The following is a 56055-nucleotide window of genomic DNA, read 5'->3' on the forward strand; positions in this document are numbered from 1 at the left end:
TGGGTGACCGCGACGGTCGAACCGACCGGGACGAGCGCCGGGTCGTAGGTGAACGCGGGCCCCTCGCCGCCCTGGGCGAAACTCGCGGACACCTGGGGCTCCGCGGCCGGTGGCTGCCCGCCGCTGCAGGCGGTGAGCAGGAGCGCGGTCATGAGCAGGAGCACGGGACGCTTCATGATCGTCAGTGTCGGAGATGTGAGGTTTCGGGGCGCGTCGTCGTGGGCCGGTTCGCCCGGACGGGTGTCGTGGTCGGGAAGGGGCCTCACGGGGCGCTCGACGGCCGTCGACCGTTCGTCCTCACGATCCTGTGCGACATGGGGTGTGGAGCGCGGGCGGCGATGCTCACGGACTGTAGGATTTCCTCAGGTTCCGCCGGGCGAGCACGGGGCGCGGGGGAGGGCCGGGGCCTCTAGCTCAATCGGCAGAGCAGCGGACTTTTAATCCGCGGGTTCGGGGTTCGATCCCCCGGGGGCCCACACAATCCGCAGGTCTCAGAGTCGCCCGAGCTGGTCACTGATCTTCCTGACAGTGACGTGCGAGTCGTCAAGGCGCCGCCTTCGGCAGCGCGGGGCCGGCCACGCCGGTCCCGCCGTCCGACCCTCTACCTCCGGCCCCGGGCGTGGCCGTCGGTGCCGGTTACCCGGCCGCGAGCCGCTGCGGCTGCCCTTACGCGAGGCTGCGAGCAGGGCGCCGGGCTCGGACGAAGAGGAAGACGGGGGCCGTTCGAAGTGTCGTTCTCAGTCCCTCGGGCAGTGGAGCATCAGCAACCGGCTGTGGCTCCTCGACAGCGTCGACGATGTAGCCCGCGTCCAGAAGCGGCCCGAAGATCGCTGAAACCGGGCGCCGGTACAGCGTGGCGGTGACCTCCTGGCCGTCCAGGTCCCACGTCTCGTGGACTTGCTCGGTCCGGTGGTAGTCGGCCTTGTCGCACAGCGCCCAGCCGTTGATCGGGTGGTGAACAGAGAACAGCAGTGCGCCACCGGGAGCCAGGCAGCGGCTGAGTTCGGCCAGTAACGGACGCCAGTCGGGAAGGTAGTGGAGCACGAGCGAAGCGATCACGAGGTCGATTGAGCCAGTCCCTACGCTGTCCAACGGCTCTTCGAGGTCCGCCACGGAGACTGTGGCCTGCCCGCTCGTTCGCTGCCGCGCCAGCTCGACAAGGCGTGGCTCTCGGTCCAGGGCGATCACGGCGGCGCCGCGCTCAATGAGCTGTGTGGTTAGGGCGCCGGCGGCGCATCCGAGTTCGAGTACCCGCTGCCCAGTCAGGTCCCCAGCAAGCCTCAGCATCGCCGGACGCTCGTAGTACGCGTTCGGGCCACTCCGATCGGAATGCTGCGCATAGATGTGAGCGTGGTCCTTGTATAGGGCATGGCTGACCATGGCTCGGACCCTACGAGCAGTTGCGTACCACAAGCTGAGCAACGCGACCCCGATGACGTCGTGCTGTCTCCCCTCGGCCGAAATCGTGCACGTCTCCACGGCGGCCGCAAGGGCGCCTACGGTGTCGCTTCGCGAGGGCGCAGGCCGCCACCCTTGCCCCCACCGCTTCGACGAGCAATCCTGCGGCCAGGACGAGGGGGACAGAGGAGAGCGGGCCCGAGCGCGAGACAGCCCCAACCACTGCGCCGGTCTCAATATGGGGGTAGACGCATCCTCATTTCGTCTCCCGATGATGCGCCGAGCCAGGAGCGGGAAACTCTCAGCCAGCAATCTCCCGTGCCGATATCACTGGGTGTCAAGGCGCCGCGGAGCCGGCCACGCCGGCCCTGCCGGCTCGCTCCCTACACCTCCGGCCCGTTCGCGGCCGCTCGGGGCCGGCCCGCTAGCCCCGAGCCACGGAGAAGGTGCCCTGATCTCAGGGGCTGATGGCCCGCATGTCGCACGCCATACTCGCCGGGTGTACGGACGCCTACATCACATGCAGCTGGCCATGCCCCGCGGTCGTGAGGACGACGCGCGGCACTTCTTCGCAGATGTCCTCGGTATGACGGAGATCCCTAAGCCGTCGGTGCTCGCAGCCCGCGGCGGTGCCTGGTTTCGGGGCGGAGGTGTTGAGCTTCATCTCGGCGTCGAGGATGACTTCCGCCCTGCCCGCAAGGGGCACCCGGGCATCCAGGTTGAGGATCTCGACGAAGTAGTCCGCAGGCTTGCGGCGGCTGGCCAGGAGACAACCTGGGACGCGGACTTTCCAGGATTCCGACGGATCTACGCGGCCGACCCGTTCGGGAACCGGCTGGAGTTCCTAGAGCCTGATGAGAACTGATACCGGGCTCCGCCCAGACCCGGCACCGCTTCGGAGATCAGGTGAGTGCAGCAGGGGTGGTGATCTCCTCACGGCGCGCCGAGATGGCTGTCGGTCCGAGGGGTGAAGCGCAAGGCGGGACTGAATACCTTGCACCCCACCCCTCGGCCCGGCAGGGACGAGCCCGCGCCGTGAGGAGATCACCACCAGAACCCGGCCGTGCGGGAGCATAGAGCGACCGTCACGGACTATGCACGGACGCAGACCACGGGACCGGGGCTCCATCGCAGGCCAGAGCGGATATGGCAGTTCTCTGTAGATCCGTCGCCTCCGGCGGCCGGGCTCCGCCCGAACTCGACACCGCTCGGAGATCAGGGAAGTGCGGCAGGGCTGGTGACCACCTCATGGCGCGCCGAGACGGCAGCCAGACCGAAGGGTGGGGCGCAAGGCTCGAACCCGTACTTTGCACCCCACCTCTCCTCATCCCACCCCTCGGCCCGGCTGGGGTGAACCCGCGCCGCGAGGACATCACCAGCAGGCCGTGCGCGTGGGGGAAAGCCCCCGCGTGGGACGCTTCTGGGACACGAAATGACCTGACAAGGGCCGGAGCCGACCCTGAACGACCACCAGGCCGGGGGTTGGAATCCCCAGTTCACAGCGTCGCCGATCTGTGCCGATCAAGATCGAGGGATTCTTGGGTCACTTTTCGTGCTCGGTGCTGTCGGTGGGGTCGATGCTGCGGCCGATGTGGCGATGCAGAACGGATGTCCGGCGGGGTCGATCAGGACCCGGAACCGTGCGGGGTCGGGCTGGACGGTCGCAGGGACGGCGCCCAGTGCGGACAGCCGCCGCTCAGCGTGATCGAGATCGTCGACTGCAATGTCCAGATGCGCTCGGAGAATCTGGCCGTCCGGCCACCGGCTGGGGCGGTGGTGAGGGACGCGCTGGAAGTCCAGGCGTGTTGTGCCGTCGCAGATGAGCACGACGAAGTCCTCGTTGGATGCGCGGAGCTGTCCGCCGAGGACATGTCGGTAGAACTCGGCCAGTTCGTGCGGATCGGGGCAGTCGAGAGTGACGGCGACCAGCCGGCCCAGAACGTGAGACATCAGCTCTCCTGCTCGCTCTTCGGGTTGCCGAACAATCCTTTTAAGACCCCTGCCGGCCGCCGACCCGTTGAGCGACGTCCGCGGTAGCAGTCCTGGGTCATGCCGATCTTCGAGTGCCTGAGCTGATGACTGATCTTTCAGACAGTGACGTCAGAGTCGTCGAGGTAGCTCGCGACCGTCTTGCGCGGGGTGTGGCTCACGAGCCCGTCCAGCTGCATCAAGGGCTTGTCGGCCCGTCTTAGAGGTCGCGCGGATTGATGGATGATCATGGGCGGCGGTGTGGTCGGCTGTCCCAGCGGTGCGTGGTCCAGGCCTGCCGGATCAGGCTACGGAGTGTGATGATGGTGTCGGCGAGGTCGAAGAACGCGTCGACGACGGTTTCGCGGCGTTCGTAGCAGCGCTGCAGCCGGTTGAAGCTGTTGTGCCAGGCGTTGGTGCGCTCGATGTGCCAGCGTTGGGTGGCCTGGATCGGTGCTTTCTCGCCCTTGCGCGCGATCTCGCTGTGCAGGCCCCGTTCGGTGAGTGTGTCGCGGGTCTTACCGGAGTCATAGCCGGCGTCGAGGTGCACGGTGATGTCGTCGGGCAGCGGGCCGAGAGCGTCGAGGTGGTCGAGAGTGGGGCCCAGTAGCGGGGAGTCGTGGCGGTGTGCCCCGGCCAGGACCCGGCCCAGTGGGATGCCATGGCCCTCGACGAGCACCGATCGCTTCATGCCCTGTTTACGCCGGTCAACCGGTGACGGTCCGGCGACCTCACCGCCGCCGGGGGCCTTGGTGATGGCGCCGTCGACGGCAACGTCGTCAAGCAACAGGCCGACGATGCGGTCGTAGGCGTCCAGGGCGATCCGGCGTAGCTGGGCGAAGACCCCGAGCCGGATCCACTCGTCACGGCGATCGCGGATGGTGGTCGCCGAGCAGGTGCTGTCGGAGACGCCCTGATACGGGCAGCCGAACCGCAGCACCTGCAGGAGCTTGTCGAACACGACCCGATCCGCGATCCGGCGGCGGTGACAGCCCCACGGATGAGTGGGATCGAACTCGACCCGGGGCGGCAGCAGCGCGGCGAACTGGTCCCACAACGGCTCGGTCAACCATGATGGCAGGGCGGGCACGCGGCCTCCAGACGATCACGAAGAGTCAACAACTTCATGATCGACAGGCCCGTGCCCGCCCCTCACCATCGACACCCGGCCGCGACCCAGCTGTGATCAATCCGCGCGACCTCTTACTCGGAGCCGGAGTCGTCGGACAGGGTGATTGTGGAGCTGTGTGGGCTCTCATTGGGATCTCTGCCTGCCAGCCGCACGAGCCCGAGGCCGTCCTGATCGACGCGCACGTAGAGAACGTACGGCCGCTGTGCGCCGTCGCCGTCAGCCCACCTGATCACCGCATGAACGTCGTCAGCGCCCCGGACCTCGTACTCGTCCGACGTCGTGCCCTCGTGGAAGTAAACGCGGTAGGTGGGCGAGTCGCACTCCCACCGCTGATCGCGCGGATCGACTCCCAGGATCTCCATCGGCGCAGCCTGCCCGCAGTGGGAACGCGCGGCAACAAGAGCGCCGACCCGGGCGACGCGGGGCCCTGGCCACGCCGGCCTCCCGAGGGCTGATGTGTCGCTGGTTCTCAGGACGTCTTCGACGCGTGCGCTGCGACGGCCGCGAGGACCTGCCCGACTGCGTTCGGACGTTCTCGCCACGGTTGGTGTCCCGCGTTGGCGATCTCATGGAACCCGGCGTTCGGGAGGATCGAGGCGAGCGTTCGGGGTCCGTCGGCCGGTCTCGGGTCGCCCTCGCCATGGATGATCCACACGGGGCACGTGACGGCGCCCCAGCGGCCGATCTCGTCGTCGATGGTCCAGGTTTTGGTCTCTGTGTTGAAGGCTCGGTTGCACGCGAGGTTGAGCGGAAGTGGTGTATTCGCGTCAGCGGCAGCCCATTCTCGGGCCCTTTCGGGGTCGACGAAGTCGGGCAGCCAAGAAAGGGTGCGCCATTCGACCTCCTCGTCCCACGTTCGGGTCTTCGCCGCCAGCTCGTTCAATCGCGCCCGCTCGGCGGTGGTGAGCCTCTGCTCCTGCTGAGCTTTGTAGACCGCTCGGTGGGTCGACCACCCGATCCCGAGCCCGCTGCAGTAGACGAGGCCGGCCACCCTGTGGCCGTGGGTCGCCGCGTACTCGATGCCGAGGGTGGCGCCGAAGGAGTGGCCGAAGATGTACCAGCGCTCGTAGCCGAAGTGCTCGCGAAGCTCGTCGAGGTCTGCCACATAGCGAGCGATGCTGTAGTCCTCGTCCGGCGAGGATCGACCGCAGCCCCGCTGGTCGTACCGGACCGTTCGGAACGACGCGGCGGCCAGGTCGGCGACAGGCCCCAGGTAGTCCCACATGCCGGCGCCGCCGTGCAGAAGGACCAAACCGGGTAGCCCGTCCTCGGGCTGGCCCTGCGCGTCCACTCACAGCATCGCGCCGTCGCGCAAGGGCAGCATGTGGCCGTCGGACCCGTCAGGCACGGTGTCACTGTACGAAGACCTGTGGGCTGCGGCGCTCATGCTGCCGGAGTGGCGCCGTATCGCTCGTGCTCACGTCCGCACGAGCCCAGCCAGCATCGGGTCGTAGGTGCAGCTCATGTGCGGCGCCACCACCAGGACAGCGACGGATCGACGGTGGGGTCGTTCAGAGTCTTGTCCGAGAACAGGGCGTCGAGTCGGGCGATCTGGCGGCGGAGCGATGCGCGACGACGCCGAGGCAGGGCGTGCAGAGCGTGTTCGAGGGCGTCCCGGGAGAACGGGCCGATGAACTGGACCCAGTCGTTGTTCTCCCGCTGGAGTGTGGAACGTGGTTGGAGGGCGACGCGGCGCCATGAGAGAAGATCGGTGCGGACCCTTCCGGAGGAGAGCTGTGGCCGGTCGAGTCGGTCGAGCGCACGGCTGGTCGAGAGCGGAACGCCGCGGATCGCGGTCGGGCGTGGCTGACGCTGGTTGCGGGCCCGTAGCTGGGCGGGACGCCTACGCGGCATGGACCTTTCGGATCGAAGTCATGCAACCAGCCTGCCAGGACACGGTTCTCATCGTGTTCTCCGGGTCGGCCGAATGCCGTCAGGCTTTCTTGTGGGATGGGGCGAATTCCCGTGGTCCGACGCGTCTCCCAGGTCGACCTCGATGCCTCCGACGGCCAGGTAGAAGGGCGCGGGAACCGGAGGCCGCCGACACCGCAGGAGCTGGCGGAGTATCAACCGCGGCCACCGAGGTGCGGCGCGTGTCCCGGTGACATGAACCGTTGCCCGGGTGCTGGTGGGATCAGCGAAGGACAGCGCAGGTCCGTACGTGCCCCGCGCCATCCATTCCGGGGTTCCCGCCGCATCGGTGTCGAGCAGTCGCTGCGGGCTGGACCAGTCCCGTCGGTCGGCACTCGGCCGTGATGCGGTGATCCACCACAGCCCCTGCGCGGGCAAACCCGGTGTGGCGTGGAGGTCGGAGCCACGGGCGAGGAGCATCACCCAGCCATCACCGCAGGGGGCGATGGCGTTGTCGAAGAAGCCCTCCGACGAGTCTGCGAACGTCACCGGCGGCGACCAGTCGTGGACGCCGTCGACGCTCTCCGTGCAGCGCAACTCGTAGTCGGGGAGCTCGCCGGGGCCGATCTCGTGAGGATTGGCCTGATACCACATCCGGTACCGGCCGTCGGTGTAGATGACGAATGGTTCGAGCACACTGGAGCGGGGCGGCGTGCCCTCGAGGACCGGCATCGGGTGTCGCTGCCAACGGCCGTCTCGGTACTCGAGGAAGCCGATCGCGTACCGGCTTCGCGGACCGTAATGCCGTAGGGAAGCCCGGCCGGTGTAGTACAGGCGCGCCCCGTTGCCGCCGGACGGAGGCACATAGCTGGGTGTGTGCATCCCCGCTGCGTCCCAGCTGCCGCGTGGTGGGTCCGGAGCCAGAGCGGCTGCACGTCCACGAGGATCGGCGTCGATTCGCCACGGCCCACGGGGTGAGCCCCCGGGTGCGACCGAGGCGCGGTACAGGCGGTTGCGAAAGCCGGTCGAGAAGCCGCCCAAGAACGTCGTCCAACGGCCGTCGATGCAGTGGACATCCGGGTCGCCGACGCCGAGAAGGCCCCGCGGCATGGGCCCGGTCACCATGTCCCACAGAACGTGCGCGGCCGGCGCGCCTTGCGTTCGCCACTGATCGGTGTGCGACGGATCCATGGAGATCGACCTCCTGTTCGGGGCCGCGCGAGAACGCGGTGACTCCCCTGTGGATCAGGTAGGTCGGTGTTTCGGAACATACCAGTCATATGCCGGCCGTCCAACCGTCCACGATGCCGCAGGAGGGCCCCTCATCTCTGGTCGTCCACGACGACGTCCAGCAGCCCGCGGAGGTGCGCCACACCTGCGTGGATGCACTCCCCGTCGGCTTCGCCGAGGTCACGGACAGCCCTGCACGGCGTGAACCGAACGGTGGTGTCCGTCGTGCCGTCTCCGGCAACGTCGACCAAGCCGCCGACAGGGAGCCCGTCGCGATACGTCTGCGACCATGCGCCGTCGTGCCGACGGTTCACGTGATCCAGCGTGGTGCTCAACGCGGCGACGACCGAGATGCCTCGGCGCGCGTGACCGTCACCGAGCAGCGGTGGGGTCTCCGCGTCGAAGAACCGGAGGTCACGCGTAGCCATGATCGGCTTGCGGACGACGGCTCCTGTCGGGCTGCGGCGAGTATCGGTGCCCCGTCCGTCGTCGACGATCAGGATGGACCCGTCCGGCGCCAGCTCGATGAGGCACCGGCCGCGACGGTGGCGTGCCTCGGCCTCGTCGGCCGCGTAGGCCACGACTTCCAGCACGAGGTGCAGGGCGCCCGTCGGTGCATAGCGCTCCGGCTGCTCCCGGACCTCACGCAGGTGATCGACATCGAGATCACGACTCCAGTCGTGCGTCGTGTTGGCCCAGGGACGGTCCGGCCGCGACACCTGTTCACGGTCCCACAACGAGCTCCCTTGCGGTGTCGGCACTCGACGACCTCCGCCAGGCGACGCCGTTGCAGGGTCGCGGGCGAGAGCTCGTGGCCGTGGAGGCTGCCGCCCTACGATCACCCATTGGCTGCGGCGACTCCACCTTCCCCGGACGCGGTCACCACCGCACTCCATGACCTCGCCGACGAGGTCCGACGCCACCCGTTCGCCGTCCTCACCATCGACGACACCGTCCCCGACTGCTGGCGGGTCGATCCGGCAACAGGCGCCGGCCTGTCGGTCGAGTGGGACGACGACGGGCAACGCTGGATCGCCATCGAGGTCGGCGACCACCAGGTCGCGGTCCTGCGTGACGTCGAGGCGGTGGCCTACGTGCGCGACATCGTCATGGCGGCCATCCACGGGACCATCACCGAGGTGAAGGCGCTTGGGCGAACCGAGATCAGAATCCCGCGGGCGGACGGCACGATCGCCCGAGACATCGGCTACGGCTTCCCGCTCAATCTCATCCCCCTGCCCGGGTGGGCACGGCGGGCGACTCCGATAGGACACCCCGCGTACGAGTAGGGCCACCCCACGAGAACGACCAGGGCATCGCGGGCCGGAGGGCGCGGAGTCCGTGCGCCGCTGTTCGCGCGCGGGAGGCGCGGTCGGTCACGCGTCCGAGGCGCTCCGGGCGCCCGTCTCCGCCGGCTCCCCGGCGCGGACACCGTCGTAGACCTCCCGGTCGATCTCCCCGTCGGGGTGCGCGACGAGCATCGCCACCAGGGTGTCGGCGTTGACGTTGAGGAAGGTCCGCAGGATCCCGGTGAACCAGTCGACGGCGATGAGGAGCCCGACGGCCGCGAGGGGCAGTCCGAGGGTGGTCCCGAGGAACAGGGCCACGACGGGGAACCCGCCCGGCACGGTGATCGTGCCCATGTTGAGCAGGATCGCGAGGACCATCCCGAATACGATCTGCCCGGCCGAGAGGTCGACGCCGCCGGCCTGGGCGAGGAACAGCACGACGATCGTGTAGTTGAGGACGGCGCCGTAGGAGCCCATGGTCAGCCCCACCGACAGCGTGAAGTTGGCGACCCGGGGGCTCACGCCGATCTTCTCGATCGTGGTGCGCAGGACGGTGGGGTAGGTGACGGCCGAGCTCGTCGTCGTGACCGCGACGGCGGTCTGCTCGGCGAGCTTGCGCGGCAGGCGGGCGGGGTTGAGCCGGGTGCGCCCGGCGACGATCGCCACGAACAGCGCGGTGAGCAGGACGACGCCCAGCAGGGTGGTGCCGAGGTAGGCCAGGGCCGACCCGACCACGGCGAAGCCGATGCGGCCGGACAGGTCGGCGAGCAGCGCGAACACCCCGATCGGCGCGACGTACATGACCAGCCGGATCAAGGTGAGCAGGACCTGCTGGAACTGCCCCACGACGTCGAGGACGAGTGTGTTCCCCGTCGCGGTGACGTGCCGGTGGAGGGCGACGCCGAACAGCAGCGAGAACAGGATGATCGGCACCATCGCCGCCTCGGCCATCGACTCGACGACGTTGGTGGTGAAGAAGCCGAGGACCGTGTCCTGCCAGCTCTCCGGGGCCGCCGCGGCCGGCAGTGCGGCGTCCGGCGCGGCCGTCGCGACCATCCCGGCACCCGGGCGGAACAGCAGCCCGAGCACCACCGCGACCACCGCGGCCACGACCGACAGGCCGATCATCCAGGCGAAGGTCCGCAGCGCGAGCCGGCCGGTGCCGGACCCGGTCATGGACCCGCAGGCCGCGATCACCGAGGTCATGACCAGCGGCACGATCGCCATCTGGACGAGCCGGATGAAGGCGTCGCCGACGACCTTCAGGTTGCCGGCCCACTCGCCGGTCACCAGGCCGAACGCGATCCCGGCGACCGCGGCGAGCGCGATCAGGACGGCGGGATGCTTCATCGCGGCGAGTCTCATGAGGTCCTCACGTCGAGGGTGGCCGGGCCGCGGCGGCGGTCCCGGGTGTCGGTGGCGAGCAGGGCGCGACCGGCGCGTTCGGTGACGATCTCCAGCGACGCGCCCATGTGCTGGTGCAGCAGGTGGCGGGCGGTGTCGAGCCGTCCGGCGAGGACCGCCTCGCCGACGGCGACGTGCTCGGACACGGCCGCCTCGACGCGACCGGGGAGCACGTAGTCGTTCATCCGCACCCGCCGGATCCGGCGGTGCACGTCGGTCAGCACCGCGACGAGCTCGGGGTTGCCCGACGCCGCGAGCAGCGTGCTGTGGAACCGTTCGTCCTCCAGCACGAAGCCAGGACCCGCCTCGGGTGGCTCTTCGAGCATCCGGTGCCAGCGGGCCAGCTCTGCGCGGAGCGCCCCGGCGTCGTGCACGGTGCCCGGGTTCTCCCGGCATCGGTCGATCCCGCGCAGCTCGACCGCGATGCGGACCTCCCAGAGGTCGCGCACCCCCGCCAGGTCGGGGACGACGACCGAGTAGCCGTAGTCCTCCTCGCGCTGCAGGAGCCCGTCGGCGACGAGCCGGCCGAGGGCCTCGCGCACCGGGGTGCGGGAGATGCCGAACCGCGCTGCGAGCTTCGGCTCGGTGAGGCGGGCCCCCGCGCCGACGGCGCCGTTGACGACGTCGTCCCGTAGGGCGGCGTAGACGCGCTCGCGCAGCGGTGGCGTGCCCGCGTGCTCGACGGCGCTCGACATCGACGATTCTCCCCACCTGTTGTGTCCAGGGCTGGATACAGCAGGTGGAGACGGTAGGAGCGGCACGTTGCGTCGGCGTCTCGCGCCGGTGTCGTCGTGTTTCGTGCGGGTGTGCTCCCTTCTATTCTGGTGCTAGAATAGCGGTCGTGGAGCTGACCATCGGCGAGCTCGTCGTCCTCGGGGCACTGGCCGAGCGCCCTCGCCACGGCTACGACATCGAGCAGGTCATCGAGGAGCGTGGCGTCCGTCGCTGGACCGACATCGGCTTCTCCTCGATCTACTACCTGCTCGACAAGCTGACCGCCCGCGGCCTGGCCGAGGCCGACGACGACCGCCCCTCCCCGAAGGCCCGCCGCGTCGTCCGCATCACCGACCGGGGGCGCCGCACCGCGGCCGCCGACGTCCGGGAGCTGCTCTCCGACGCCGGTGTCCCCGCCCGCTCCTTCCTCGCCGGCCTCGCCCACTCGACCCTGCTGCCCGCGCACGAGGTCGAGGAGGCGCTCCGGGCCCGGCTCGCCGGGCTCGACACGCGGATCGGCGCGGTCGTCGCGGCCCGGACCGCGCAGGAGCCCCTCCCGTCGGAGGCGCGCGACGTCTTCTCGTTCTCCCTGTCCCAGCTGCGTGCGGAGAGGTCGTGGCTCGCCGAGCGGGTCCAGGTGTCCGATGACTGATGCGTCCACCGGCGTCCCCTCCACGGGAGGCCTCCACTGCGAGACGACGGCGCTCGGCGCGCTCCTCGGGCACGCCGGCGTCCACCTCGACGAACCGATGCTGTTCGGGCTCGGTTCCGGGCTGTCGTACGTCTACTGGGACTCCAAGCGGCAGTCGGCGCCGTTCCTGGGCGGGCGGGTCAAGCCGTTCGAGCTGACCCGCACCCTCGCCCGCCGCCTCGATCTCGACCTGCGCGTGCAGGAGACCTCGTCCGCCCGCCGGGCGTGGGACCAGGTCCGCACCCTCGTCGACGACGGCGTTCCCGTCGGCCTGCAGCTCGACAGCCACGACCTGGACTACTTCGGCTCCCGGGTCCACTTCGCGGGCCACGTCGTCGCTCTGCTCGGCTACGACGAGGACACCGCGTACCTCCTCGACACCGCGCAGCAGGGCGGCCGGGTCAGCACGAGCCTGGACAGCCTGGCCCGGGCGCGCGCCGCACGGGGGCCGATGTCGGCGCCGCACCGGTCGTTCACGTTCGGACGGGTCCGGGAGCCGGTCGACCCCGGCCCCGCGATCGTGCCTGCGATCGTCGAGTGTGCCGAGGCGTTCCTGCACCCGCCGATCGCCAACATCGGGCACCGCGGCATCCGGACGACGGCGAAGCGCGCCGGGTCCTGGTTCGACCGCGTCGAGGACCCGCACCGGGACCTGCCGCAGATGGCGATGCTCATGGAACGGGCCGGCACCGGCGGGGCACTGTTCCGCAACCTCTACCGCGACTTCCTCACCGCCTGCCTGCCGCTGCTCGACGACGCCGGCCCGGGTGAGCGCGTCGCGTCGGTCGAACGGGGCCGGGACCTGTACGCCGAGGCGGCGACGCTGTGGACACGCGTCGCCGGACTCGTCGAGCGGGCCGGGCTGGACGAGGACCCGGCCGCCCTGACCGAGGCCGCCGGGCTGCTGCTGCGGATCGCGGACCTGGAGACCGCGGCGATGACCACGCTCCGGTCGCTCTGAGCGGGCCGGGGGTCAGTTGGGTCGGTGCTCCTCCCGCGGCGTCATCGGGCGGTGCCCCGGGGCTTCGCCATGTGGACCAGCGCGTAGGTCCCCGCGTCGGTCCGGTGGGTCTCCCGGAACCCGAGCCGGTCGTAGAGGCGCAGGTTCGTGACGCTGTGCTCGCCGGTGAACAGCTCGATCACCGACACGTCGTCGTCGAGCTGCTCCTCCGCGTGGCGGAGCAGGCCCGACCCCAGGCCCTCGCCCTGCCGGTCCGGAGCGACCACCAGCCGGCTCACGACGGCGGTGCTCCCCGACCGGGTGATCCGTACGGCGGCGACCAGCCGGCCGTCGTCGCGGATACCCCAGGCGGTCACCGACCCGTCGGCCAGCTGTTCGCGGATCTCCGCCAGGTGCTCGGTGAGCGGCGGCAGGTCGATGTCCTCGTGCGCCCGGGCCTCCGGCACGTAGGCCGCACGCTGCAGGGTCAGGATCTCGCCGGCGTCGGCGGGCCGGAGGCGGATGGTCCGTGCACGCGTGCGGTGGCTGCGGAGCTCCTGCGGCCGGGGTGCGTCGAGCAGCGCGCGCAGCTCGTGGAGCACCTCGGCCGGGTCGGCCCGGTCGTCGCCGAGGACGTCGTGGGCGGCGCCGAGACCGGCGTCGTCCACGAGCCCCTTCTCGCCCAGGACCCACGCACCCCGCCCGGCCATCACGGCGTGCGCGGCCTGGGCGGTGGCGCGGGTCATCATGCCGAGCGCGAGGGTCCGGTCGCCCCGGCGGACGTGCTGCTCGGCGATCGTCAGCGAGAACGCGGCGTTCCAGCGCCAGCGTTCCTGCGCCGCCTCGCGCAGGGCCGCGGGGTAGGCGACGGCCGGCAGCTGACCGGCGAGCACCTGGTTCACGGCGATCTCGCCGAGCGGGGTGTACGTGGGCAGCCCGGCGAGATGCCCCTCGACCTGGTCGATCTCGAACCGGCCGTGGTCGGCGTCGGCGCGCCAGACGTCGACGACGTCGAGGTCGCGCAGCAGCACGTCCACCGGTTCGCCCTCGACGGTCAGCCACGCCCCGCCGTTGACGATGCGTCCCCACTCGCCCGGCTGCGCGACGTGCCCGGCGAAGCCGAGGCGCCCGAGCGCCCGGGCGTCGAACCCGCCGCGGTAGTAGACGCCGAGGTCCCAGTCGCTGTCCGGGCGGTGGGTGCCCCGGGCCCGGCTGCCGCCCAGCGACACGGCGAGCACCCCGGGCAACGCGACGAGCCGCGGCAGGAGGACGTCCAGGACGGTCATGGGGCGATCGTCGACGGCGCCGCTCCCGGTGTCGACCGTGATCCGGGCCGCCGCCCGTCGCGGACACCGGCCCGCGGTGGAGGCCACGCACAGCTTCCTCACCCCGGACGACGTCGACAAGATCGAGACCGAGGTCCGCACGGCTGCCCTGCCCGCACTGTCGGTCCTGGTCGCGCAGCGCGCCGACGGCACCCCGGTCGGCTGGATCGGCACCGACGGCCACCGGGTCGAGGCGCTGTTCGTCGACCCGTCCGCGCACGGTCGGGGCGTCGGCTCCGCGCTCCTGGCCGCGGCCACCGTCGGCACGGCGCGGGTGGAGCTCGACGTGAACGAGCAGAATCCGGGCGCGGTCGGGTTCTACGAGCGCCTGGGGTTCGTCCGGACCGGGCGCTCCGAGCGCGACGGGCGGGGCCGGCCGTTCCCGCTGCTGCACCTGCGCCGGGACCGGCTCCCCGAGCCGTCCGACCCGGCTCCTTCCACGACCGCCCTGCTGCTCGGTTACGTCGACTTCTACCGTGACCGCGTCCTCGACAAGTACGCCGCGCTGCCCGAGGCCGAGCGCACGGCCAGCAGGCTCCCGTCGGGCTGGTCTCCCGCGGAGCTGCTGCACCACCTGCGCTGTATGGAGCGCCGCTGGCTGGAGTGGGGCTTCGTCGACGCCGACCTCCCGGACCCCTGGGCCGACCACGTCGACGGGCGGTGGGCGCTGCCGTCCGGGGTCGGCGCGGACGACGTCGCCGCCGCGCTCGCCGCGCAGGGCCGGCGTACCCGCGAGATCGCGGAGTCGGTGGGGCCCGGTGCTGCGGGGGTGCCGAGCGGGCGCTGGGCCGGCGCACCGCCCGCGACGATCGAGCGGACGCTGCTGCACGTCGTCCAGGAGTACGCCCGCCACCTCGGCCACCTGGACGTCGTCGTCGAGCTCGCCACCGGATCCACCGGCGAGTAGCCGCCTCAGGGTGCGACGCGGTGCAGGTCCCAGCCGTCGAGCGCGACGCCGGGGCGGCGCCAGGCGTGGCGGACGGCGGCGGTGTGGGCGAACACCGGTCCGGGCAGGTCGTCCGGGTCGGCCCAGGCCCAGGCGTCGATCGCGTGCGGCTCGGTCACCCGCAGCTCCGCCCCGGCGGGTGCGGGCACGTGCACCGCGAAGGTCACCCCCGCGCCGTCGAGCCGGACGCACACCGCGACCAGCGTCCCCGTCGCCGCGACGACGCCGGTCTCCTCCGCCAGCTCGCGCAGCGCCGCGGCGACGACCGGCTCCCCGCCCTCCAGGTGGCCGCCCGGGAACGACCAGCTCGGCGTCTCCCCGGCGGTGACCCGGTGCCCGACGGCGACCGCGCCGTCGGCGCGCTCCAGGACGACGCCGACACCGGACAACGGACGCGGAAGGCTCACCACCGCAGTCTGCCGGGGCGCATCCTGGGGTGGTGGACCCCACCACCCTCGCCGCCGCCCGCGCCCGTGCCCAGGAGTGGGTCGGCTCGCTGCGCCACGAGCTCGACGACCTCGCCGACCAGCAGGCCCTGACCAGCCACGACGACGAGCACGACCCCGAGGGCGTGACGATCGCGGTGCAGCGCGCCCAGCTCCAGGGGCTGCTCGCCGCCGCGGAGCAGGAACGCGACGACCTCGACCGGGCGGCGGAGCGCCTGGCCGCGGGCGGTTACGGGCGCTGTGCGGTCTGCGGCGGACCGATCGCGCCGGAACGGCTGGAGGCGCTGCCCGCCGCGACGACCTGCATCAGCTGCGCGTCGGGCCCGCGCCGTCGTCGTCGGTAGCCGGCGCGGGCGGCCGGGTCGGGGTCGGGGTCGGGGTCGGGAGGACCGTCACCGTCGGGGTGGGGGCGGTCGTGCCGGCGGGTGGGGCGATCGGCTCCGGCTCGTCGTCGAGGGTCACCCCGCACCCGGCGACGAGCAGCAGCCCCAGCGCCGCGGTGCACAGCCGGGTCCTCACGTGTCCACCCCCGGCAGCTCGACGACGACCCGGGTCCCGCCGCCGGGGCGTTCCTCCACCCACACCCGGCCGTCGTGCCGGCGTACGTGCGCGGCGACCAGGGACAGCCCGAGACCGGTGCCGCCGCCGTCGCCGCGGCTGCCGGCCAGGGTGCCACGGGCGAACCGTTCGAACACCGCCCGCCGCTGCTCGGGCGGGATGCCGGGGCCCGCGTCGTCGACCTCGATCCGGGCGGACCGGCCCCGGCGCGCGACGCCGATCCGCAGCGCGCCGCCGCCGTGCGCGTCGGCGTTGTCCAGCAGGTTGCCCAGGATCTGGTCGAGGCGACGGCGGCCGACCCGCACGGTCACCGGCTCCGGGGCGTCGACCTCGGGGACGTGCTCCCCGCCGCGGACCGCGACGAGCCCGCGGACCAGCGCACCGAGCTCGCCGTCCTCCCGCTGCAGGGTGTCGCTGCGGGAGATCTCCAGCAGGTCCAGGACCATCCGGCGGAAGCGCTGGATCTCGCCGTCGAGCAGCTCGACGGCCTCCCGTGCGGTCGGCGCGAGCTCGGCGCGCCGCCGGGTCAGCACCGCGGCCGCGTTCACCAGGGTCGTCAGCGGTGACCGCAGCTCGTGCGCGACGTCCGCGGCGAACCGGGCGTCGCGCGACACCCGCTGCTCCAGGTCGTCGGCGGTCCGGTTGAACGTCGCGACGAGCGGGGCGAGCTCGGCGTCGGTGCTCGACGGCAGCCGTGCGGTCAGGTCGCCGCCGGCGATCCGCTCCGCGGCCCGGGTCACCGCGGTGAGCGGCAGCAGCGCACGCCGCCCGGCCCACTGGCCCAGCGCGAGCCCCAGCAGGGCGCTCACCGCGACCCCGGCGAACAGCACGACGCTGAGGAACTTCAGGTTGGCGTCGAGCCGCTGCATCGGGAAGACCTCGACGAACACGTCGCCGCCGGACATCGGCGCCGCGACGACGACGCTCGGCATCCCCGCCACCATCACCCGCTGCCGTGCCCCGGTCCCGTTCCCGGCCATCGCCAGCAGCCCCGCCGGCAGCGCCTCGGGATCGACCTCACGGCCGCTGGTCGTCCACGTCCCGTCGCGGCGCAGCGCGACCGTGGTGCCCGGGGTGCCCGCGAGGCCGGTCAGCAGGTCGTCGAGACCGCCGACGTGCGTGTCGTCGACCATCGCCCGCTCGACGAGCTGGAGGTTCACCGCGAGCTGGCGGGTGGCGCTCTCCACCCGCTGCTCCACCAGGTAGTACGACGCGAGGTTCCAGGTGACCGCCGCGAACAACCCGGTCACCACCATCGACACCCCGGCGAACGCGACGCCGACCCGGTGACGCAGCGGAAGCCGGCCCAGTGGCAGTCGATCCAGTGGCAGTCGGTCCAGCGGCAGTCGGTCCAGCGGCAGTCGGTCCAGCACGGACCGCATCCTGCCGCGCACGCTCACCCGCCGCGGCCCGACACCGGGACGACGCCCGGCAGCGCGGCGTCCGGTCCGGCGTCGCCGATCTTGTACCCGGCGCCGCGCACGGTCAGCACGAGGACGGGCCGGTCCGGGTCGAGCTCGACCTTGCGCCGCAGCCGTCGCACGTGGACGTCCAGCAGCCGGGTGTCGCCGTGGTACTCGTAGCCCCACACCCGCGACAGCAGCTCGTCGCGGGTCACGATCCGCCCGCCCGCCGCGGCGAGCTCGGCGAACAGCCGGAACTCGGTGCGGGTCAGGTGCACCGGGACGCCGTCGCGGAGCACGGTGCCCTCGTCCGGGCGCAGCTCCACGTCCCCGACGGTGATCCGGCGTGGTGCCGCCGGTGCCGGACGCCGGCGACGCAGCAGCGCCCGGATGCGGGCGGCCAGCTCCCCGGCCACCAGCGGCTTGGTCACGTAGTCGTCGGCGCCCGCCTCCAGCCCGGCGATGACGTCGGCGGAGTCCGAGCGCGCGGTCACCATGATGATGGGCAGGTCACCGGTCTCCCGCAGCCGCCGGCAGACCGTGAGGCCGTCGATGCCGGGCAACATGAGGTCCAGCAGCACCACGTCGACGTCCGGCCGGGCGGCACTGACCAGGGCCTGCTCGCCGGTGTGCACCGCCTCGACGTCGACGCCCTCGTCGCCCAGGGCGAGACCGAGGGCACGCCCGATCCGGACGTCGTCGTCGACCAGCAGCACCCGGGTCCGGCCGTGTTCGCTCATGATGACGGCGATTCCACCGGATCCGGGCCGGTCCCGTCGACTCGGGCGCCGGGCCGGAGACGATCGTCAGGCGATCGCAAGCCGGACGGGTGCGTGACGGCGGCGCCGCAGCGCCAGCAGGTCTGCGGCGGCCCGCCGTCGCCGGTGGGGGAGGGCATCGCCCCGCAGTCCGTGCATAGCCGGTCCAGCCAGCACACCGGGTCGCCGACCTCGGCCTCGTGGCCGTGGTCGGGGTGTCGTCCGGTGACCGGGGTCCCGGCGGACGGTGTGTCGGACACACCGCCATCGGACCACGGGGGTCACGCCCCGTCCAGGTATCAGGCCGCGGCGGCTCCGCGGCGGGGCGGGCGCACCACGGGGCGGCCACGCAGCAGCGTCGCGCAACCGATCATCGCGACGGCGACGACCACCAGGGCCGCACCCACGACGTCCGGGGCGACGGCGGCGCTCAGCAGCGCGATGACGCCGCCGGCCGCGAGCAGCACCCGCGACGCGACACGGGAGCGCGCGCAGACCAGTCCGGCCAGCCCGGTGGCCAGGTGCAGAACGTTCTGCAGCACCGACACCGGCAGCAGCCCGGCGAGCACCGCGGTGCCGCCACCGGGCAGCACGGCGAGTTCGCCCGAGGTCACTCCCGGGACGAATCCCAGGGCTCCGACCAGCAGGAACGCCACGGCGAACGCCGCCGCGACCGGCTGTACCGGGGTGAAGGGCCGGGAGAACCCGCCCGTCGTGCGCATCATCGACCCGACCTCCTCGGTCCGTCGTCCTCCGGCGCGCCGCTGCGCCCTGTCGGACGGCGGTTGCCCGGCCGGACCCGCTCCCAACCCCGGGAGCGACGCACCTCACGTGGCGGCGCGGGCCACCAGGACGGAGTTGACGACGTCGGTGCGCGGGTGCACCTCGAGGAGCACGTCGAGCGCGGGCAGGTCGGCCGGGACGATCTCGGGGTAGAGCAGCGTCCGCAGCCCCGCGGCGGACCGGACGAGCAGGGTCGCGTCCGGGCCGGTCGCCGTGACCAGCCGGGCGGTGATCGCGGCCTTGGCATCGGCGTCGGCACCGACGAGTGCCCCGACGAGCACGAGGTCGGCCCGGCCCAGCTCGTCGGCGAGGGCGGGGGACAGCCGCGGATCGTCGAGGTCGGCGACCAGACTGCGGACCCGCCCGTCGGTCCCGAGGGCGGCGGCGACCGCGTCCCCCGCGGCGGCGGCAGCCCGGTCCCGGTCGACGTGCAGCACCTGCGCGTCGTGCTCGGTGGCCAGCACCAGACCGGTCAGGGGCAGCGGCCCCGACCCGAGCACGACGACGCGGCGCGGCGCCGGCAGGCCGACGGCGGTCAGCGCGGCGAGCTCCAGCCGGACGAGGTCGTGATAGTTGCCCAGGTAGGGGAACCGTTCCAGCTCGGCCCGGGCGTCGGGGGCGGCGGCGATCCGGTTCGCCCAGTGGCTCTCCATGTGGCCCTCGCCGGTCGCGGCGAGGGTCCGCAGGGCGTCCAAGTGCGGGGCGACCCGCGCCAGGACGCCCTCGGTACAGCCCGCGGGCGGAAAACAACAGAGCCCGACGAGCTCGCCGAACGCGTCGTCGGTGTCCGGGGCGGGCCGCAGGTCGGTGCGCTCCAGTCGTCGTCGCAGGGCCACGAGGCGGGACGCGACGTCGGCGACGGAGCCGTCGTCGCGCGGACGGCGGGGTGCGGGGAAACCGGGCGCGGTCGTCCGACTGCTCTGCGTGGTCACGATGATCCACCGTAAGCCAATGACAATCATGTCGGGCTCGTTCGTCCGGGTGGCAGAAAACCTGAGCGATCGCTCTACAATGTGGCCGGTAACGGACGGATGGGGAGGAGCCCGGCGATGTGGGGATGGCTCGCGCTCGCGATCGGCGCCGAGGTCACCGGAACGGTGGCGCTGCGGTTCTCGCAGGGTTTCAGCAGGCTGGTGCCGTCGATGATCACGGTGGTCGGCTACGGGCTGGCGTTCTGGTCGCTGTCCCAGGCGCTCGGCCGCGGGATGTCGCTCGGGGTCGCCTACGGCACCTGGGCCGCGGCGGGGGTGGCGCTCGTCGCCCTGATCGGGGTGTTCTTCCTCGGTGAGTCGCTGACCTGGGTCCAGCTCGGCGGGATCGGGCTGGTGATCGCCGGGGTGCTCGCCCTGGAGCTGGGTGGTGCGACCTCGCATGCCTGATCCGGCGGGACCGGACACCCCCGGGGGCGACGGCCGCCGCCGTCGGGGGGACCGGCGCCGTCGCGAGCTGGTCGAGGCCACGCTGCGGCTGGTCGGCGCGGGTGGGGTCGCCGCGGTCAGCCAGCGGGCGGTCGCGGCGGAGGCGGGGGTGCCGCCCAGCGCGGTCTTCTACTACCACCCCAGCGTCGACGCGCTGCTGGTCGCGACCCTCACCGCGGTGAACGACCGCTGGATCGCCCGGCTCGACGCGGTCACGACCCCCGACGACCTCGTCGCGCTCGTCGAGGACTGCGCCCGTCAGGAGCGGGTCACCGCGATCGCCGAGTACGAGCTGTTCCTGTTGGCCGCGCGGCGCCCGGACCTGCGCGGAGAGCTGGACCGCTGGGACGCCGCGCTCGACGCGGCCGCCGCCCGGCTCCTCCCCGACGACGCCGACCGGCGCGCCCTGCTGGCCGCCGCGGTCAACGGGCTGACCCTCGGCGGGGCGCTCGGCTCGCCGGTCGACGCCGGTCTGCTGGCCCGGCTCTGCGCGGCCGGAACCGCCTGAGTCCCCCGCGCCGGGATACCGTGGTGGCATGAGCGCCGAGCGCCTCTCGGAGTCCGTGGAGAACTACCTGAAGACCATCTTCCTGCTCTCGGAGCGGTGGGAGGGGTCGGTCGGGGTCTCCGCGCTGGCCGAGCGGCTGCAGGTCTCGTCGCCGTCGGCGTCGGGGATGGTGCGCAAGCTCGTCGACGCCGGGCTGGTCGACCACGCCCGCTACGCCGGGATCACCCTCACCCCGGCCGGGCGGGCCTCCGCGCTGGCCGTGGTGCGCAGGCACCGGCTGCTGGAGATGTTCCTGGTCACCGAGCTGGACCTGGCGTGGGACGAGGTCCACGAGGAGGCGGAGGCGCTCGAGCACGCGGTCTCCGACCGGTTGCTCGACCGGATCGACAGCCGGCTCGGGCATCCCCGGTTCGACCCGCACGGCGATCCCATCCCGGCGAGCGACGGCACGATGCCGGTGGTCCACGCCCGCCGGCTGCCGGACCTGCGCTACGGCGAGGGCGGCACCCTGGTCCGCGTCGACGACACCGACCCCGAGGTGCTCCGCTTCCTCGACGCGCACGACGTGCGCCTCGGCGACCGGGTCGACCTGCTGACCCGCAAGCCCTTCGAAGGGCCGTTCGTGGTGCGGCTGCGCCGTGACCGCGAACAGACCTGTCCCGCACCGGCCGAGGTCGAGCACGAGTGGGGCCCGACGCTGGCGATGGCCCTGTGGGTGGGCGCCGTCGAGGGGGCCGGCTCGGGCTGAGCACGACGGAGGCCCGGCCCCGCACGACGGCGGGACCGGGCCTCGGGATCGAGCGGCGGGAAGGTCAGCGCGCGGCGTCGGCCGCGCCCGCCTCACCGTTGCTGCCCTGCGTGTTCAGCGAACCGTCGGCGTTCTCCAGGTGCGCCCGGACGAACCACTGGTACTGCTCCAGCTCGCCCGCCTGGGCGATGAGCATGTCCTCGGTCACCGGGTCGAGCGCGCCGACCTTCTCGATCTGGGTGCGGTGGTCGGAGATGACCCCGGTGTAGACGACGTCGAGCGCGCCGAGGTGGGCGATCGCCTGGTCGCGGCCGATCGAGTAGTCGTCCCAGGTGCGGTCCCTGACCAGAGCGCCGGGGGTGCCGTTCGGCGAGCCGCCGAGGGTCGCGATGCGCTCGGCGACGTCGTCGACGAACCCGCGGACCGCGTCCACCTGCGGGTCGAGCATCTCGTGCACCGCGATGAAGTTCGGGCCGATCACGTTCCAGTGCACGTGCTTGAGCGTGAGCTGGAGGTCGTTCAGGGCGTGCAGGCGGTGCTGCAGGATGTCGACGACCTGCTCGGCGTCGCCGCGCTCGAGGCCGGGGACGGTGTAACGGATCGTGGCCATGGTCTGTGCAGTCCTTCCGTAACGGGTGCGTTGCTCAGGACGCCGCAGTGCGGGGGTCGTCGTCCTCGACGGGCTGGGCGGCGAGATGGACGCCGTCGCCGTCGGGGGTCTCGTCGACCGGGGTGTCGCTCTGCTCGGTCGGGACCGGGTTCTCGTCGTGCTGGTCCTTCTCCGGCGTCGTCATGACAGGCGGGTACCCGGTCGGCGGGATTTCATGTCCGCCGTCGCCACGCCGGCCGAGGCGGCTCAGGTGTCGAGCTTCTGCTCCCGCGCCGACCCGCCGGCGCCGGTGAGGTGCTCCAGGGTGCTGGTGACGCGCAGCAGCCGCTCCAGCGCACCGGAGCGGTTGTCCAGGTGCAGCGCGACCCCCGCGGCGTGGGTCCGCCTGCGGACCATCAGCAGCGACGACAGGCCGTAGGAGTCGCAGTACTCGATCCCGGCGCAGTCGATCCGCAGTTCGCGGATACCGGGCCGCTCGTCCAGCAGGGCGGCGACGGCGTCGGCCAGGGCGTCGGAGGTGGCGTAGTCGAGGTCACCGTCCGGCGCGACCGTCACGACGTCGGGCGCGGGGCTGGTCCAGGTGAGGGACAGCTCTCGCGGGGCGCTCATGCGGGCCTTCCGGTTCGGTGCAGGGTCACGGCGTCGGGGTCTGTGTCGGTGCCGGAGCCCTCGGTGACGGCGACGGTCGGGACGGGGGAGCCCGGGCCGCGGGTGAGCGCCGCGGACGCGGCCGCGTGCCGCAGCAGCGCCGCCGCCCGGGTGAAGTCGCGCAGCTCGTCGCCGAGCAGGTCCAGGACCGGGCGCAGGACGGCCACCGGGACCGACCGGGCCTCGAGCACCTCGGCGGTCCAGCCGAGGAACTGCTCGAACAGTTCGGCGTCGCCGGTGTAGAGGGCGACGGCGAGGAAGTCGACCACGTGCCGGACGTCCTCGGCGGTGTGCCGGCGCTGGTCGTCGTCGTAGTCGGCCATCGCCGGGACACGCTCGGGCAGGCGGTCCAGCACCGCGGCGACCAGCCGCGGCGCACCACGGGTGACCAGCGTGTACTCCTGGTCGGACAGGTGCGGCAGGTCGTCGAGCGGCTGGGCGTGCGGGTGCGCCGGGGCGGGCAGCCCGTCGGCGAGGGTCCGTGCGGCGGCCCGTGCGTCCGGGGCCCAGGCGTCGGCGCCGAGCAGCCGGGCGTAGCGGCCGTCCGGCCCGAACGCCCCGCCACCGACGATCACCGGGACGCCTGCGGCCTGGCAGGCCGTGATGGTGGCGTGCGCGGTCGGCAGCCGGGTCGCGATCGACGACGACAGCGCCACCGCGTCCGGGCCGGTGCGGTGCAGGTGGGTGACCAGGTGCGCCGCGGGGACCTGCGCACCCAGGTAGTCGACACTGAACCCGCGCAGCCGCAGCACCTCGGCCAGCAGCCGGGCGGGCAGCGCGTGCCACTCGCCGTCGACGCAGGCGACGGTGATCCGGCCCAGGTCGCCGCGGCGACGCCCGCTGGACAGCGCCAGGGTGCTGATCACACGCTCGTTGATCGCGGTCGCGGCGTGCTCCTGGGCCACGGAGATGCGGTTGGCCGCCCACTCGCGCCCCACCCGCCGCTGTACCGCGCCGATCACCTCGAGCAGCACCGTCTCGGCCTCCAGGCCGTCGCGCAGCGCGTCCACGACGACGTCGACCGCGGTGTACTCGTCGCTGCGCAGCACCGCGTCCCACAGCAGGTCGGTGTAGCGCCCGGCCGTCATGCGGTGTACCTGCCCCGGCTCGAACCACCCACCGCGGTGAGGTGCCGGCCGCGCGGCGCGGTGACCGCGAGGAGGGCCATGTCGTCGTGGGCGTTGCGCCCCACCCACTCGGTGGCGAGCATCTGCACCCGCTCGACGACGGCCTCGGCCGGCATCCCGGCGCACTCGGCCGCCGCGCGACGCAGGCGCTCCTCGCCGAACTGCTCGCGGCCCAGCGGGCCGCCCTGGGCCTCGGTGATGCCGTCGGTGTACAGCAGACAGGTCTCGCCGGGCGCGAGCCGGGTCTCCCACGTCGACGCGTGGACCTCGGGCAGCGCCCCGATCAGCGTGCCGAGCGTCGCCGCGTCCTCGACGCGGCCGTCGGCGCGGATGATCATCGGCGGCGGGTGGCCCGCGCAGGTCAGGCGCAGCCGGACGTCCGCCCCGGCGCGCGACACCGACGCCAGCACCAGCGTCACGAAACGGGCGTGGTCGTCGGACAGCAGCGCGTTGTTGAGCAGGCGCAGCAGCCGCAGGTGGTCGTCGGCCATCGGCAGCAGCGCGTGCACCGCGCTGCGGATCTTGCCGGTGAGCACGGCGGCCTCCAGGCCCTTGCCGCACACGTCCCCCAGCACGGCGAGGGTCTCCTCGGCCCCGTCCACGCCGGAGTGCACGTCGTAGAAGTCCCCGCCGACCCGCTCGGAGTCCTGCGCCGGCCGGTAGCCGCCGGCGTACTCGACGCCGCAGACGTGCTGCAGCGACGGCGGCAGCAGCTCGCGCATGAGGACCTCGGTGATCGAGGCCTGCTGGGCGAACATGCGGGCCGCGGACATCGCGAGTCCCGACCGGGCGGCGAACTCGCGGGCGGTCGCCTCCTCGCCCTCGCTGAACGGCCCGGTGTCGGCGCGGCGCAGGAGCACGATGGCGCCGGCCGGGATGCCGTGCCCCGGCAGCGGGGTGACGACGATCGAGCCGACGTCGCCGAACCCCTCCGGTGTCACCCAGGCGGGAGCGACGGCGGGGTCGATCCAGCGCGAGGGCACCGGCGGGTAGCCCTGCAGTGCCTCGGCCAGGCCGGGGACCTCGTCCGGGTCGACGTGCAGCATCCGGTGCCGCAGCGGGCCGCCGCCGACGGCGTCGACGACCTCGAACTGCCCGCGGGTGCCCGGGGTCATCACGAGCGCCCCGTCGGCCAGCCGGGTCACGGCGAGCTGGGCGGTGACCTCCATGCAGCGACGGAGGTTCAGCGAGCCCAGCAGCGCGGCCGAGGCCTCGGACAGGAACGCGGCGCGGGCCTGCTCCAGGTGCAGCTCGTCGCGGATCGACCGGACGTCGGTGACGTCGAACAGCCACCAGGTGACCGAGCCGTCCTCGTGCCGGACGGGCTGTGCCTCCAGCGCGCGGCCGTCGACGACGTCGGAGAACGCCCGGGGGACGCTCTGGTCGCCGCCGCCCGCGGTCGCCAGCTACGGGGCGACCCGGGACACCGGGTCCCCGACGCGGACCCGGGGCAGCAGCGGGCGTGCGGCGTCGTTGGCCTGCAGCACGGTCCCGTCGGTCCCGACGGTGAGTGCGGCACAGGGGGCGTTGGTCCAGCGCCGATCGACCACGGCCGGCGCGTCCGGAAGTACGGTCGCGTCGCCGGTCGTCGGCTCCAGTTCGGTCACATCAACTCCTGGCCCGGTGCGGGCCGCTTGTCGGCGCCCGGGGAGACCCGGGACGCGGAACGGCCCCACCGTACCCCTTATCCCCCCTGCGCCCCTCCGTGGCGCGCAGCCCGCACCGGCACCCGAGTCCCGGGAGGGGCGAATCGGCAGGGGCGCAGATCAGACCGGGCCGGGGAGCGCGGCCGGTCCGGGGCCCTCGCCGCGCAGCGGCCGCGCCGACCGCGGGTCCAACGGGTCGACGGTGCCCGCGTCGCGCAGCGTCCCGTCGCCGGGCCGGCGCAGTGAGCGGACCCCGGCGTCGGCGAGGGTCACCAGCGGCACCGCGAGCAGCGCTCCGGGGACCCCGCCGACGATCAGACCGGCGCTGATCGGCAGCACCACCGCGAGCGGGTGCAGCCGCACCGACCGGCCCAGCAGCAACGGCTGCAGGATGTAGCCCTCGACGTTCTGCACGATCAGGAGCAGACCGATCACGAGCAGCGCGTCCACCCAACCGCCGGAGGCGAGCGCGACCAGCACCGCCACGATCCCGGTCACGACCGCGCCGACGGTCGGGACGAACGCGCCGAAGAAGATCAGCGTCGCCAGCGGGACGACCAGCGGGACCCCGATCAGCCACAGGCCGACCGCGGCGGTCACCGCGTCGACCGCGGCGACGACGACCGTCGCCCGGGTGTAACCGACCAGCGACGCGAACGCCCGCCGGCCCGCGACGTCGGCCCGGCGGCGCACGTGCTGCGGCACCGCACCGAGGACGAACCGCCAGATCCGCGCTCCGTCGTGGATCAGGAAGATCAGCACGAACAGCATGAGCAGGGTCTCGGCGGCCAGCTCGCCCGCGGTGCCCAGGGCGCCGATCACGTTGTTCGCCAGCGCGGCCTGGTTGCGTTGCAGCGTGTCGAGCACCGATTGGAAGACGGCCGCGAGCTGGGTGTCGTCGAGCCGGAACGGCGGGCCGGCCAGCCGGTCCCGCAGTGCGACGACGGTCTCCCCGATGCTCGCCGACAGGCTCGGCAGCCCGTCGAGGAACGCCGCGACCGCCCACCACAGCACCCCGACCGCCACCGCCAGCCCGCCCGCGACGACGACGCCCGTCGCGACGCCGCGGGGCACCAGCGGCACCCGGTTCACGACCCGGGCCACCGGCGCGAGCAGCGCGGTCAGGATCAGCGCGAGCACCACCGGTACGACGAGCACCGCGAGCTGCGCGATCAGCCACAGCACGACGGCGACGGCGGTCGCGACGAGCAGACCGCGCCAGGCCAGGCTCGACGCGGTGACCAGACCCCGGGGGATCCGCGGTTCCTCGGTCACCGCGGCCTCCTGGAGCGGGTGTCGTCGGGCTGGCGCTTGCGTGACGTCACGACGGTAGTCCGCCGCCCCCGTCCGGGCCCGTCACGGGCAGGGTGAGGACGAAGGTGGCGCCGTCGTCGTCGGGCGGGCAGGTGAGGTCGCCGCCGTGCGCGCGGGCGAGGCCGCGGGCGATCGCCAGGCCGAGCCCGGCGCCCCCGCTGTCCCGGTCGCGGGCGTCCTGCAGCCGGACGAGCCGGTCGAAGACGCGCTCGCGGTCGCCGTCGGCGATCGGGGTGCCGGTGTTGCGCACCGAGACCGAGACGGTCCCGGCCGCCGGGTCGGCCCGGGTGACGACGTCGATCCGTCCGCCGGCGGGGGTGTGCCTGCGGGCGTTGTCGAGCAGGTTGGCGAGGATGCGCGACACCGCCTGCGGGTCGGCGCGCACCGTGGCGGGCTCCCCGCGGCCGTCGACGGTCAGGCCGGGCGCGAGCACCGCGGCCCGTTCGGTCTCGGCGCGGGCGATCCCGGCGACGTCGACCTCCCGGGGCGCCACCGCGGTGCCGCCGTCGATGCGGGCGAGGTCGAGCATGTCGGTGACCAACCGCCCGGCCCGGCGCGTCTCGCCGAGCAGCAGCTCCAGGCGTCGGGCCCGCCGCGCGGGGTCGGCGTCGAGCCCGGACCGCTCCAGCGTCTCGGCGACGGCGGTGATCCCGGACAGCGGCGTCCGCAGCTCGTGCGCGGCGTCGGCGAGGAACACCCGGGTCCGCTCGGCCTCCTCCCGGGAGCGCCGCTCGGCGTCGGTGAGGGCGTCGAGCATGCCGTCCATCGCCGCGGCCGCGGTGCCGAGGTCGGTGTGCGGGCGGTCGGGCCGCAGGCGTGCGTCGCGTTCGCCGGCGGTGATCCGCCCGGCGAGCGCGGTCATCCGGTCCAGGGGACGCAGCGCGGTCCGCACGACGAACGACACCGCCCCGAGGGCGACGAGCAGGGTCAGCAGCACCGACCCGGCCAGCACCGCGCGCAGGCCGTTGCGGACCTGGGTGACGTCGGCGGCGTCGGCGACGAGCTCGACCTCCGCCCCGTCGGTGGCGTCGAGGGTCACGGTGCGGCTGCCGATGTCCGGCGGGACGGGTGGGCGCCCGCCCGGGACCGGGGCGGCCGGCACGACGGCGGGGTCGTCGGTGTGCTCGTCCCCGGCGTGGTCGGTGGTGTCGCCCCCTGTGTCGTCGCCCCCGGTGCGGTCCCCATCGGGGCCGCGGTCCCGGCGACCGCCGGGCGGCGGGGTGCCGGGTGGGCTCAGGCCGGGGTCGCCCGTGACCTTCCCGTCGGCGGTGGTCACCTTGATCCGGATCTGCTGCCCGGAGAGGCTGGTGACCAGCTCCTCCGGGGTGGCGCCCGCGGCGATCAGCTGCTGGGCCTGCACCACCCGGTCCCGCAGTTCGGAGTCCAGATCGGACTCCAGACGGGCCCCGAGCAGCACGTCGACGAGCACCACCACCAGGACCAGCAGCACCGCCACCACCCCGAGCACCGCGGCGGTGACCCGGCGGCGCAGCGACGGCGTCGCGGTGCGGGCCCGTGCTGTGGGGCGGGCCGGCGCGGCGGCGGAGCTCATGCCGGTCCGCGCAGCGAGTAGCCGAGGCCCCGCACGGTGTGCAGCAGCCGGGGACCGTGGGCCTCCAGCTTGCGACGCAGCGCCGACACGTGGACCTCGACGAGGTTGGGGTCGTAGGCGTCGTAGCCCCAGACCGACCGCAGGATCTGCGCCTTGGACACGGTGCGTCCGCGCTGCTCGGCGAGGTAGGTGAGCAGCCGCAGCTCGGTCGCGGACAGCTCCAGCACCGTCCCCCCGCGGGCGGCGACGGCGGCGTCCGGGTCGAGGACGAGGTCGCCCACCTGTACCGCGGACGGCAGCCTGCCCCGGCGACGCAGCACCGCCGCGACCCGGGCGATGAGTTCGTCGAGCGCGAACGGCTTGAGGACGTAGTCGTCGGCGCCGGCGTCGAGCCCGCGGAGCCGGTCGGCCAGCGCGTCGCGCGCGGTGAGCATGACGATCCCGGCGTCGCCGTGCCCGCGCACGACGTCGATCAGCTCGAATCCGTCGCGCCCGCCGGGGAGCATCACGTCCAGGACGACGAGGTCCGGCCGGAACGCGGCGAGCCGCTCCTCGAACGCGACGCCGTCGACGACGCCCTCGGCCACGTGCCCGGCGTCGGCCAGCGCGTCCACGACGGACTCGCGGATGGCGTCGGAATCCTCGAGCACCAGGACCCGGGTCGTGGGGCCACGGCTGTCGTCGTCCTGGCGTGTGCTCACCGGACAAGGGTGCGCCGTGAGGCTGAGGGGGAGCTGAAGGACCCGCCGGATTCAGGTCCGTCTCAGGTGCCGCGGGCACTGTCGAGCCGGACACCGAGACGACGGGCCACCCGGCCCGCGGCACGGAGAGGAAGAGATGACCCTGCTCGACGTGATCGTCCTGATCATCGTGCTGGCCGCCGCGATCGGCGGGTTCCGCCGCCTCGGCGGCGTGGCCCGCGCCGGGCGCCTGCTCGGCCTCGTGGTCGGCGCAGGCCTCGGCGCCGCCTGGGGCTCGAACCTGGCCCGCTACGGGGACACCCCCGACTCGGCCTGGCTGTGGGGCCTGGCCGGGGTGATAGCAGGCCTGCTGCTGGGCTCGCTGGTCGGCGGGTTCCTCGGCGGACTGGTCAGCCGGGTGCTCGCCCGCGGCAAGCTGTCCTTCCTGGACCGCGTCGTCGGCGCCGTCACCGGCGCCGTGACCGCCCTCCTGGTGATCTGGCTGGTCTCGTGGGTGGTCCCCGCGGTCGTGAGCGCCGAGGCACTCGCCCCGGTGACGACGGTCGTGCAGTCCCAGGGCGGCAGCCGGGTCGTCGACTCGGTGTCCGAGCTGCTGCCCGCGACGACGTCCGCCGCCCGCGACGTCGTCGACGCCGCGCGGCCTCCCGCCGGCTGATCCCACCCGACTCCCAGCGGTCCGTCGTCCGGCGGTCCGCACCCGCCGCTGCCCTGATCCGGGCCCGGCACGTTCCGAGGAGAACCATGAACGACGAGAACCGCACCCCCGGCGACGACGACCGCCCCACCGACCGGCAGCCCCCGGTCCCCGCCGACGAGACCCCCACCACCCGGACCCCGACCCCGCACGTCGGCGACGACGCGCACGGGGAGGAGCCGGTGGCCGCCGCCTCCGACGCGGGTGCCCCTCCGCGACGACGCCGGTTCGCCGCCCTGCGACGCCGTTCCGCGCTGCCCGTGGTCGCGGCCGGCGTGATCGGCCTGGTCGTCGGGGCCACCGCGAGCGGGCTGATCGTCGGGACCGCGTTCGCCGGTCCGGGCGACCGCCCCGACCGGACGGCCATCGCCGCCGACGACCGTGGCCCTGGTGGCCCTGGTGGCCCTGGTGGCCCTGGTGGGCAGGGTGGCCCCGGTGGTCCCCGTGGGGAGGGCGGCGGTCCGGGCCGCGGGCCCGACGGTGCCGGCCCGGGCGGTCCCGGCGGTCCCGGTGCCTGCGGTCCGGCCGGTGGACCGGGTCGTGACGGCGGAGCACCGCCCGCGCCGCAGGCCGGTGCTCCGGTGCCGCCCGTCCCGGCAGCACCGGGTGCCACGGCCCCGGGTCAGGGCCGCGCCCCTGCCCCCGCGGCACCCGCTGCTCCGGGCGCGCCCGCTGTTCCCTCGGCACCCGGAGCGCCCGCTGTTCCCGCGGCACCTGCCGCTCCGTGACCCCGGGCGCGCGGTGGCGCCGACCGGTGTCACCCGCACGGGAAAGGAAAGGGAGTGCTCCTCGTCGGATCGCGTCGCGCATTCGCCCCCGACGCGCTGCAGGATCCGACGAGGAGCACTCGACGGACCAACGCGCCGGAACGGGCACGGATACCCCCCTGATGCGGTGAAGACGCCGCGCCGGAGACCACCATCGGTCGTCCTCGCAGGTCAGACGGGTCGTCCCCCTGTCGTCGTGACGACAAATCCATGGGCCGTGCGAGCCACCGCGCATCGATCGCGCCGAACCGAGAGACCGGTGCCGTCCACTGCGAGCTCCCGGGACACGGAACAGGCCCGCGACGGTCGGGCTCAGGAGCCCGGCCCGCAGCCGCCGGGGTCGCCCCCGGGCCACCGCCCGTCGGAGGCCTCATCGACCCGTTCCGCAGGACGTCGGCCGACGGTTGCCCACGGGACCGCAGCGGACGGTTCCGCCTCGAGGTGGATGACGATCGCCGGCGGTGGGCAGGACCGGAACCCGCTCTCGTCGCCCGCGAGGGGGCCTATGGGCAGGTGCGGGGTCGGGCCGCCCGGTCGACGGCCGACCGGGCTCGGCGACGCCGGACAAGAACGTGTCAGCACACTGCGACGGTGACCTGACTGCGCAGGTCACGGGCCGATTCACGACCTGAACGGATGGTGGCCCGACCACCGAGAAGACCACGTCGACAACCCATCGCGAAGAGACCGTGGTCGGCGTCACACAGATCGGTGATCGTCGGTATCGCCAGGTGAGTGGGTGTCGGTAACTCGGAGTTCGCCCTCGTGTCCCGCGATGACCTGCGACGACGCCTGATGTTCGCCCCGTGGACCCCCCGGTTTGACGGCCCCGGACACCGTGCCGTAACTTTCTTCCTGTCAGCGAGTGAGCCGGACAGAACGGGCCCTGAGTGGTTCGGTCAACAGGCCCCGCGGACAAGCTGACCCCCTGGTGGTTCGCCGAGTTTCTCGGTGTGGTTGTCTTGGTGGGTCGAGGCGATCCGTCTTCAGGATCCCGCTTCCTTGTGTGGGGGTTGGGTGATTGCGGTGCGGGTGTCTTTTGAGAACTCAACAGTGTGTCGAGCTATATTGAATCGGTTTGGCGTTTTGTGCCAGATTGTTTGTTTGGTTGCAGCATTCGATCCCGTCGGGTGTTGTGGCCAGTGTTTGTTTGTCAGGGTTTTGTTGGAGAGTTTGATCCTGGCTCAGGACGAACGCTGGCGGCGTGCTTAACACATGCAAGTCGAGCGGTAAGGCCCTTTCGGGGGTACACGAGCGGCGAACGGGTGAGTAACACGTGGGTGACCTGCCCTCCACTCTGGGATAAGCCTGGGAAACTGGGTCTAATACCGGATAGGACCACTGGCTGCATGGTTGGTGGTGGAAAGTTTTTTTCGGTGGGGGATGGGCCCGCGGCCTATCAGCTTGTTGGTGGGGTGATGGCCTACCAAGGCGGTGACGGGTAGCCGGCCTGAGAGGGCGACCGGCCACACTGGGACTGAGACACGGCCCAGACTCCTACGGGAGGCAGCAGTGGGGAATATTGCGCAATGGGCGGAAGCCTGACGCAGCGACGCCGCGTGGGGGATGACGGCCTTCGGGTTGTAAACCTCTTTCGCCAGGGACGAAGAGTGATTGACGGTACCTGGAGAAGAAGCACCGGCCAACTACGTGCCAGCAGCCGCGGTAACACGTAGGGTGCGAGCGTTGTCCGGAATTATTGGGCGTAAAGAGCTCGTAGGCGGTGTGTCGCGTCGGCCGTGAAAACTTGGGGCTTAACTCTGAGCGTGCGGTCGATACGGGCATCACTTGAGTTCGGCAGGGGAGACTGGAATTCCTGGTGTAGCGGTGAAATGCGCAGATATCAGGAGGAACACCGGTGGCGAAGGCGGGTCTCTGGGCCGATACTGACGCTGAGGAGCGAAAGCGTGGGGAGCGAACAGGATTAGATACCCTGGTAGTCCACGCCGTAAACGTTGGGCGCTAGGTGTGGGGACCATTCCACGGTTTCTGTGCCGCAGCTAACGCATTAAGCGCCCCGCCTGGGGAGTACGGCCGCAAGGCTAAAACTCAAAGGAATTGACGGGGGCCCGCACAAGCGGCGGAGCATGTGGATTAATTCGATGCAACGCGAAGAACCTTACCTGGGTTTGACATGCACCAGACATCCCTAGAGATAGGGCTTCCCTTGTGGTTGGTGTGCAGGTGGTGCATGGCTGTCGTCAGCTCGTGTCGTGAGATGTTGGGTTAAGTCCCGCAACGAGCGCAACCCTTGTTCCATGTTGCCAGCACGTTATGGTGGGGACTCATGGGAGACTGCCGGGGTCAACTCGGAGGAAGGTGGGGATGACGTCAAGTCATCATGCCCCTTATGTCCAGGGCTTCACACATGCTACAATGGCTCATACAGAGGGCTGCGAGACCGTGAGGTGGAGCGAATCCCTTAAAGTGAGTCTCAGTTCGGATCGGGGTCTGCAACTCGACCCCGTGAAGTTGGAGTCGCTAGTAATCGCAGATCAGCAACGCTGCGGTGAATACGTTCCCGGGCCTTGTACACACCGCCCGTCACGTCACGAAAGTTGGTAACACCCGAAGCTGGCGGCCCAACCCTTGTGGAGGGAGCTGTCGAAGGTGGGACTGGCGATTGGGACGAAGTCGTAACAAGGTAGCCGTACCGGAAGGTGCGGCTGGATCACCTCCTTTCTAAGGAGTCCCATCATGTGATGGGGCATCACATGGCTCTGCAGGGTTTTGCTCTGTGGGTTTCTGTGGTTCCTTCATTGAATCGCATCATCAGCTCCGTCTGTGGGTTGGGTGCGTTGGGTGGAACGCAGTTCGTTGGACCGGTTTGGCTTGGCACACTGTTGGGTCCTGAGGAGACACCTGGTGAACGGGTTGTTTTCTTTGGCCGCTCTGGTCGGGGGCTTCCTAACGCCTGCTTGTGGTGGGTGGTGGTTGTTCTTGGTTGGGTGTGGTTGTGGGTTGAGTGTTGCATAGTGGATGCGAGCATCTTGTTGTGGTCAAGTTGTTAAGAGCACATGGTGGATGCCTGGGCATCAGGAGCCGATGAAGGACGTGGGAGGCCGCGATAGGCCTCGGGGAGCTGTCAACCGAGCTGTGATCCGAGGGTGTCCGAATGGGGAAACCCAGCGCCCGTCATGGGGCGTTACCCGTACCTGAATTCATAGGGTGCGTGGAGGGAACGTGGGGAAGTGAAACATCTCAGTACCCACAGGAAGAGAAAACAATAGTGATTCCGTGAGTAGTGGCGAGCGAAAGCGGATGAGGCTAAACCGTGTCCGTGTCAAGCCGGCAGGCGTTGCGGGTGCGGGGTTGTGAGGCGTGTCGTTCATCTTCTGCCGAGGGTGGGACAGCATGAACCGGTGTTAGCGGAACGATTCTGGGATGGTCGGCCGTAGTGGGTGATAGCCCCGTACGCGAAAATGTTTGGTTCTGTTGTGGGCATTGTTCTCGAGTAGCAGCGAGCCCGTGAAATTCGCTGTGAATCTGGCGGGACCACCCGTCAAGCCTAAATACTACCTGGTGACCGATAGCGGACAAGTACCGTGAGGGAAAGGTGAAAAGTACCCCGGGAGGGGAGTGAAATAGTACCTGAAACCGTGTGCTTACAAGCCGTCAGAGCCTTGCGGGGTGATGGCGTGCCTTTTGAAGAATGAGCCTGCGAGTTATGCTTCGTGGCGAGGTTAACCTGTGTGGGGTAGCCGTAGCGAAAGCGAGTCCGAATAGGGCGGTTGAGTCGCGGGGTGTAGACCCGAAGCGGAGTGATCTACCCATGGCCAGGGTGAAGCGTCGGTAAGACGTCGTGGAGGCCCGAACCCACCAGGGTTGAAAACCTGGGGGATGAGCTGTGGGTAGGGGTGAAAGGCCAATCAAACTTCGTGATAGCTGGTTCTCCCCGAAATGCATTTAGGTGCAGCGTCGTGTGTTTCTCGCCGGAGGTAGAGCACTGGATGGCCTAGGGGGCCGACAAGCTTACCGAAGTCAGCCAAACTCCGAATGCCGGTGAGTGAGAGCGCGGCAGTGAGACTGCGGGGGATAAGCTTCGTGGTCGAGAGGGAAACAGCCCAGATCACCGGCTAAGGCCCCTAAGCGTGCGCTAAGTGGGAAAGGATGTGGGATCGCCCGGACAACCAGGAGGTTGGCTTAGAAGCAGCCACCCTTGAAAGAGTGCGTAATAGCTCACTGGTCAAGTGGTCCTGCGCCGACAATGTAGCGGGGCTCAAGCGCACCGCCGAAGCCGTGGCAATGACATCTTTGTGGTGTTGTTGGGTAGGGGAGCGTCCTGCGTCTGGTGAAGCCCGGGAGTGATTTACGGGTGGAGGGTGTGGGAGTGAGAATGCAGGCATGAGTAGCGAATGCAGAGTGAGAATCTCTGCCGCCGGATGACCAAGGGTTCCTGGGCCAGGTTGTTCCGCCCAGGGTGAGCCGGGACCTAAGGCGAGGCCGTCAGGCGTAGTCGATGGACAACGGGTTGATATTCCCGTGCTCGTGATAGTGCGTCCATGCCGAGGCTGGTGATGCTAACCATCCGAACCCACCTTCGCTCCTTCGGGAGTGTTGTTTGTGGGGGAGCGTGGGATCCGATCTGGTAGTAGGCAAGTGATGGGGTGACGCAGGAGGGTAGCTCCGCCACGCGGTGGTTGTCGTGGTGTAAGCCTGTAGCCTGATCTCCTAGGTAAATCCGGGGGGTCGTGAAGGGTGAGAGGTGATGCGTAGCCGATTGAGGCGAAGAGGGTGATCCCATGCTGTCGAGAAAAGCCTCTAGCGAGTGCTGTTGCGGCCCGTACCCCAAACCGACACAGGTGGTCAGGTAGAGAATACCGAGGCGATCGAGCGAACTGTGGTTAAGGAATTCGGCAAAATACCTCCGTAACTTCGGGAGAAGGAGGGCCGGTTGTCTTGATGCCCCGTGCGGGCTAGGGATGGCCGGTCGCAGAGACCAGGCCCAAGCGACTGTTTACTAAAAACACAGGTCCGTGCGAAGTCGCAAGACGATGTATACGGACTGACGCCTGCCCGGTGCTGGAACGTTAAGAGGACCTGTTAGTCCCCTTGTGGGGCGAAGCGGAGAATTTAAGCGCCAGTAAACGGCGGTGGTAACTATAACCATCCTAAGGTAGCGAAATTCCTTGTCGGGTAAGTTCCGACCTGCACGAATGGCGTAACGACTTGGGCGCTGTCTCGACCACAGACTCGGCGAAATTGCACTACGAGTAAAGATGCTCGTTACGCGCGGCAGGACGGAAAGACCCCGGGACCTTTACTATAGCTTGGTATTGGTGCTCGGTTCGGCTTGTGTAGGATAGGTGGGAGACTGTGAAGCTATCACGCCAGTGGTGGTGGAGTCGTTGTTGAAATACCACTCTGGTCGAATTGGGTGTCTTAACCTCGGGCCATGATCTGGTTCAGGGACAGTGCCTGGTGGGTAGTTTAACTGGGGCGGTTGCCTCCCAAAGAGTAACGGAGGCGCCCAAAGGTTCCCTCAGCCTGGTTGGCAATCAGGTGTTGAGTGTAAGTGCACAAGGGAGCTTGACTGTGAGACTGACGGGTCGAGCAGGGACGAAAGTCGGGACTAGTGATCCGGCACCACCTTGTGGAAGGGGTGTCGCTCAACGGATAAAAGGTACCCCGGGGATAACAGGCTGATCTTGCCCAAGAGTCCATATCGACGGCATGGTTTGGCACCTCGATGTCGGCTCGTCGCATCCTGGGGCTGGAGTAGGTCCCAAGGGTTGGGCTGTTCGCCCATTAAAGCGGTACGCGAGCTGGGTTTAGAACGTCGTGAGACAGTTCGGTCCCTATCCGCCGCGCGCGTTGGAGACTTGAGGAAGGCTGTCCCTAGTACGAGAGGACCGGGACGGACGAACCTCTGGTGTGCCAGTTGTCCCGCCAGGGGCACGGCTGGTTGGCTATGTTCGGGAGGGATAACCGCTGAAGGCATCTAAGCGGGAAGCCTGTTCCAAGATGAGGTCTCCCACCACCTTTGAGTGGGTAAGGCTCCCAGGAGATGACTGGGTTGATAGGCCGGAGATGGAAGCCCTGTGAGGGGTGGAGTTGACCGGTACTAATAGGCCGAGGGCTTGCCACAACGAGTTGTTCGCATCCACTGTGTGACCCTGAGCCCACAACCCTGTGCGGGTTGTGTGTTCGTAGGTCCCCCCATGTTTGTGTGGGGGTTTGTTGAATAGTGTTGTCGGTGGTCATTGCGGTAGGGGAACGCCCGGTCCCATTCCGAACCCGGTAGCTAAGCCTTCCAGCGCCGATGGTACTGCACTCGCCAGGGTGTGGGAGAGTAGGTCGCCGCCGACATTCAACATGATCAGGAAACGCCCCGGACTTCATTGTCCGGGGCGTTTCCTGTTTTCTGGGTTCTGTTCCGGTCGGCTCTCCGTAGGCTGCCAGGGCACGACAGCGCTGCCCACAGTGCGCCCGGCGGGGTGCGGGGCGTTGTGTGCCTGTGCTCTGGGCCCGCTTTCGGTTGTGGAGTCGGTCCCGTCCCGTCCCGTCCCGTCCCGTTCTGTCCCGTTCTGTTCTGCGCCGGCTGTGAGCCGGGCGGGGCACGGGGCACAGGTTTCTGTGACCTCGCATCTGCTGCAGGGTCTGCGAGGTCGTAGGACGGTGTGCGAGGTCGAACGCACCCGCGGCGATGGATGAGGCGCGGTAAGGCAGGGCGATGCGGGGTGAGAGTGGGCGGGGACTCGGCCCGGGGCCGGGGCCACGGCGACCCCCGGTCCACCGATGACGCTGCTCCGCCGATGACGCTGCTCCGCCGCGACTTCGCACCGTCGATAAGCCGTGACCCTGCACCACCGGCTAGCCCGCGACTCTCCACCACCGGCGAGAGAGCACGCCAGGGCCAATAAGGCACACACAGGCGGAGTCTCGCTTGTGAGGCACCCAGTCGGCCGAGAACAACCGCCGGCAGCAACACCAGCCACCCCCGGCGGCAACACCAGCCACCAAAGCCCTCAGAGATCGGCACCCACAGCGTCGTCGACACACGAGAAACCGTCGGCGCGCAGCAGCGCCGCGAGCTCCCGGTGGACCCGCGCGGGCCAGAGCAGACCGCCGTAGATGAACCCGGTGTAGGCCTGGACCAGCGCCGCACCGGAGCGGATCCGTCGGTAGGCCTCCTCCGCGTCGGCGATCCCACCGGCGGAGATGACGACCTGGCCGTCGTCGAGCCGAGTGCGCAGCTGGCGGACGACCGACCGGGCACGCTCGGTCAACGGGCGTCCGGACAAGCCGCCGGCACCGGCCGCGGCGACGACGTCGGGAGCGGTGCGCAGGCCGTCGCGTGACACGGTCGTGTTCGTGGCGACGACCCCGTCGAGGCGCAGGCGCCGGGCCAGGTCGGCCACGGCGTCGAGGTCCTCCGGAGCCAGGTCCACGGTGATCTTCACGAGCAGCGGGACACGACGACCGCCGGAGACCCGGTCCAGCTCCTCGCGCACCGCGACGAGCAGCGGCTCCAGCACGTCGACCTGCTGCAGGTCCCGCAGACCGGGGGTGTTCGGTGAGCTGACGTTGACCACGACGTAGTCGGCGTAGGCGCCCAGCGCCGCGGCGCTCGCGCGGTAGTCCGACGCCGCGTCCTCGGCGGGCACCGCCTTGCTCTTGCCGATGTTGACCCCCAGCACCGGCATCCCCGGCCGGGGGCGGGTGCGCAGCGCGGCGAGGCGCGGCCCGACGGTCCCGGCACCGGAGTTGTTGAAGCCCATCCGGTTGACCAGGGCGGCGTCGTCGACCAGCCGGAACAGGCGGGGCCGTGGGTTCCCGGGCTGCGCCCGCCCGGTCACCGTCCCGATCTCTACCGCTCCGAACCCGAGCCTGCCGAGCGCGAGAACACCCTCGGCGTCCTTGTCGAAACCGGCGGCCAGACCGAGTGGGCCGGCGAACTCCAGACCCAGCGCCCGGGTGCGCAGCACGGGGTCCGACGGAGCGAGCCGCTCCGCGACCCGCTCACCCACGACGGGCGCGGTCCCGAGTGCGCGGACCACACCGAACCCCATCCGGTGCGCGGGCTCGGACGGGAGGTGCCGGAGCACGTGGCGCATGAGGGCGTCGTACATGCCCCCATCCTCACACCGGCCTAGGAGGTGCGGCGGGACAGCCCCAGCTGATCGAGCATCCGGCGGTCGCGTTTCGTCGGACGCCCCGCCCCGCGGTCGCGGTGGGCGAACAGCGGCTGCCCCGCGGCGGTCGGCTCCGGCGGGGTGTGGTCGATGTAGCACTCCTGCGCGATCGGCGCGCCGACCCGCTTCTCGATCACCCGGGTGACCTCGACGATCCGGTTCCGGTCGTACACCCGCACCCGTACCCGGTCGCCGACCTGCACCGTCGCCGCCGGCTTCGCGGGCCGGTCGTTGATCCGCACGTGCCCGCCGCGGCAGGCCGTCGCGGCGTCGGCGCGGGTCTTGGCCAGGCGCACCGACCACAGCCACCGGTCCACGCGGGTCCCCTCCATCCGACCATCGTGCCATCCGGGAGGGCACTCCGGGCCGATCCGGCGCTGCGGGCGGGCGGCGGCGGTCCGCCCGCCGGGCCTCAGTAGTGCACGACCCCCGGTGTCCCTCCACCCGCGGCGACGGCGTCCCCGGTGACGGCGACCGAACGGGGCGAGCAGAGGAAGGTGATGACGTCGGCGACCTCCGCGGCGGTCGTGATGCGGCCGATCGTCGTCGTCGCGTCGAGCTCCGCGCGCGCCTGCGCCTCGGTGATCTCCGCCGACTCCGCCCGCGCGGCGAGGGCGGCGGGCGTCCGCTCGGTCTCGGTGGCACCGGGGTGCACGACCGTCACGTTGATGCCGTGCGGACCCAGCTCCTGGGCGAGTGCCGCCGTCATCGAGGCCACCGCGACGTTGCGCACCGACCCCACCAGCGACGACGACTTCCGCGCGTTCAGGCCGCTGACGTTCACGATCCGGCCCCACCCCTGCGCGCGCATCAGCGGCGCGACGGCCCGCGCACACCGCAGGTAGCCGAGCACCTTCGTCTCCAGCTCGACCCGCACCGCGTCGTCGGTGATGGAGGCCAGGTCGGTCGGCGGGCCCGCGCTCGCCGGTCGCGCGGCGGCGTTCACCAGCACGTCCACCCCACCGAGCCGGTCCGCGACCACGGCGACGCCGTGGCGGACCGCGTCGTCGTCGGTGGTGTCGACCGCGACGGCGAGCACCTCCGGTGCCCCCTCGGCGCGCAGCGCGGCCGCGGCGGACTCCAGGGCCCCGGCGTCACGCGCGAACAACGCGACCCGGGCACCCTCGGCGGCGAGTGCCCTGGCCGTCGCCAACCCGATGCCGCGGCTCCCGCCCGTCACGATCGCCCGACGCCCGTTCAGTTGCAGATCCATGACTCCCACCGTGCCGCAACGGTGGCGGGGCCGCAGGCGTCTACGGTGTGCGCGTGGCTGAGCCGATCGACTCCGTGCTGGTGGTCTTCAACCCGGGCAGTACCGGGGATGCCGATGTGCTCGCCGAACAGCTGCGCGACGAGCTCCACGCCGCCCGGCCCGAGCTCAGCGTGCGGCTCGTACCCACCGAGTACGCCGGGCACGCCCGGGTCATCGCCAGGGACGCCGCGTCCGCCGGTGGGCGCCCGCTCATCGTCTCGGCGTCCGGCGACGGCGGCTACAACGAGGTCGTCAACGGGATCATGGACGTACCGGGCACCGCCGCCGCGGCCGCCGTGCTGGCCGCCGGGAACGCGAACGACCACGACCGCGTCACCGCACGTCGTCCGCTGGCCGAGGCGATCCTCGACGGCCGCCCCGAGCCGATGGACCTGCTCGAGATGCACCGCGACGAGGACCCGCCGCGCTACGCGCACTCCTACATCGGGTTCGGGCTGACCCCGGTCGTCGCGCTGCAGATCGAGAAGGGCGGCAAGGGCAGCATCCGGGAGGTCATCACCACGGTGCGGGCGTTCTGGGCGTTCACCCCGTTCGAGGTGGAGTTCTCCCGCGGCGACCGGCGCCGGATCGACAACCTGGTCTTCGCCAACATCGGCGAGATGGCCAAGGTCGCCGAGCTGTCGGCCACCAGCCGTCCCGACGACGGCCGGTTCGAGGTCGTGCTGCTGGAGCACCGTCCGAAGTGGAAGCAGCTGTGGGTGGCCGCCCGGGCTGCGTTCTCCGGACTCGGTCGGCAGCCGTCCACATCGGACTTCCGGTTCACCGCGTGCGGGCCGATGCCGGTGCAGATCGACGGCGAGGTCGACGAGGTCGCGGCCGGGACCGCGATCCGCATCCGCTGCGCGGCGGGGGCGTTGAACGTCGTGCGCTGACGCCCGGCCGGTCACGAGGCGAGGCTGAACTCCACCGAGCCGAGGTCGTCGCCGAAGCTCGCACGGACCCGCGCGCCGCGGTGCACGGGCACGGGGGTGGTCGTCGTCCCCGTGGTGACGACCGTGCCCGCCTCCAGCCGGAGCCCGTAGCCGGGCAGGACGTCGGCGAGCCAGGCCAGTGCCGCCCACGGGTCGCCGAGGACGGCCGCGCCGGAGCCGGTCGCCGTGGCGTCGTCGACCCGGAGGGTGGTCGGGGTCGACGCGAGGTCCAGGTCGAGGGCACCGGGCAGCTCCGGGCCCAGCACGAACCGCCCGGCGCAGGCGGCGTCGGCCAGCATCGACGGCGCCCCGGCCGCGACGAAGTCGGTGAACCGCGACTCGGGCAGCTCCACCGCGCCGTGCACGGCGGCGACCGCGGCCCGGAGCTCCTCGCGGGTCGCGTCGGCGCCGACCGCCGCGCCCATGACGAACGCGAACTCCGCCTCGGCGACGGCCATGTGCAGGTCGTCGGAGGGCACCACGTCGCCGGGGGAGTGCCGGAACCGCTCGAACAGCGCCCCCGGCAGCGGGGCGTCCACACCGATGTGGGTCTGCCCGGCGGGCGCGGTCGCCGCGAGCTTCCAGCCGTAGGACGGCCCGGCCCGCTCCGACAGCCTGCGCTGCGCGCTGAAGCCCTCGGCGAGGCTGCGCGGGCGCAGCAGCTCCGGCAGCGCGGCGATCCGTTCGCCGGTGGTCCAGGCCTGCCACAGCGCACCGGCGGTGCCGTCGGCCCGCACGAGGTCGACGGCGGTCGGGTCCATTCCCGCGGAGGTGTTCTCGACGCTCATCGGGGCGGCATCCTGCCAGGGCCGCGGGTCAGCCGTCGTCGCCGGTCCGGGCGCGCAGCACCTCGGCGACGCGGCGGACCCGGTCGTCGGCGAGTGCGTCCTCCAGCGACACCGGCAGCGGGATCCGCCAGTTCGGGTATTCGTCGACGGTGCCGGGCAGGTTCGGCTGCCGGGTCTCGCCCAGCACGTCGTAGAGGGAGGCCAGGACCAGCCGCGACGGCGCCGACGCCAGCAGCGCGTGCAGCGCGACCACGATCGTGTCCTCGTCGGTCTCGTCCGGGGAGTCGAGCAGCCCCTCCGCGGTCAGCAGCGCCAGCAGCTCGTCCCGCTCGGCGCCCGCCTTCGCCTCCTCGGTCGTCGGGTCGTCGAGCAGCCCCAGCTCGGCGCGCACCCGCACCTGCTCGCCGGCCAGGAACCCGGGCGCGGTCGGCAGGTCGTGGGTGGAGATCGTCGCGACCGACCGCTCCGGCCAGCGGCGCGGCGGGCGCAGCGGACCGTCGTCGCCGCCGGTCACGGGGTCGGGGTCGCGGGAGAACCACAGCACCGTCGAGCCCAGCAGGTTCCGCTCGGCCATGTCCTCGCGGATCCGCGGTATCACCGTGCCCAGGTCCTCACCGACGACCAGCGCGCCCGCGCGGTGGGCCTCCAGCAGCAGGACGGCGAGCATCGCGTCGGCGTCGTAGTGGACGTAGGTGCCGCGGTCGGCGGTCTGCCCGGAGGGCACCCACCACAGCCGCCACAGCCCCATGACGTGGTCGATCCGCAGGCCGTCGGCGTGCGCGAGCAGCGCGCGGGTCATGTCGCCGAACGCGGCGTAGCCGGTGTCGGCGAGCCGGTCCGGGCGCCACGGCGGCAGACCCCACGTCTGGCCGCGCTGGTTGAACGCGTCCGGCGGGGCACCGACCGTCGCGTCGAGCGCGAGCACGTCCTGCAGCATCCACGCGTCGGCGCCCTCGGGATCGCAGCCGACGGCGAGGTCGTGGATGACCCCGACCGGCATGCCCGCGTCCTTCGCGGCGGCACGGACCGCGGCCAGCTGGGCCTCGGCCTGGCGCTGCACCCACGCGTGGAACGCGACCCGTGGGGCCAGCTCCTCGCGGGCCGCGGCGACCCCGGGGCCGTCCGGCCGGCGCAGCTCCGCAGGCCACAGCGACCAGCGGCCGCCGTAGCGCTCGGCGAGGGCGCAGTAGGTCGCGAAGTGGCGCAGGTCGTCGTCGGGATCGCCGTCGGGGTGGCCGGCGCTGCGCCACAGCGCCTCCAGCGCGGACCGCTTCGCCGCCCACACGCGGTCGTGGGCGATCCGGTCACCGGTCGTCTCCGGACGCAGCGCGTCGACCTCGGCGCGGGTGGCGGCGTCGGCGGCCGCGTAGGCGGGCAGGTCGGTGATCCGCAGCGCCAGCGGGGTGGCGTAGCGGCGCGAGGACGGCGTGTACGGCGAGGGCTGCACCGGCGGCACCGGGGTGATCGCGTGCAGCGGGTTGAGCAGCACCGCGCCCGCCCCGTGCCCGCCGCGGATCAGCGTGGTCAGGTCGCCCAGGTCGCCGATGCCCCACGACCCGCGCGAGTGCAGGGCGTAGAGCTGCAGCATCCATCCCCAGGTCCGGGGCGGGTCGGGCAGCGTGGGCGGTGCGACGACGACGTGGGCCCGCCCGGCCGTCGTCTCCAGCGCGTAGCGGCCCGGCTCCAGCCCGGCGGGGAGCTCGCCGTCGACGTCACGGGCCCAGCCCTGCTCGCCCCGTGCGCCGTCGACGGCGGTCAGCCGCCCGCGGCCCGGCACGGCGCGGGAACGGTCGCTGCGCAGCCCGATCGTCGGCGGCAGCGCCCCGGCGCCGGCGCGCTCGCGGGCCCCGGCGAGTGCCACGCGTTCCGCGTCGGGGGAGGCGACGTCGACCTCCAGCAACCCGAGGACGGTGCGGACCACCTCCGCGTCGATCCGCTGCTCGGTCCTGCTGCCGTCGAGGTACGAGGTCGCGACGCCGTGGGCGTCGGCGATCTCGGCGAGCTCGGGGGTCACCGGGTCGCTGGTCATGGGTCGATCCTGGCGGATGAGCAGCGGTCCGGCCCGGCCGCACGGGGTGAGACGGGCAACGTCGGTGACCGACACGCGGGACGCCTCCGCTCACCCCCGGTCAGGGGGTCCGCGGTGCTACGGTGCGTCGCCGGATGCGCCGAGCGGGTCACCGTGACCGGCCGGGCAGCGGGGCCCGGCGACGGGCACCTCCTCCTGGGCCGCACCGTGTCGTGGACGACGGTTCGCGCAGCTCCGGCAGGAGGACTTCCAGATGTCGACGTGGGCCCTGCTCGGGCTGGTTGTGGTGGTGGTGCTGGTGGCCGTCGGGATCGCCGGGTTCCTGCGGTGGGGACGGGGCCGGGAGGACGACGTCGCGTCGTCCGAAGAGGACCGTCCGCGCACCGTCGCCGATCTCGTCGACCGCCGCGCCCGCGGCCTCGACGGCGGGTCGCGCAGGCCCGCGCCCGACCCGTCGCCGGCACCTCCCGCGTCCCCTTCCCCGGTGTCCCCGGTGGACGAGGACCTGCCGGAGCCCGAGGCCGACGAGGAGCAGCCCACGGACCGTGCGGACGCCGGGGCCGCCGCCGCGGTGGACGACGATCCCGCTGACGCGGCCTCCGCGACCACGCCCGTCGCCGTGGTCGGCCCGCGGGAGGAGCGTCCGCGGACCCCCGCCGTCGCGGACACCGTGGAGGAGTTCGGCCCCTCGTCGTCGGCGCCCGACATCACCGAGGCGGTCGACGCGTCCGACCCCACCGACGAGCTGCCGGCGGTCCCGCGGGTCACCCCCGACGTGAGCGCCGGGCCGGTCGGCCCGCCCTGGTCGCGCGGGTTCAAGGACGGCAAGCCGCTCGAGCCCGTCGAGCCGGCACCGGTCCGGCGGACCCCGGCCCCGACGCCGTTCGTGCGGCGACGGGCCGTCGCGGACCCGGCCGCCCGTGCCGCCGACGAGGTGACCGTGGCCGGCGGCCCGGGCCCGGACAGCTCGGCGCCGGACATCAGCACGCCCACCTCCGGCAACGCGGTCGGCGGGGACACGTCGACGACCGCCACCGGGGAGCCCGCCGCCGCGTCCTCGGAGGACACCGAGGGTGCCGCGTCCGCCGGGACCCCGTCCGCTGGTGCCACCGCTGGTGCCACCGCCAGGGCCACCGCCGCGGGGATTGCTGCGGCCGGCGCCGCCGCCGGGGCCGCCGCCGACGAGAAGGCCGCCGACGAGGGCGACGACGAGGTCGACGAGGCCCAGCCCGCCACCACGGTCCAGGCCCGCGCACCGTTCGACCCGGACCTGGTCCGGCGGGTCACGGCACTGCCGTCGGAGCGCACGGCGGTGCGCGCCCCGGCCGACCCGGACACCGAGCGGGAGTTCCGCGAGGCCCGGGACCGCATCTCGACCCCGCACACCTGGGCGGGCCGCGTCCCCGAGCAGGCCGGCGCGCCCGAGACCGCCACCGACACCTCCCCGGTGAGCCGGATCCCGTCGATCGGGCTCGCGGCCGCCGGCGGCCGCGCCGCGCGCGAGACCGGCGACAACCCCGAGCCGCCGCCCCGGCCCGCCCCGCGGGTCCTGCGGTCCGTGCGCCCGGGGAGCGGGCCGCGGCACCTCGCCCCGTCGCTGCGCGGGACGCCCGCTGCCGACAGCAGCCCCACAGAGGACAACGCGGAAGACACCGCCGACGCCCCAACGGCTCCCGATGACACCGCGGCTCTCGACGACACCGCGGCCCCCGAGGTCGCCCCTGTTCGAGGACCGATGGGGGACGGCCCGACGGAGGACGGCACGACTGCCCCGGCCCCGCTCCACCGGGAGCCGCACGAGCAGGGACCAGAGGAGCAGGAGCCGCGGGAGCAGGGACTGCAGGAGCAGGATCAGCAGGCCGAGGCCCCGACCCCGGACCCCACCATCCCGGAGCGGTCCACGACCGCCCCGGAGGCCGAGGAGGCCCTCGTGCACGCCGGCCCGACCACCGCCGTCCGCCCCGACCGCGCCGAGGACGTGGCCCTGTCCGTTCCCCGGACCGGCCCCGCGCCGTCGACGGTCGTACCGGGCACCGCGCCGCAGGACGTCGAGGTCCGCGTCGTCGACGCCACCGACGCCCCGCTGCGCGGCGCCGAGGTCGCGCTGCGCGACCGCTCCGGCGGGCCCCTCGGCTCCGCGACCACCGACGCCGACGGGACGGCGCAGGTCACGGCGCCGGGCGCCGGGGCGTTCGTCGTCGTCGCCCGTGCCGACGGGTACCTGCCCGGCGTCGCCACCTGCACCGTCGGCGACGACCAGGCCGGCACCACCCTGCGCCTGGTCGCTGCTGCCGCCGTTCACGGCTCGGCGCCCGCGGGCAGCGTCGTCGTGCTCTCCCAGGACGGCGACCCGGTCGCCTCGTCGACCGCCGCGGCGGACGGGACCTACCGCCTCACCGACCTCGACCCCGGCCGCTACCTGCTCACCGCGGGCGACGGCCCTGGCGTGGAGGTCGAGCTCGTCGCCGGCGACGACGTGCGGCACGACTTGGCGGGCTGATGACCGGCACCACGGAGGTCCACGGACGGCTCCCCGGGGTCGGTGGCATCGAGCTGTTCTGGCAGGGCCGCCTCCCCGCCGAGGAGCCGACCGGCGTCCTGCTCGTCAGTCACGGCATCGGCGAGCACTCCGGCCGCTACGCCACCGTCGTCGACACCCTGGTCCCCGACGGCTGGGCCGTGTACGGCCTCGACCACCGCGGCCACGGCCGCTCCGGCGGCACCCGGGTGCACGTCCGCCGCTACGACGACCTGCTCACCGACTTCGAGACGTTCCGTCGCGAGACGATCGCCCGCCACCCCGGCATCCCGGTGTTCCTGCTCGGGCACAGCCTCGGCGGCCAGATCGCGCTCGCCTACGCGCTGCGCCACCAGAACCGCCTCGACGGACTCGTGCTGTCCGCTCCCGCGCTGGCCTCCGACGCCGTCCCGGCCGCGCTCGTCCCGCTGCTGTCGGTCGTCGCGAAGGTGCTGCCCACGGTCCGCCCGGTCGGGATCGACACGTCCGCGATCAGCTCGGACCCGGCCGTCGTCGCCGACTACGACGCCGACCCGCTCGTGCACCACGGCCGCCCCACCCTGGCCCTCGGCGCGGAGATCTACCGGCAGATGGCCGAGCTGCCCGTCCGGGCCGCCGAGCTGCGGATCCCGCTGCTCGTGCAGCACGGCACCGCGGACCGGCTCACCGACCCGGCGGGCACCCGGCTGCTCGACGAGCGCTCCGGGTCCGCCGACACCACCGTGCTCTGGTACGACGACTTCTGGCACGAGATCTACCACGAACCGGGCCGGGCGGCCCCGCTCGCGGACCTGCGGGACTGGCTCGACCGGCACCGCGACGCGGCCCGTCGGGTGACCTGACCCGAGCGATCTCCCGCCTCACCGCGCCGGATCCGCACCGGTGGTGCGATCCTGGGGCCGGAACGGCAGAACGGGGTGGCGCGCACGGTGGATCGGTTCGACCGGCGGACGGAGGATGAGTACGTCCCCGTCCGCGACCTGCTGGCGACGATCGACTGGTCGGCGACCCCGCTCGGCGCGCGCGACACCTGGGACCGCGAGCTCGAGGACACCATCCGGTTCATCCTGGAGAGCCGCCAGCCGCTCGTCGCGTGGTGGGGACCCGAGCTCGTCGTGTTCTACAACGACGAGTTCGTCCCGCACGCGGGCCTGCGTCATCCCGGGGGCTTCGGCACACCGCTGCGCGACGCCTGGCCCGAGGCCTTCGCTCATCTCTCCGGAGTTCTGGAGGAGATGCTCGGCGGCCGGCGCGACGGCATCTACCGGCGCGACGACCGCCTGGTGCTGCGGCGGTGGGACGTGCCGGAGGCGACGTGGTGGACCTACTCCGCCACCCCCGTCCGTGGCCCCGACGGCGACGTCCGGGGTCTGATCGTCTTCACCGCCGAGTCCACGGCCCAGGTGGTCGGCGGCCGGCGCATGACGATCCTGGCCGCGCTCGGCGAGGTGTCCCGTGACGCCCCGACCCTCGACATCGCCGTCGAACGGCTCTGCACGGTCCTGACCGACCTGCCCGACGACGTCGGCTGCGCCGTCGTGACGGCGATCGGCGCCGACCCCGGCCCACTGGCCACCGTCCGCATCGACGCGCCGCCCGCGGGCTGGCTCCCGGACGGCCTCGACTCCGACCGCGCCACCGACGTCGAGTTCCTCGCCGTCGACCCGGTGGAGGTCCACGGCAACGACGGTGCCCCGGTCACCGACGTCGTGCGGTCCACGGTGTACACCCCCGACGGGTCGACCGGCGTCGCCGTCGTCATCGGGGCGCCGCCACTGCTCCCGCTCGACGACGACCACCGCTCGTTCCTGCGGCTGATCGCGGGCACCATCGGTGGCCTGCTGACCGCCGCGCTCGCCCGCGACCGCGAGCGCGACCGGCGCGACGACGCCGGCCTGGTCGAGCAGGCCCGTGCCGAGTACTACGCCGGTCTCGGCGACGAGTTCCGTGACCCGCTGACCCTCGTCCTCGGACCGCTGGAGCGGCTGCGCGACCACGACGACGCCGCCGTCCGCACCCAGGTGGAGCTCGCGCAGCGCAACGCCCAGCGGATGCTCAAGCTCGTCGACGGTCTGCTGGACGTCTCCGCCCTGCAGACCGGCAGGTACGACGGCATGTTCGCGCCGACCGAGATCGGGAAGACCACCGCGGCGCTCGTCGACGCGTTCGCGCCAGTCGTCGAACGGGCCGGGCTGGAGCTGTCGGTGACCTGCCCGCCGCAGGCCCGGCCGGTCTGGGTGGACCGCGACGCCTGGGAGAAGATCGTCCTCAACCTGCTCAGCAACGCGGTCAAGTACACCCGCGAGGGCGGGATCACCGTCGACCTCGCCCAGGACGGCGAGCAGGTCGTGCTGCGGGTCTCCGACACCGGCGCCGGCATCGAGGACGGTGAGCTGAAGGCGGTGTTCGACCGTTTCCACCGGCCCACCCGGCGGCACGGCCGCAGCGGCGACGGCAGCGGCCTCGGCCTGCCGCTGATCCGCCAGCTGGTCCGCCTGCACGGCGGCACCATCGGCGTGACCAGCGACCCCGGCGCGGGCAGCACGTTCACCGTGCGGCTGCCGCTGGGCTTCGCCCATCTGCCCCCCGAACGCCTCGTCCGGGCCCGGGTCGGGTCCCGATCCGCCCCGCAGCTCGCCGCGCCCTACGTCGCGGAGGCGCTGCGCTGGCTGCCCGACGAGCCCGCCGACGTCCCGCCGGTCCTCGCCCGCGGCCGCTCGGTGGACGGGTCGGTCGTCGACGGGCTGGAGGTCGACCACCGAGACCGGGTGCTCGTCGTCGACGACGACCGCGAGATGCGTGGCTACCTGCGCGACCTGCTCACCGAACGCTGGACCGTGCGGGTCGTCGCCGACGGCTCGGCCGCGCTGGAGTCCGCCCGCACCGACCCGCCGGACCTGGTCGTCGCGGACGCGGCGCTGCCCGGCAACGGTGGCATCGAGCTCCTGCGGGCGTTGCGGTCGGACCCCCGCACGGTCGGGGTGCCGGTCGTGCTGCTGTCGTCGCGGGCCGGGGAGGAGGCCGCCGTCGAGGGCTTCGCCGCCGGCGCCGACGACTACCTGGTCCGCCCGTTCTCCGCCCGCGAGCTGCTCGCGAGGGTCGCGAACCACCTGCATCTCGGCCGGGTCCGCCGGGCCGCCGAGCTGCAGTTCCGCGCCATGGCCGACTCCACCCCGGCGCTGATCTGGGTCGACGACCCCGGCGGGCACCGGCTGTTCGTCAACCGCGGCTGGCTGGACTTCACCGGCGTCGAGGACGCCGCGCAGGAGCTGGGCCACGACTGGCGCCGCCGCATCCACCCCGACGACCGCGAGCGCTACCGCTCGGTGACCTCCGCCGCCGCCCGCGCGCACGCGCCGTTCGAGGTCGAGTACCGGCTCCTGGACCGGGCGGGCCGCTACCGCTGGGTGCTCGACCGGGGCGCTCCCGTGCGCGACGGCGAACGCTCCGCGGGCTACGTCGGCGGTTGTCTCGACATCGACGTCCAGCACCGTGAGCAGCGCCGGCACCGCATCTACTCCGAGGTCGCCGAGTCCCTGGAACGGGAGATCACCCGCACCGGACGCACGGATCAGCTCGTCCGGGCCGTCGTCGAGGACCGGCTCGCCGACATCGCGGTCGTCCACGACGGCGACGCGGTCACCGGAACCGGCACCCTCGCCGTGGCCGCGGAGCGCTCGGCGCTGGAACCCTCACTGTGGCGGCTCGCCCCGCTGGTCCCCGCCGCCGACGACGGCCGCCCCGAGATCCTCGACGCCGCCCACCTCGACGAGGTCCTGAGCCGGCTCGCACCCACCCAGCGCCGGGCCTGGACCCGGCTGCGCATGACCTCGGTGATGGTCGTGCCGCTGCCCGCTCGCGGCCGCACCAGCGCCGTGCTGACCGTCGTCCGCACCGAGACCGGCGACCCCTACACCGACGACGACCTGGACCTGCTGTCCGAGATCGGCCGCCGGGCCGGGCTGGCCGTCGACAACGCCCGCCTGCTGGAGCAGGAACGCGCCTCGGCCCAGCGCCTGGGCCTGCTGCACCGGGCCACCGCCAAGATGTCGGCCGCCGCGACCCCCGGTGAGGTCGCCGCCATCGCCGCCGACCACATCGTCGACCTGCTCGCCGCCGACCACGCCGGGCTCTGGGAGGTCCGGGGCGAGTGGCTGCAGGCGCTCACCGGGCACGGCTGGGACCGCGACATGTGGCAGCGGGCCGCCCGGATCCGGACCGACGCGCCGCTGGCGTTCACCGAGGTCCTGTCCGGGCACGAGCCGTTGTGGTTCACCACCGCGCACGAGTGGGCGACGCGCTACCCCGCGGCCATCGGCATCGCACCGGACCACGCCCAGACCATCGGCTACCTGCCGCTCGTCGCCGGTGGGCGCTCGCTCGGGGTCCTCGCGGTCGCCATGCTGACCGAACGACGGCTGTCCGACGCGGACAAGGAGGCGGCCGTCGCCGTCGCCGAGCTCGCCGCGCAGGCGCTGGACCGGGCCTCGATGCTGGAGGCCGAGACCGAGGCCCGCCGGCTCGCCGAGCGCCTCGGCGCGGTCGCGACCGGGCTGGCCAGGGCCACCGACCTGGAGTCGGTCGCCGAGGTCGTCGTCGAGCACGGCCGGATCTCGATCGGGGCCGAGGCGGTCGCGGTGCTCGTGGTCGACGAGGGCGGCACGCTCTCGCTGCTGCGCGAGTCCGGCTGGCCGGCCGACGGCCCGCCGATGCGCACCCCCGGCCGCGCGCACCCGCTGAGCCGCGCCGTCAGTAGCGGCGAGCCGATCTGGAACGCCGGCGAGCCCGCCGAGGGCGAGGTCCGGCGCTACCCGGTGCAGACCGCGGTGCCGCTGATGGTCGCGGCCCGCCCCATCGGCGTCATCGGGCTGCGGTTCCCGGTCGAGCCGGTGTTCACCCCCGAGCAGCGCAGCTTCGTGCTCACGCTGGCCAACCAGTGCGCGCAGGCGATCGTCCGCGCCCAGCTGCACCAGGCGGAGCACGAGGTCGCGGTCACCCTGCAACGCAGCCTGCTGCCCCAGCGCCTGCCCGACATCGAACGGCTGTCGCTGGCCACCCGCTACCGCCCCGGCACCCAGGGCACCGAGGCCGGAGGCGACTGGTTCGACGTCCTGGACCTCGGCGACGACCTGGTGGCGCTCGTCGTCGGCGACGTCGTCGGCCGCGGCCCGGCGGCGGCCGCGGTGATGGGGCAGCTGCGGTCCGCGGTCGCGTCGAACCTGGTCAACGGCCAGCCCCCGGCGCGGGCCCTCGAGCAGCTCGACCAGTACGCGCTGCGGGTGCGCGGCGCGATGGCCAGCACCGTGGCCATCGCGACGATCGACACCGGGTCCGGCGAGATGCGTTACGCCAGCGCCGGGCACCCCCCGCCGCTGGTCGCCGGCCCGGACGGGGTGCGGACGCTGTCCGAGGGCCGCGGCGTGCCGCTGGGGATCTCGGGTCGGCCCCCGTTCCCCGAGGCCGTGGACCGGATGGAACCCGGCGAGACGATCCTGCTCTGCTCGGACGGTCTGTTCGAACGCCGTGACGAGGTCATCGACGACGGCCTGGCCCGGCTGTCCGCCGCGTTCGACGAGCTGTCCGCCGCGCAGCCCCGCGACATGGCGGACACGCTGCTGCACCGGATGTCCGAGGGGATGGTCATCCCGGACGACACGGTCGTCGTCGTCGCCCGGCTGATGCCGCCGCCGCTGCGGATCGCGATCGAGGCCGACCCGAAACGGCTCGCCCCGCTGCGTCGCGCGGTGGCGGCCTGGGCCGCGCGGTGCGGGATGGGCCCGGACGCGGTCAGCGACCTACAGCTGACCGTCGGCGAGGCCGCCACCAACTCCATCGAGCACGCCTACCTGCCCGAGGACACCGACGGAGGTGCCGGTGTCGACGTCGACCTGGCGTTGACCGCGGACGGCTCGGTCGCGGTGCGCGTCACCGACGGCGGACGCTGGCGGCCCCCGCCGGCCGACCCCGGCTACCGCGGCCGCGGCATCGCGCTCATCCGCGAGCTCGCCGGTGACGTGCACATCGACGCGTCGGACTCCGGCACCACCGTGCGGTTCCTGCTGCCCGCGATCCCGGTCGAGGTGGGCACCCCGGGCGCGGGTCCGCCGGTGGAGTTCGTCGCCGGGGAGCCCGAACGGGACCGCGACCGGGACGACACCTCGTCCGGCGAGGGTGACGACGGCACCGTCCGCGCCCGGCTGCGTGCCGTCCCGGACGCGCACGGCGTGCGGATCGGGATCGTCGGCGACCTCGACCTCGGTGGGGTCTCGGCGATCCGGGCCCCGCTGATGGAGCACGTCGACCGCGGGCTGCCGATCACCCTGAACCTGCCCGGTGAGGCGTTCGTCAGCAGCGCCGGGATGGCCCTGTTGTCGGAGGTCGCGCGCCGGATGCGGGCAGGAGGGGCCGCGCTGACCCTCGTCGCGCCCGCCGGCAGCCAGGCCCGTCGTTCGCTGGTCCTGTCGGGTCTCGACACCGTCATCGGCATGTCCGACGACGACGGCGCCTGACCCGACCTGTCCGGACACCCGCGGGGTCCTCCCGCGGGTCGGACGGCGGGTTGAAACGGTGCCCGTCGCTGTGATGGCATGCGGGACATGAGTCAGGCAGCGACCCTCGGACCCCTGTGGGGGACCCGTCGCGCCGACCACTTCGACCAGGGCTGTCGCCCGAGCTGAGTCCCTCGACCACGCTCGCCCGACCTCTTCCTGGAGTACTCCCGTGTCCGCGCCTGCCTCCGTGCCCACCGGTCTGTCCGTTCCCCGCTCGACCCGTCCCGGGCACGGTCCCGCCCGCCCCCGGCCGCGTGTCCCGCACGCGCGGCCCGTCACCGCGCCCACCCCGTACGGCCTCGAGGACCTGCAGGAGCTGACCCGCGAGATCGCCGCCGAGGTGCGCGCCGGGCAGCACGAGGTCGTCGTCGACCCGGACCGTCGCTGGTACCGGCTGCTGCGCAGCGACGGCTTCGTCGACGTCTGGCTGATCAGCTGGGCCACCGAGCAGATCGCGGAGCTGCACGACCACGCCGGCTCTCTCGGCGCGCTGACCGTGGTGTCGGGCTCGCTGACCGAGCGCCGCTGGAGCGGCCCGTCCGGGCTGCGCACCCGCACCCTGCGCCACGGCCGCGGCGCCGGGTTCCCGCTGGGCCACGTGCACGACGTCGCCAACACCGCCGAGGCCCCCGCGGTGAGCGTGCACGCCTACTCGCCGCCGCTGTCGGCGATGTCGTACTACGACGTCGAGGAGGTCGCGGGCACCACCGGGCACCACCGCCTGCGCCGCACCCGCACGGAGCTCGTCGAACCCGGGCAGGGTGTCGGATGAGCCGCACCGTCGCCGACCTGCTCGTCGCCGCCCGCGCCCGGCTCGACCGGCCCACTCCGCAGCGTGCCGCGGAGCTCGCCGCCGCCGGGGCGCACCTGGTCGACACCCGGCCGGGCTGGCAGCGCCGCGAGGAGGGGCAGATCCCCGGCGCGCTGGTGATCGAGCGCAACCACCTGGAGTGGCGGCTCGACCCGACCTCCGACGCTCGCGTCCCCGAGGCCGTCGACCACGACGTCACCTGGGTGCTGTTCTGCTCGGAGGGCTACAGCTCCAGTCTGGCCGCCGCGTCGCTGCAGGACATCGGACTGCACCGGGCGACCGACGTCGTCGGCGGGTTCCGCGCATGGGCCGCGGCCGGACTCCCGGTCGAGCCCGGTCAGGACGGCCCGTCGGACGCCACCCGCCCACCGGACAGGCGCGCGTCCAGGTAGCCCGCCACCAGCGCGGTCAGCTCGTCGACGACGACCTCCCGCGCGAACCCCGGCCGCTCCAGCACGTAGCCGGTGGTCAGGTGCTCGACGGTCCGCACGACCGTCCACGCCGCGGCCCGCGCCGCGTCGGTGTCCCCGGCTCCGCGGGTCAGCAGCACCGTCGTGACCAGGTCGTCGATCCGGCCGGCGAACGCGGCGCGGCGCCCGCCGGGGGAGCGCGGCAGCTGCTCGACGATCACCCGCAGCAGGTCCGGCTCCTCGCCGAACGTGTCGAGCAGCGCGTCCAGCGTCGCGCGCACCGCCGTGGCGGTCCCGGCGCCCGGCCCGGCCGTGGCGACCGAGTCGAGGAACGCGCGCGAGACGCGAGCCTCCATCGCGTCGAGGTAGCGGTCCAGCACCTCGGTGAGCACCGCGTCCTTGTCCGGGAAGTACTGGTAGAGCGACCCGGGCGACACCCCGGCGACGGCCGCGATCCGGTTCGTCGACGCGCCGTCGTACCCGCGGGTGACCAGTACCTCCCGGCCCGCGGCGACGATCCGCTCCACCATCGCCCGGGACCGCTCCTGGCGCGGCTCGCGTCGCCGGGCCCGGCGGGCGGTCACCGGGTGCCCCGGAACGCGCGTTGAAAGCGAGCATTTGCTCGTGTCAGCATTCGTCCATGCTGGCAGAGCCGCCCGTCGCCCCGCGACGCTTCCACAGTGCGCCCGAACGCGCGGCGCGCATCGCCCGTCCGCTCGGCCTGGTCGCCGGGGTCCGCGACCCCGACCCGGCACTGCTGGCCGAGATCGGCCGCCGGATGCTCACCCGCGACGAGACCGGCGCCGCCCTGGCCCGCGCGATGGGCCGCGACCGAGACGACCCGCAGCGGGTGGCCATGCGCGCCCTGCACACCGCGCTCGCCGCGGGTGCCGCGCCGGCCGACGCGCCGCCCGCGCTGCGGGACTTCTTCGCCGCCGTCACCCCGGACCCGGACTGGCTCGACCGGGACCTGCTCGAACGCGGCGCCCGTGCCTACCGCAGGCTCGGCCGCAGCCGCGACGACGTCCTGCTCGGCCTGTCGCTGATCGGCGGCTACCGCTACGGCGGCCCCACCGAGCTGCTCGTCCGCACCGGCGGGCTCACCGGCGCCGGCGCCATGCGACGCCTCGGCGAGACCCAGGCGTGGGCGTTCGCCGTCAGCCGCCCCGGCGGCATGGAGCCCGGTGGGGAGGGCTGGGCGGCCACGCTGCACGTGCGTGCGATGCACGCGCTCGTCGCGGAGCGGTTCGAACGCGGCGACCGCTACGACGTCGACACCCACGGTCTGCCGATCAACCAGTCCGACGCCGCGGCCACGCTCGGGCTGTTCAACAGCACCGCGATCCTCGGCTGCCGCCTGCTCGGACGGCACGTCCCGCGTGCCGACGGCGCCGCGATCATGCACCTGTGGCGCTACGTCGGGTGGCTCATCGGCGTCGACGACGACTGGCTGTTCGACAGCGAGCGCGAGCAGAACGCGTTCAACCACCACATCGTGCTGGCCCAGGGCGAGGTCACCCCGGCAGGCCCGCAGCTCGCGGGCGCCCTGGTCGAGGGGCTGCGCAGCGAGCGGACCGGCGGCCGGATCGACCGGCTCCGCGGCGCCTGGGAGCGGCGACGGCTGCTGTCGCTGCTGCGGGTGTTCCTGCGCGCCGAGGGCCTGCGCGACCTGGACCTGCCGGTGACCGCGCCGTGGATGTGGCCGTCGCAGGTGCTGCGCAACCTGGTCGAGTCGTTGCTCGTCGCGCGGACGGCCCGGGGGCGGCGGTGGCTGGAGCGGCGCTCGGACCGCCGTGTCGAGGCCGACCTGGCCCGCCGGTTCGGCCGCGAGAAGCCCGGCCCGCGCGACCTGCCCGCCTGACCTGTGCCGGCCGGGATCAGGTGAACGCGCTGATCCCGGTCACGTCGCGGCCCACGATGAGGGTCTGGATCGTCTCGGTGCCCTCGAAGGTGTGGATGGCCTCGATGTCGGCCCAGTGCCGCACGACGTGGTGCTCCAGCAGGATGCCGTTGCCACCCAGCAGGTCCCGTGCCTCGGAGAGGATCTTGCGGGCGGTCCG

General features: G+C 72.5%; 51 protein-coding genes, 1 tRNA gene and 3 rRNA genes (2 of these 55 cut by a window edge). 22 read left to right on the plus strand and 33 right to left on the minus strand.

Going from position 1 to position 56055, the window contains the following annotated elements; genetic code table 11:
- Window positions 1–176, minus strand: partial view of a superoxide dismutase family protein gene (locus tag Ae717Ps2_RS00560; RefSeq protein WP_075308738.1) — the beginning only. The gene continues 376 nt to the left of window position 1, outside the view; 176 of the gene's 552 nt are visible here — the first part of the coding sequence; its start codon is at window positions 174–176; its stop codon lies beyond the left edge, outside the window.
- Between the two features lie 227 nt (window positions 177–403).
- On the opposite strand from Ae717Ps2_RS00560, the gene Ae717Ps2_RS00565 reads away from it, so the two are divergent.
- Window positions 404–476, plus strand: a tRNA-Lys gene (locus Ae717Ps2_RS00565).
- 190 nt (window positions 477–666) lie between these two features.
- Here the strand turns inward: Ae717Ps2_RS00565 and Ae717Ps2_RS00570 are convergent.
- Window positions 667–1380 carry a class I SAM-dependent methyltransferase gene (locus Ae717Ps2_RS00570; protein ID WP_075334129.1) on the minus strand — a complete coding sequence of 238 codons (714 nt, stop codon included), beginning with the start codon at window positions 1378–1380 and terminating at the stop codon, window positions 667–669.
- Between the two features lie 538 nt (window positions 1381–1918).
- Here Ae717Ps2_RS00570 and Ae717Ps2_RS00575 point away from each other — a divergent pair.
- Window positions 1919–2263, plus strand: coding sequence for a VOC family protein (locus Ae717Ps2_RS00575; protein WP_020625089.1), 345 nt, complete (start codon window positions 1919–1921; stop codon window positions 2261–2263).
- Between the two features lie 656 nt (window positions 2264–2919).
- On the opposite strand, the gene Ae717Ps2_RS00580 is transcribed toward Ae717Ps2_RS00575, so the two are convergent.
- From Ae717Ps2_RS00580 to Ae717Ps2_RS00605, 6 genes are all read right to left on the minus strand, one after another.
- A complete protein-coding gene (locus tag Ae717Ps2_RS00580; protein ID WP_075329729.1) occupies window positions 2920–3348 on the minus strand; it encodes a VOC family protein in 429 nt (142 codons plus the stop codon).
- A gap of 265 nt (window positions 3349–3613) precedes the next feature.
- Window positions 3614–4456 (minus strand): IS5 family transposase, encoded by an 843-nt coding sequence (locus tag Ae717Ps2_RS00585; RefSeq protein WP_075329730.1) that lies wholly within the window; start codon window positions 4454–4456, stop codon window positions 3614–3616.
- 113 nt (window positions 4457–4569) lie between these two features.
- Entirely contained in the window at window positions 4570–4860 is a 291-nt protein-coding gene (locus Ae717Ps2_RS00590; protein ID WP_075332879.1) for a hypothetical protein, read from the minus strand.
- A 107-nt stretch (window positions 4861–4967) separates the two neighbouring features.
- Window positions 4968–5789 (minus strand): alpha/beta fold hydrolase, encoded by an 822-nt coding sequence (locus Ae717Ps2_RS00595; RefSeq protein WP_075332880.1) that lies wholly within the window; start codon window positions 5787–5789, stop codon window positions 4968–4970.
- A 611-nt stretch (window positions 5790–6400) separates the two neighbouring features.
- Entirely contained in the window at window positions 6401–7540 is a 1140-nt protein-coding gene (locus tag Ae717Ps2_RS34925; RefSeq protein ID WP_198932114.1) for a hypothetical protein, read from the minus strand.
- A gap of 131 nt (window positions 7541–7671) precedes the next feature.
- Window positions 7672–8298, minus strand: coding sequence for an ATP-binding protein (locus Ae717Ps2_RS00605; protein ID WP_139320151.1), 627 nt, complete (start codon window positions 8296–8298; stop codon window positions 7672–7674).
- Window positions 8299–8424: 126 nt separating this feature from the next.
- On the opposite strand from Ae717Ps2_RS00605, the gene Ae717Ps2_RS00610 reads away from it, so the two are divergent.
- Complete coding sequence (locus Ae717Ps2_RS00610) at window positions 8425–8868, plus strand: hypothetical protein (protein ID WP_075332882.1); 444 nt, start codon at window positions 8425–8427, stop codon at window positions 8866–8868.
- Between the two features lie 87 nt (window positions 8869–8955).
- On the opposite strand, the gene Ae717Ps2_RS00615 is transcribed toward Ae717Ps2_RS00610, so the two are convergent.
- Together Ae717Ps2_RS00615 and Ae717Ps2_RS00620 are read right to left on the minus strand one after the other, a co-directional pair.
- Complete coding sequence (locus Ae717Ps2_RS00615) at window positions 8956–10218, minus strand: dicarboxylate/amino acid:cation symporter (protein WP_198932115.1); 1263 nt, start codon at window positions 10216–10218, stop codon at window positions 8956–8958.
- An 11-nt stretch (window positions 10219–10229) separates the two neighbouring features.
- Window positions 10230–10967, minus strand: coding sequence for a GntR family transcriptional regulator (locus Ae717Ps2_RS00620; RefSeq protein ID WP_075332884.1), 738 nt, complete (start codon window positions 10965–10967; stop codon window positions 10230–10232).
- A 146-nt stretch (window positions 10968–11113) separates the two neighbouring features.
- On the opposite strand from Ae717Ps2_RS00620, the gene Ae717Ps2_RS00625 reads away from it, so the two are divergent.
- Together Ae717Ps2_RS00625 and Ae717Ps2_RS00630 are read left to right on the plus strand one after the other, a co-directional pair.
- On the plus strand, window positions 11114–11638 hold the full coding sequence (locus Ae717Ps2_RS00625) for a PadR family transcriptional regulator (RefSeq protein WP_075332885.1): 525 nt from the start codon (window positions 11114–11116) through the stop codon (window positions 11636–11638).
- Window positions 11631–12638, plus strand: a complete 1008-nt coding sequence (locus Ae717Ps2_RS00630; protein ID WP_075332886.1) for a BtrH N-terminal domain-containing protein — start codon at window positions 11631–11633, stop codon at window positions 12636–12638. The genes Ae717Ps2_RS00625 and Ae717Ps2_RS00630 overlap by 8 nt, the downstream gene beginning before the upstream one ends.
- A 41-nt stretch (window positions 12639–12679) precedes the next feature.
- On the opposite strand, the gene Ae717Ps2_RS40185 is transcribed toward Ae717Ps2_RS00630, so the two are convergent.
- Window positions 12680–13903: a GNAT family N-acetyltransferase gene (locus Ae717Ps2_RS40185; RefSeq protein WP_075332887.1), complete on the minus strand. Its 1224-nt coding sequence runs from the start codon at window positions 13901–13903 to the stop codon at window positions 12680–12682.
- Here Ae717Ps2_RS40185 and Ae717Ps2_RS38730 point away from each other — a divergent pair.
- Entirely contained in the window at window positions 13902–14849 is a 948-nt protein-coding gene (locus tag Ae717Ps2_RS38730; RefSeq protein WP_233147398.1) for a GNAT family N-acetyltransferase, read from the plus strand. The genes Ae717Ps2_RS40185 and Ae717Ps2_RS38730 overlap by 2 nt on opposite strands.
- Window positions 14850–14854: 5 nt before the next feature.
- Here the strand turns inward: Ae717Ps2_RS38730 and Ae717Ps2_RS00650 are convergent, their stop codons facing one another.
- Window positions 14855–15295 (minus strand): NUDIX domain-containing protein, encoded by a 441-nt coding sequence (locus tag Ae717Ps2_RS00650; protein WP_158071437.1) that lies wholly within the window; start codon window positions 15293–15295, stop codon window positions 14855–14857.
- Between the two features lie 32 nt (window positions 15296–15327).
- Between Ae717Ps2_RS00650 and Ae717Ps2_RS00655 the strand changes: the two genes are divergently transcribed.
- Window positions 15328–15678: a TraR/DksA C4-type zinc finger protein gene (locus tag Ae717Ps2_RS00655; protein WP_233147399.1), complete on the plus strand. Its 351-nt coding sequence runs from the start codon at window positions 15328–15330 to the stop codon at window positions 15676–15678.
- Here the strand turns inward: Ae717Ps2_RS00655 and Ae717Ps2_RS00660 are convergent.
- From Ae717Ps2_RS00660 to Ae717Ps2_RS00685, 5 genes are all read right to left on the minus strand, one after another.
- Window positions 15641–15853, minus strand: coding sequence for a hypothetical protein (locus Ae717Ps2_RS00660; RefSeq protein ID WP_075332890.1), 213 nt, complete (start codon window positions 15851–15853; stop codon window positions 15641–15643). The two genes, Ae717Ps2_RS00655 and Ae717Ps2_RS00660, sit on opposite strands and share 38 nt — an antisense overlap.
- Complete coding sequence (locus Ae717Ps2_RS00665) at window positions 15850–17265, minus strand: HAMP domain-containing sensor histidine kinase (protein ID WP_233147400.1); 1416 nt, start codon at window positions 17263–17265, stop codon at window positions 15850–15852. The genes Ae717Ps2_RS00660 and Ae717Ps2_RS00665 overlap by 4 nt, the downstream gene beginning before the upstream one ends.
- A 23-nt stretch (window positions 17266–17288) precedes the next feature.
- Window positions 17289–18035, minus strand: a complete 747-nt coding sequence (locus Ae717Ps2_RS00670) for a response regulator transcription factor (protein WP_075308734.1) — start codon at window positions 18033–18035, stop codon at window positions 17289–17291.
- A gap of 317 nt (window positions 18036–18352) precedes the next feature.
- Window positions 18353–18778 (minus strand): DUF4383 domain-containing protein, encoded by a 426-nt coding sequence (locus tag Ae717Ps2_RS00680; RefSeq protein WP_075308732.1) that lies wholly within the window; start codon window positions 18776–18778, stop codon window positions 18353–18355.
- A 102-nt stretch (window positions 18779–18880) separates the two neighbouring features.
- On the minus strand, window positions 18881–19768 hold the full coding sequence (locus Ae717Ps2_RS00685) for a nicotianamine synthase family protein (protein WP_198932116.1): 888 nt from the start codon (window positions 19766–19768) through the stop codon (window positions 18881–18883).
- A 117-nt stretch (window positions 19769–19885) separates the two neighbouring features.
- Here Ae717Ps2_RS00685 and Ae717Ps2_RS00690 point away from each other — a divergent pair, with 117 nt between their 5' ends.
- Genes Ae717Ps2_RS00690 through Ae717Ps2_RS00700 form a run of 3 tightly spaced genes read left to right on the plus strand, consistent with a single transcriptional unit; the run spans window position 19886 to window position 21510 of the window.
- On the plus strand, window positions 19886–20215 hold the full coding sequence (locus Ae717Ps2_RS00690; protein WP_020621476.1) for a multidrug efflux SMR transporter: 330 nt from the start codon (window positions 19886–19888) through the stop codon (window positions 20213–20215).
- Window positions 20208–20762, plus strand: a complete 555-nt coding sequence (locus tag Ae717Ps2_RS00695; protein WP_075308730.1) for a TetR/AcrR family transcriptional regulator — start codon at window positions 20208–20210, stop codon at window positions 20760–20762. Before Ae717Ps2_RS00690 ends, Ae717Ps2_RS00695 begins: the two co-directional genes overlap by 8 nt.
- A 28-nt stretch (window positions 20763–20790) precedes the next feature.
- Window positions 20791–21510 carry a metal-dependent transcriptional regulator gene (locus Ae717Ps2_RS00700; protein ID WP_075308728.1) on the plus strand — a complete coding sequence of 240 codons (720 nt, stop codon included), beginning with the start codon at window positions 20791–20793 and terminating at the stop codon, window positions 21508–21510.
- Between the two features lie 64 nt (window positions 21511–21574).
- Here the strand turns inward: Ae717Ps2_RS00700 and Ae717Ps2_RS00705 are convergent, their stop codons facing one another.
- From Ae717Ps2_RS00705 to Ae717Ps2_RS00735, 9 genes are all read right to left on the minus strand, one after another.
- Window positions 21575–22120: a Dps family protein gene (locus Ae717Ps2_RS00705; RefSeq protein ID WP_020621473.1), complete on the minus strand. Its 546-nt coding sequence runs from the start codon at window positions 22118–22120 to the stop codon at window positions 21575–21577.
- Between the two features lie 34 nt (window positions 22121–22154).
- Window positions 22155–22304: a hypothetical protein gene (locus Ae717Ps2_RS37185; RefSeq protein WP_158071438.1), complete on the minus strand. Its 150-nt coding sequence runs from the start codon at window positions 22302–22304 to the stop codon at window positions 22155–22157.
- Between the two features lie 62 nt (window positions 22305–22366).
- Entirely contained in the window at window positions 22367–22729 is a 363-nt protein-coding gene (locus tag Ae717Ps2_RS00710; RefSeq protein ID WP_020621471.1) for an STAS domain-containing protein, read from the minus strand.
- Window positions 22726–23856 carry a B12-binding domain-containing protein gene (locus Ae717Ps2_RS00715; RefSeq protein ID WP_020621470.1) on the minus strand — a complete coding sequence of 377 codons (1131 nt, stop codon included), beginning with the start codon at window positions 23854–23856 and terminating at the stop codon, window positions 22726–22728. Before Ae717Ps2_RS00715 ends, Ae717Ps2_RS00710 begins: the two co-directional genes overlap by 4 nt.
- On the minus strand, window positions 23853–25064 hold the full coding sequence (locus tag Ae717Ps2_RS00720; RefSeq protein ID WP_349289824.1) for a PP2C family protein-serine/threonine phosphatase: 1212 nt from the start codon (window positions 25062–25064) through the stop codon (window positions 23853–23855). The genes Ae717Ps2_RS00715 and Ae717Ps2_RS00720 overlap by 4 nt, the downstream gene beginning before the upstream one ends.
- A gap of 237 nt (window positions 25065–25301) precedes the next feature.
- Window positions 25302–25502 (minus strand): hypothetical protein, encoded by a 201-nt coding sequence (locus Ae717Ps2_RS40190; protein WP_337819616.1) that lies wholly within the window; start codon window positions 25500–25502, stop codon window positions 25302–25304.
- A gap of 159 nt (window positions 25503–25661) precedes the next feature.
- Entirely contained in the window at window positions 25662–26816 is a 1155-nt protein-coding gene (locus tag Ae717Ps2_RS00725; RefSeq protein WP_075308723.1) for an AI-2E family transporter, read from the minus strand.
- A 46-nt stretch (window positions 26817–26862) separates the two neighbouring features.
- Entirely contained in the window at window positions 26863–28407 is a 1545-nt protein-coding gene (locus Ae717Ps2_RS00730; protein WP_075332892.1) for a cell wall metabolism sensor histidine kinase WalK, read from the minus strand.
- Window positions 28404–29108, minus strand: a complete 705-nt coding sequence (locus tag Ae717Ps2_RS00735; protein WP_043276796.1) for a response regulator transcription factor — start codon at window positions 29106–29108, stop codon at window positions 28404–28406. The genes Ae717Ps2_RS00730 and Ae717Ps2_RS00735 overlap by 4 nt, the downstream gene beginning before the upstream one ends.
- Before the next feature lie 136 nt (window positions 29109–29244).
- Here Ae717Ps2_RS00735 and Ae717Ps2_RS00740 point away from each other — a divergent pair, with 136 nt between their 5' ends.
- From Ae717Ps2_RS00740 to rrf, 5 genes are all read left to right on the plus strand, one after another.
- Window positions 29245–29763 (plus strand): CvpA family protein, encoded by a 519-nt coding sequence (locus tag Ae717Ps2_RS00740; protein WP_075308719.1) that lies wholly within the window; start codon window positions 29245–29247, stop codon window positions 29761–29763.
- 86 nt (window positions 29764–29849) lie between these two features.
- Entirely contained in the window at window positions 29850–30530 is a 681-nt protein-coding gene (locus Ae717Ps2_RS38025; RefSeq protein ID WP_075332893.1) for a hypothetical protein, read from the plus strand.
- Between the two features lie 1200 nt (window positions 30531–31730).
- A 16S ribosomal RNA gene (locus Ae717Ps2_RS00750) occupies window positions 31731–33251 on the plus strand.
- Window positions 33252–33566: 315 nt separating this feature from the next.
- A 23S ribosomal RNA gene (locus Ae717Ps2_RS00755) occupies window positions 33567–36657 on the plus strand.
- A gap of 104 nt (window positions 36658–36761) precedes the next feature.
- A 5S ribosomal RNA gene (gene rrf / locus Ae717Ps2_RS00760) occupies window positions 36762–36878 on the plus strand.
- Together the 16S, 23S and 5S rRNA genes form the textbook arrangement of a ribosomal RNA operon.
- A 659-nt stretch (window positions 36879–37537) precedes the next feature.
- Here rrf and Ae717Ps2_RS00765 read toward each other — a convergent pair.
- The 3 genes from Ae717Ps2_RS00765 to Ae717Ps2_RS00775 form a co-directional block, all read right to left on the minus strand.
- Window positions 37538–38641 carry a quinone-dependent dihydroorotate dehydrogenase gene (locus Ae717Ps2_RS00765; protein WP_020625425.1) on the minus strand — a complete coding sequence of 368 codons (1104 nt, stop codon included), beginning with the start codon at window positions 38639–38641 and terminating at the stop codon, window positions 37538–37540.
- A 20-nt stretch (window positions 38642–38661) separates the two neighbouring features.
- Entirely contained in the window at window positions 38662–39036 is a 375-nt protein-coding gene (locus tag Ae717Ps2_RS00770; RefSeq protein WP_020625426.1) for an RNA-binding S4 domain-containing protein, read from the minus strand.
- 80 nt (window positions 39037–39116) lie between these two features.
- Window positions 39117–39917, minus strand: a complete 801-nt coding sequence (locus Ae717Ps2_RS00775) for an SDR family NAD(P)-dependent oxidoreductase (protein ID WP_075308718.1) — start codon at window positions 39915–39917, stop codon at window positions 39117–39119.
- A 53-nt stretch (window positions 39918–39970) separates the two neighbouring features.
- Here Ae717Ps2_RS00775 and Ae717Ps2_RS00780 point away from each other — a divergent pair, with 53 nt between their 5' ends.
- Entirely contained in the window at window positions 39971–40849 is an 879-nt protein-coding gene (locus Ae717Ps2_RS00780; protein WP_020625969.1) for a diacylglycerol kinase family protein, read from the plus strand.
- An 11-nt stretch (window positions 40850–40860) separates the two neighbouring features.
- On the opposite strand, the gene Ae717Ps2_RS00785 is transcribed toward Ae717Ps2_RS00780, so the two are convergent.
- On the minus strand, window positions 40861–41676 hold the full coding sequence (locus Ae717Ps2_RS00785) for a 2-keto-4-pentenoate hydratase (RefSeq protein ID WP_233147401.1): 816 nt from the start codon (window positions 41674–41676) through the stop codon (window positions 40861–40863).
- Window positions 41677–41704: 28 nt separating this feature from the next.
- Complete coding sequence (gene malQ / locus Ae717Ps2_RS00790; protein WP_075308717.1) at window positions 41705–43705, minus strand: 4-alpha-glucanotransferase; 2001 nt, start codon at window positions 43703–43705, stop codon at window positions 41705–41707.
- Between the two features lie 253 nt (window positions 43706–43958).
- Between malQ and Ae717Ps2_RS00795 the strand changes: the two genes are divergently transcribed.
- The 5 genes from Ae717Ps2_RS00795 (at window position 43959) to Ae717Ps2_RS00815 (ending at window position 53977) form a co-directional block, all read left to right on the plus strand.
- A complete protein-coding gene (locus tag Ae717Ps2_RS00795; protein WP_075332894.1) occupies window positions 43959–46205 on the plus strand; it encodes a carboxypeptidase-like regulatory domain-containing protein in 2247 nt (748 codons plus the stop codon).
- The gene (locus tag Ae717Ps2_RS00800) at window positions 46205–47065 is read left to right on the plus strand and encodes an alpha/beta hydrolase (RefSeq protein WP_075308716.1); all 861 of its coding nucleotides are present in this window, start codon (window positions 46205–46207) and stop codon (window positions 47063–47065) included. Before Ae717Ps2_RS00795 ends, Ae717Ps2_RS00800 begins: the two co-directional genes overlap by 1 nt.
- 87 nt (window positions 47066–47152) lie before the next feature.
- Window positions 47153–52732: a SpoIIE family protein phosphatase gene (locus Ae717Ps2_RS00805; protein WP_139320152.1), complete on the plus strand. Its 5580-nt coding sequence runs from the start codon at window positions 47153–47155 to the stop codon at window positions 52730–52732.
- 211 nt (window positions 52733–52943) lie between these two features.
- Window positions 52944–53546, plus strand: a complete 603-nt coding sequence (locus tag Ae717Ps2_RS00810; protein WP_020626309.1) for a cysteine dioxygenase family protein — start codon at window positions 52944–52946, stop codon at window positions 53544–53546.
- On the plus strand, window positions 53543–53977 hold the full coding sequence (locus tag Ae717Ps2_RS00815; protein ID WP_075308705.1) for a rhodanese-like domain-containing protein: 435 nt from the start codon (window positions 53543–53545) through the stop codon (window positions 53975–53977). The genes Ae717Ps2_RS00810 and Ae717Ps2_RS00815 overlap by 4 nt, the downstream gene beginning before the upstream one ends.
- On the opposite strand, the gene Ae717Ps2_RS00820 is transcribed toward Ae717Ps2_RS00815, so the two are convergent.
- Window positions 53923–54579 carry a TetR/AcrR family transcriptional regulator gene (locus Ae717Ps2_RS00820; RefSeq protein WP_198932117.1) on the minus strand — a complete coding sequence of 219 codons (657 nt, stop codon included), beginning with the start codon at window positions 54577–54579 and terminating at the stop codon, window positions 53923–53925. The two genes, Ae717Ps2_RS00815 and Ae717Ps2_RS00820, sit on opposite strands and share 55 nt — an antisense overlap.
- 56 nt (window positions 54580–54635) lie before the next feature.
- Here Ae717Ps2_RS00820 and Ae717Ps2_RS00825 point away from each other — a divergent pair, with 56 nt between their 5' ends.
- Window positions 54636–55856: an oxygenase MpaB family protein gene (locus Ae717Ps2_RS00825; RefSeq protein ID WP_075332896.1), complete on the plus strand. Its 1221-nt coding sequence runs from the start codon at window positions 54636–54638 to the stop codon at window positions 55854–55856.
- 16 nt (window positions 55857–55872) lie between these two features.
- Here Ae717Ps2_RS00825 and Ae717Ps2_RS00830 read toward each other — a convergent pair whose 3' ends face one another.
- Window positions 55873–56055 carry the final stretch of an acyl-CoA dehydrogenase family protein gene (locus Ae717Ps2_RS00830; protein ID WP_075308701.1) on the minus strand. 1020 nt of this gene lie beyond the right edge of the window, so 183 of the gene's 1203 nt are visible here — the last part of the coding sequence; the start codon falls outside the window, past its right edge; its stop codon occupies window positions 55873–55875.

The organism is Pseudonocardia sp. Ae717_Ps2 (genome assembly GCF_001932475.1).
GTDB lineage: Bacteria > Actinomycetota > Actinomycetes > Mycobacteriales > Pseudonocardiaceae > Pseudonocardia.

Bases quoted from the DNA above. Each gene is read 5' to 3' on its own strand.
- Ae717Ps2_RS00700 (WP_075308728.1), top strand. From the start codon at position 20,791: ATGAGCGCCGAGCGCCTCTCGGAGTCCGTGGAGAACTACCTGAAGACC.
- Ae717Ps2_RS00795 (WP_075332894.1), top strand. From the start codon at position 43,959: ATGTCGACGTGGGCCCTGCTCGGGCTGGTTGTGGTGGTGGTGCTGGTG.
- Ae717Ps2_RS00705 (WP_020621473.1), bottom strand. From the start codon at position 22,120: ATGGCCACGATCCGTTACACCGTCCCCGGCCTCGAGCGCGGCGACGCC.
- Ae717Ps2_RS00800 (WP_075308716.1), top strand. From the start codon at position 46,205: ATGACCGGCACCACGGAGGTCCACGGACGGCTCCCCGGGGTCGGTGGC.
- Ae717Ps2_RS00575 (WP_020625089.1), top strand. From the start codon at position 1,919: ATGCAGCTGGCCATGCCCCGCGGTCGTGAGGACGACGCGCGGCACTTC.
- Ae717Ps2_RS38025 (WP_075332893.1), top strand. From the start codon at position 29,850: ATGAACGACGAGAACCGCACCCCCGGCGACGACGACCGCCCCACCGAC.
- Ae717Ps2_RS00825 (WP_075332896.1), top strand. From the start codon at position 54,636: ATGCTGGCAGAGCCGCCCGTCGCCCCGCGACGCTTCCACAGTGCGCCC.
- Ae717Ps2_RS00695 (WP_075308730.1), top strand. From the start codon at position 20,208: ATGCCTGATCCGGCGGGACCGGACACCCCCGGGGGCGACGGCCGCCGC.
- Ae717Ps2_RS00740 (WP_075308719.1), top strand. From the start codon at position 29,245: ATGACCCTGCTCGACGTGATCGTCCTGATCATCGTGCTGGCCGCCGCG.
- Ae717Ps2_RS37185 (WP_158071438.1), bottom strand. From the start codon at position 22,304: ATGACGACGCCGGAGAAGGACCAGCACGACGAGAACCCGGTCCCGACC.
- Ae717Ps2_RS38730 (WP_233147398.1), top strand. From the start codon at position 13,902: ATGGGGCGATCGTCGACGGCGCCGCTCCCGGTGTCGACCGTGATCCGG.
- Ae717Ps2_RS00630 (WP_075332886.1), top strand. From the start codon at position 11,631: ATGACTGATGCGTCCACCGGCGTCCCCTCCACGGGAGGCCTCCACTGC.
- Ae717Ps2_RS40185 (WP_075332887.1), bottom strand. From the start codon at position 13,903: ATGACCGTCCTGGACGTCCTCCTGCCGCGGCTCGTCGCGTTGCCCGGG.
- Ae717Ps2_RS00620 (WP_075332884.1), bottom strand. From the start codon at position 10,967: ATGTCGAGCGCCGTCGAGCACGCGGGCACGCCACCGCTGCGCGAGCGC.
- Ae717Ps2_RS00580 (WP_075329729.1), bottom strand. From the start codon at position 3,348: ATGTCTCACGTTCTGGGCCGGCTGGTCGCCGTCACTCTCGACTGCCCC.
- Ae717Ps2_RS34925 (WP_198932114.1), bottom strand. From the start codon at position 7,540: ATGGATCCGTCGCACACCGATCAGTGGCGAACGCAAGGCGCGCCGGCC.
- Ae717Ps2_RS00775 (WP_075308718.1), bottom strand. From the start codon at position 39,917: ATGGATCTGCAACTGAACGGGCGTCGGGCGATCGTGACGGGCGGGAGC.
- Ae717Ps2_RS00765 (WP_020625425.1), bottom strand. From the start codon at position 38,641: ATGTACGACGCCCTCATGCGCCACGTGCTCCGGCACCTCCCGTCCGAG.
- Ae717Ps2_RS00690 (WP_020621476.1), top strand. From the start codon at position 19,886: ATGTGGGGATGGCTCGCGCTCGCGATCGGCGCCGAGGTCACCGGAACG.
- Ae717Ps2_RS00615 (WP_198932115.1), bottom strand. From the start codon at position 10,218: ATGAAGCATCCCGCCGTCCTGATCGCGCTCGCCGCGGTCGCCGGGATC.
- Ae717Ps2_RS00815 (WP_075308705.1), top strand. From the start codon at position 53,543: ATGAGCCGCACCGTCGCCGACCTGCTCGTCGCCGCCCGCGCCCGGCTC.
- Ae717Ps2_RS00670 (WP_075308734.1), bottom strand. From the start codon at position 18,035: ATGAGCGAACACGGCCGGACCCGGGTGCTGCTGGTCGACGACGACGTC.
- Ae717Ps2_RS00770 (WP_020625426.1), bottom strand. From the start codon at position 39,036: ATGGAGGGGACCCGCGTGGACCGGTGGCTGTGGTCGGTGCGCCTGGCC.
- Ae717Ps2_RS00680 (WP_075308732.1), bottom strand. From the start codon at position 18,778: ATGATGCGCACGACGGGCGGGTTCTCCCGGCCCTTCACCCCGGTACAG.
- malQ (WP_075308717.1), bottom strand. From the start codon at position 43,705: ATGACCAGCGACCCGGTGACCCCCGAGCTCGCCGAGATCGCCGACGCC.
- Ae717Ps2_RS00730 (WP_075332892.1), bottom strand. From the start codon at position 28,407: ATGAGCTCCGCCGCCGCGCCGGCCCGCCCCACAGCACGGGCCCGCACC.
- Ae717Ps2_RS00715 (WP_020621470.1), bottom strand. From the start codon at position 23,856: ATGACGGCCGGGCGCTACACCGACCTGCTGTGGGACGCGGTGCTGCGC.
- Ae717Ps2_RS00590 (WP_075332879.1), bottom strand. From the start codon at position 4,860: ATGGAGATCCTGGGAGTCGATCCGCGCGATCAGCGGTGGGAGTGCGAC.
- Ae717Ps2_RS00570 (WP_075334129.1), bottom strand. From the start codon at position 1,380: ATGGTCAGCCATGCCCTATACAAGGACCACGCTCACATCTATGCGCAG.
- Ae717Ps2_RS00720 (WP_349289824.1), bottom strand. From the start codon at position 25,064: ATGGAGGTCACCGCCCAGCTCGCCGTGACCCGGCTGGCCGACGGGGCG.
- Ae717Ps2_RS00785 (WP_233147401.1), bottom strand. From the start codon at position 41,676: ATGAGCGTCGAGAACACCTCCGCGGGAATGGACCCGACCGCCGTCGAC.
- Ae717Ps2_RS00710 (WP_020621471.1), bottom strand. From the start codon at position 22,729: ATGAGCGCCCCGCGAGAGCTGTCCCTCACCTGGACCAGCCCCGCGCCC.